The sequence below is a fragment of the Tessaracoccus sp. MC1627 genome, from assembly GCF_014164725.1.
In the GTDB taxonomy this organism is placed as follows: Bacteria; Actinomycetota; Actinomycetes; order Propionibacteriales; family Propionibacteriaceae; genus Arachnia.
Window position 1 is genome coordinate 559,185 of the sequence record NZ_JACJGA010000002.1, and the last position, 42,775, is coordinate 601,959.

Consider the following 42,775-nt stretch of genomic DNA (forward strand, 5'->3'; position numbering starts at 1 on the left):
GGCTCCGCGCCCACGGCACCCAGGTGCTGCCGCATCCTCTGTTGCACACCGAGCATCTGGACCGTTTCGGCAACACCAGCCACTACCTGGAGATCCACTACCCTCACACCCACCTCGTGGTGATCAAGGAGGCCATCGTCGACGTGGCCTGGCCCGAGGTGGACGTGGACTCCCTCAACCAGTGGACGCTGGCTTCGGCCCGGCGCGCCACCGCCGGCAACGCCGCGTTCCGGCTGGACCGCGCCATGTTCTCGCTGCCGTCCCGGCACGTGACGGTGGCCTCCGGGGAGGACCTCGCCGATTACGCCGAGACCATCCTGGCGCCCGGGCTGGGCTTCGGTGAGGCGCTGGTGGAGCTCACCAGGGGCATCCGTCGGGACTTCGCGTACCGGCCGGGCGTCACGTCCGTGCGCACCACCGTCGACGAACTCCTCGAGCTGCGCGCCGGCGTCTGCCAGGACTTCGCCCACCTCGGCATCGCGATCCTGCGCTCACTCGGCGTGCCGGCCCGCTACGTCTCCGGATACATCGAGACGGTCGCGGGGCCCGGGCAGGCCAAGTTGGAGGGCGCCGACGCGTCGCACGCTTGGATCTCGGTGCTGGCGCCCACCGGGACGTGGATCGACATCGACCCCACCAACGGGCAGTTCGCGGACTCGCGCTACATCGTGACGGCCTGGGGCCGCGACTTCGCGGACGTGAGCCCGCTGCGGGGGGTCATCGTCACCGAGGCCGCGACCTCACGGCTCAGCGTGGGGGTCGACGTCCTGCCGATGGAGGGCGACGAGGCGCCTCAGGTGAGCGTCCTGAAGCTGAAGTTGTCGTCGTAGGGCAGCTCCCCGTCGACGGTCGCGGTGACCGACAACCGGTTGAGGGTGGTGCGCCCGCCGAGTGTGGTCATGAAGGCGGTGTCGGCGGCGTCGCGCCCGGTGCAGATCCGCACCATGGGGGTGCGCGGCGCCAGCCCGGTGGCGTCGAGCAGGTACCAGGACCCTTCCCAGTAGGCCTCGACGACGGCGTGGAAGTCCATCGGCGTCAGGCCCGGGGCATACACCGACACCAGACGCGCCGGCATGTTGACCCCGCGCAGGAAGGCGACCACGAGGTGCGCCGAGTCCCGGCACACCCCGGCCCGGCTGAGGTAGGTCTCCAGCGCGCCGTCGACGACCCGGCTGGATCCGGGGCGGTAGATCACCTTGGTGCGGACCCACTGCGTGACGGCGCTCATCAGCTCGAATCCGGTGAGGCCGGCGAAGTGGGTGTGGCTGAGGTTGGCCAGCCGGTCCGAGTCGCAGTAGCGCGAGGGCCGGGTGTAGAGGATCTCGTCGATGCCCTGGAGGGGGTACTCGGGGGCGGGGGCCAGCACGGCCGCGTTGTAGTCCACGTGGAGGGTGCCGACGGGGGCGTCGCGGAGCCGGTGCAGGCGGCTGCCGGAGGGTGCGATCAGTTCCTCGACCTCGAGCTCGTCGTCGCCGACCTTGAAGGTCAGCGTCTCGACGACCTCCGGGTAGTGCGTGCTCACCGCGACCGAGAAAACCATGTCCGCGGTGGCGCCGACCCCCACCTCCAGGTGGCTGGAGACCCGCCTGATACTCACGCCGCGTTGCCAGGGAGGGTGAGGATCTCGGCGCCGACGGCGGTGACCACCAGGCTGTGCTCCCACTGAGCCACCCGCGACCGGTCCGTGGTGACGACGGTCCAGTCGTCGTCCCACTGGTCGGTCTCGTGGGTGCCGAGGGTGAGCATGGGCTCGATGGTGAAGGTCATGCCGGGCTGCATGATGGTGGTGACCCGGGGCTCGTCGTAGTGGAACACCACCAGCCCGGAGTGGAACGCGGTGTGGACGCCGTGGCCGGTGTAGTCGCGCACCACCCCGTAGCCGAAGCGCTTGGCGTAGGACTCGATGACGCGGCCGATCACCGAGAGGGGACGGCCCGGCTTGACGGCCTTGATGGCGCGGTTCAGCGCCTCCAGGGTGCGCTCGGAGAGGAGCCGCGACTCCTCGTCGACGTCGCCGCAGTAGAAGGTGCCGCAGTTGTCCCCGTGGACGCCGTCCTTGAACGCGGTGACGTCGATCTTGACCAGATCGCCGTCCTCCAGCGGGCGCAGGTCCGGGATGCCGTGGCAGACCACTTCGTTGACCGAGGTGCAGATGGACTTGGGGAAGCCGCGGTAGCCCAGCGCCGACGGGTAGGCCCCGTGATCCAGCATGTACTCGTGCGCGACGGCGTCCAGCTGATCCGTGGTGACGCCCGGCGCGATGGCCTTGGCCGCCTCGTGCATCGCCTCCGACGCGATCCGGCCGGCCACCCGCATCCGCTCGATCACATCGGGGGTCTGCACGTCCGAGCCTGTGTAGCGCTTGGGTGCGGGCCTGCCGACGTACTCGGGGCGCGGGATGGAGCGGGGGACGTCGCGCAAGGGGGTGATGGTGTGGGGTGTCACTGGGTTCACAGTGCGCCAGTCTACGTGCGGGCGAATCAGCCGTCGAAGCGCAGGGAGGCCAGCGCGTGCTCGACCTCCCGCTGGTTCTCCTCATGGTCGATGGTGGCGCACGAGACGTACACCGCGAACCGGTCCTTGTCGCCGGTGGGCACCAGGATCACGTCGACCACGTCGCCCTCGATGCCCTGATGGCGCTGGTTGCCGACGAAGATGTTGGAGGTGAGCCGCCAGCCGATCCGGTCCGAGACGACGTAGTCCTCGTTGATGAGGATCTCGCGGCGCTCGAAGCCGAAGAACATGCCCGAGGAGGCCATGCACGTGACGAACTGCTCCGCGGCCGTGCTCATCACCGGCGAGAAGCCGTCCGATACGCGGATGTAGCCGACGTTGACGTTGCTGATCCACCCGGTGGCGATGTCGCGGATCATCCCGTTGGACTCGTACAGCCACTCGATCCAGGCCCCGGACTGGTACCAGTCAGAGCCCGAGGGCGGCTCGATGGAGAGCCCGCCACCGTGGAGGCGGCCGTCGCGGAGGTCGCTGCGGGGGGATTCGCCGGTGATGGGGCAGTCGATCGGCTGCCCGAAGCCCGTCTCGACGGGGGTGGGACTGGGCGTCTCCGTGGGGACGAGCTCGTTCCACTGGGTGCCGGAGGGGCGGGCGGACCTGTTGTCCTCGGGCGTGGCCGCGAACGGATTGGCGCCTCGGGGCACGAGGATGATGGCCGCGACCACGGCGGCGACCACCAGCAGCGCGATCACCACCCACAGTCCCGTGCCGGGCCCCTGGCGCACGGGCCCGGCCTGCATCCAGCGCTGACCGTCCCAGTAGCGCCGTCCGTGGGGCGCCGTCGGGTCCGCGTACCAGCCGGGCTCTGCCATAGGGCCAATAGTAGATGGTGGCCCCGGACGGACCCAGTGGCGCCAAGGGCGCTGGCAAGCGCCGCGACCCAGATGAGGAAACGCGGACCTCCGGCGCGGTTCGTCATGCGCTTGAAACAAAGTGCGGGCAGACTGGGGCCATGGATAGGCAGACTGAATTCGTCCTGCGCTCTATGGAAGAGCGGGGGATCCGGTTCGTCAGACTCTGGTTCACCGACGTGTTGGGCTCGCTCAAGTCCGTCGCCATCGCGCCCGCCGAGGTGGAGGGCGCCATCTCCGAGGGCGTCGGGTTCGACGGGTCGGCCATCGAGGGCTTCGCGCGCGTCTTCGAGTCCGACATGGTGGCGCACCCGGACCCGTCGACGTATCAGGTGCTGCCCTGGCGCCAGGCCGGCCGTTCCACGGCGAGGATGCTGTGCGACATCAAGCTGCCCGACGGCTCCCCGAGCTTCGCGGACCCCCGCTACGTGCTCAAGCGCGCCCTGCAGAAGGCCGGGCAGATGGGCTTCACGTTCTACATCCATCCCGAGATCGAGTTCTTCCTCCTCCGGTCGCTGACGCCGCCGGTGCCGCTGGACGACGGCGGCTACTTCGATCACACCACGCTCGGCGACGGCACGGATTTCCGGCGCGACGCCATCACGATGCTGGAGCAGATGGGCATCTCGGTGGAGTTCAGCCACCACGAGGCCGCCCCCGGGCAGCATGAGATCGACCTGCGTTACGCCGACGCGCTCACCATGGCGGACAACGTGATGACCTTCCGCGTGGTGATCCGCGAGGTGGCCGTCAGCCAGGGGATCCACGCCTCGTTCATGCCGAAGCCGTTCTCGGAGCACCCCGGCTCGGGCATGCACACCCACATGTCGCTGTTCGAAGGCGACACCAACGCCTTCTACGACGCCTCGGACGAGTACAACCTGTCCAAGACCGCCAAGCAGTTCATCGCCGGCCTCATGCGGCACGCCCCGGAGATCACGGCGGTGACCAACCAGTGGGTCAACTCCTACAAGCGGCTCGTCGGCGGCGGCGAGGCCCCCTCGTACGCGTGCTGGGGGCGGGCGAACCGCTCGGCGCTCATCCGGATCCCGCAGTTCACCCCCGGCAAGACCTCGTCGGCGCGCATCGAGTACCGCGCCGTCGACGCGGCGGTCAACCCGTATCTCGCCTACGCAGTGCTGCTCAACGCCGGCCTCAAGGGCATCGAGGAGGAGTACGAGCTCCCCGAGGAGACCGAGGACGAGGTGTGGCGCCTCACGGACCGTGAGCGTCAGGCCATCGGCATCCGTGAGCTCCCGCACAACCTCGACGAGGCACTCCGGCTGATGGAGGAGAGCGAGCTGGTGGCCGAGACCCTCGGCGAGCACGTCTTCGAGTACTTCCTGCGCAACAAGCACGAGGAGTTCTCGGCCTACCGCAAGCAGGTCACGCCCTGGGAGCTGGAGCGCCACATCCGCGTCATGTGAGGGCCTTCACCGCACCAGCGGGAAGGCGCGGGCAGCCTCGCCGGCGTGCACGCCGGAGGCGCTGAGCGTCGCCTCGGACCAGTCGAGGCGCCCGACGGCGAGGCCCACGAAGGTCTCCGGCGCCATCTCCACGACGTTGGGTGGGGTGCCGCGCGTGTGCCTCGGCCCGGCGTCGAACCCGATCTGAACCGCCGCGAACGGCGGCACCCGCACCTCGATGGACGCCCCCGGATGCCGCTCACCGAGGAGGGCGCACCCGGCGCGGCACACCGCAGCGGTGAGCTCCCGGTCCAGGAGCCCCGGGAGCTTCGCGGCGCGCAGGAGGAGCCCGGTGAGGTCCGGGCGACGGCGGGCGAGCTCGGCGTCGATCGCGGCGTCGTCGCTCAGGTGGGCCCGCAACGCGGCGACGACCTTCGGGGTGGGCTTGAACATGATCGGCCCAGGATAGTGGCGGCGCGCCGTGGGACCCGCGGGGCCGGGCCGGCGTCGATAGTCTGAGCCGGTGACCAGGTACCAGTCGCAGATCGGCGAGTTCGCCCGACGCGGGTTCGACTCCGCCACGGCGAGCGCCCGCGTCTGGGACCGCTGGCGGGAGCGGGTGCAAGGCGACCCGCCCGTCGACCTCGCCGTCTTCGAGCCGGTCGCGGACCGCGACCTCGCCCTCGACGCCCTGGAGCGCATCTCAGAGTCCGCCCCGGAGCTCTTCGCCCGGATGGTCGCTGACGACGGCTGGCTCCGGCGGATCGTGGCCGTGCTCGGCGGATCCTCCGTGCTGGCCCAGACCCTGGTGCGTCACCCGGAGGAGGCGGAGGCGCTCCGGGAGGAGCCCCGCGCACGCGGGCGCGAGGGGTGGCACGCCTTCTTCGCCGGACGCGTCGGACTGGTCGACGGCGTCGCCCAGGGCAACCCGGACTCCCTGCGCCTCGCGGACCGGGTGGCGCTGATCGAGATCGCGGCCCGCGACCTCACCGCCCCGGACCCGATCGCCGTCGCCGACGACGTGGCCCGCGAGCTCGCCCATGTGGCCGACGCCGTGCTGGAGATGTCGCTGGCGCACGCCCGGGCCGAGGTCCCCGGCTGGCGCTCCGCGCGCCTGGCGGTCATCGCGCTCGGGAAGACCGGCGCGCAGGAGCTCAACTACATCTCCGACGTCGACGTGCTCTATGTGGCCGAGCCCGCGGAGGGGGCCACCGTCGAGGAGGCGATGGCCGCGGCCACCAAGCTGGCGGCCGCGCAGGCGCGACTCTGCTCGGCGCACACCGCCGAGGGCACCATCTGGCAGGTCGACGCCGCGCTCCGGCCCGAGGGGAAGGCCGGTCCGCTGGTGCGCACCCTGGCCAGCTGCCGGACCTACTACGAGAAGTGGGCCAAGAACTGGGAGTTCCAGGCCATGCTCAAGGCGCGCCCCGCGGCCGGGGACCTCGAGCTCGGCCAGGGCTTCGTGGACATGGTGTGGCCCATGGTGTGGCAGGCAGGGGAGCGGCCGGAGTTCCTCGCCGAGGTGCGCAGCATGCGCGAGCGGGTGATCTCCCTGATCCCCGCCAAGCAGGCAGACAAGGAGATCAAGCTGGGCTCCGGCGGCCTCCGCGACACCGAGTTCTCCGTGCAGCTGCTCCAACTGGTCCACGGCCGGGCCGACGAGCGGCTCCGCGTCCGCGGCACCTTCACCGGGCTCAAGGCGCTGGTGGGCAGCGGCTACATCGGCCGCACCGACGGCGCTGAGATGGCAGACGCCTACCGCTTCCAACGCGTGCTCGAGCACCGCGTCCAGCTGAGGCGGCTCAGGCGCACGCACCTGGTGCCCGACGAGGAGCTGGCGCTGCGGCACGTCGCCCGCTCCCTGGGACTCACCGCAGACGAGCTGACCAGGCAGTGGCGCGAGTCCACGCGCCGCGTCCGGCGCCTCCAGCAGCGGATCTTCTTCTCCCCGCTGCTCGATGCCGTCAGCCACCTCCCCACCGACGGCCTCAAGCTGACCCCCGACGCGGCCATGACGCGCATGCGGGCGCTGGGATTCGCCGACCCGCGGGCCGCGCTCGGCCACATCCAGGCGCTCACCCGGGGCACCGACCGCGGTGCCGAGATCCAGCGGCAGCTGATGCCCGCGATGCTCGAGTGGTTCGCCGAGGGCCCCAACCCGGACTTCGGGCTGCTGTCGTTCAGGCAGCTGTCGGAGGCGCTGGGCACCACGTCCTGGTACCTGCGGACGCTGCGCGACGAGGGCTTCATGGCGCACCGGCTGGCGCGCATCGCGTCGTCGAGCCGGTACGTGGTCAATCTGCTCAAGCGCGCCCCCCACCACATCCACATGCTCGCCGGCAACGACGAGCTGCGCCCCAGGGCCATCGAGGAACTGACCGAGGCCATGACGCGAGCTGCCAGCCGGCAGGAGGACCTCGACAAGGCCATCGCCTCCGTCCGGGCCCTCCGTCGGGCGGAGCTGTGCCGGATCGCCCTCAGCGACGTGCTCGGCGACGCCGACCTGGCGACGGTGGGGGTGGCGCTGAGCGACCTGGCGTCGGCCACCATCGACGCGGGGCTCGTGCTGGCCCGACGTCGCATCGAAGCCCCGGAGGTGGGGGTCATCGCGGTGGGCCGGTGGGGCGGTAGCGAGATGTCCTACTCCTCGGACGCCGACTGCATCTTTGTGGTTCCCGACGGCGTCGAGGGGGAGAACCTCACCCGCGCCACCGAGCTGGTCCGCCTCGCCTCCGACATCATCGGGAAGCCTGGGCCCGACCCGGGGCTCGTCGTCGACACGGACCTCAGACCCGAGGGCAAGGGCGGACCGCAGGTGAGAACCGTGTCGTCGTATGCCGCCTACTACGCCAAATGGGCCTCGACCTGGGAGGCGCAGATGCTGCTGCGCGCCCGGCCAGGTGCCGGAGACCGCGCCCTCGCCGAGCAGGTGCTGTCCGCGCTGGACGGCTTCCGGTACCCCGTCGGTGGGCTCCGACCCGAGCAGATCACCGACATCCGCAAGCTGAAATCCCGGATGGAGACCGAGCGCATCCCTAAGGGCGTGCCTCGGGAGCGGCACCTCAAGCTCGGCCCCGGCGGCCTCTCGGACGTGGAGTGGACCATCCAGCTGCTCCAGCTGCAGCACGCGCACGCCCACCCGGGGCTGCGCACCACCTCCACCCTCGGCGCGCTGCGGCTGCTGGCCCGGCTGGAGCTGCTGGAGGAGTCCCAGGCCGATCGGCTGGAGCAGGCGTGGGTGAGGGCCAGCCGGCTGCGGGACGCGGTGATGCTGGTGCGCGGCCGCGCCAGCGACGCCCTGCCCGCGGACGTGCGCGAGCTGGCCGCAGTCTCGGTCCTTCTGGGCTATGGCCCCAGGGCGGCCTCGCAGCTTGTCGACGACACCCGCCGGCTGATGCGCCGCGCCTCGGACGTGGTGGACGCCGTCTTCTGGGAGAGCTGAGCCCGAGACCGGCGGCTGTGGGCCGGATGTCCGGTGCTACCATCTGTGCAAACGTGTTCCGGGGTCGGTGTAAGTCCGAACCGGCGGTGATAGTCCGCGACCCCCGAGGCCCCTGAGGGCCGGAGGGTTGACTCGGTGAAATTCCGAGACCGACAGTCAGAGTCTGGATGGGAGGAACACGCGTGCGCGACGGCGTGCGCACTTTTGTGCGCGCATTCAGCCGTCGTGCCTGCGCGTACCCCGGGACCTGAGACGAAGGACCGGGAAGATGACCATCCAGGAGCGGCGACGGGCGCGCACCCTCGCGCATCTCGGCGTGTGGTCCGCCTACCCTGCCCGCACCCGTCCTGCCGCGGGGCGGCGGAGAACGACGTTCGCGGCCTTCGCGCTGGTGGGGCTGCTGTGGTGGGCGGTCACCGCCAGCGGCCTCGTCGCCCCCGTCTATCTGCCCAACCCCGTCGACGTCGTGTCGCGGATGGTGACGCAGGCCACCACCGGCGTGGCCTGGCGCTACCTCGCCCCCACCCTGGGGGCCGCCCTTCTCGGCGCGTTCATCGCCATCGCCGTGGCGATCCCGCTCGGCGTGGTGATCACCCACTCGCGGCTCCTGGCCGCCGTCGTCGAGCCGTTCGTCGCCATCTCGCAGACCATCCCGCTCGTGGCCATCGCGCCGCTGCTGGTGCTGTGGATCGGCTACGGCACCGTCCCCATCGCGGTCCTGTGCGCCATCATCGCGTTCTTCCCGATGATCACCACCACGGTCGTGGGGCTCCGATCCCTCGACATGCGGGTGGTCGAGAACGCGCTCCTCGACGGCGCCAGCGCCTGGCAGCGCCTGATCCACGTCGAGGGACCGATGGCGGCCCCCGCCATCCTCGCCGGCGTCCGCGGCGGCGTCGTCCTCACCATGACCGGCGCCGTCGTCGGCGAACTCGTCATGGGCGGAGCCGGACTGGGCACCCTCCTCACCCTCACCAGGGAGGCGGCGGACACGGCGGGACTGTTCGCCGTCGTCGCCTGGATCAGCCTCACCTCACTGACCCTGCACGGCCTCGTCCTCGTCGCTGAACGCGCCGCGGTCGCCAGACTCCAAGGAGAAACCACATGATCACCCGACGTTCCCTCATCCTCGGCGGCTTCGCCGTTGCCGGCGCTGCGGGCCTCGCCGCCTGCTCATCCCAGCCCGAAGCCACCCCCACATCCACGGCCAGCGGCAGCATGCTCGCCGACGGCACGCTCACCGTGGGCCTCACGTACATCCCCAACGTGCAGTTCAGCGCCTTCTACCTGGGTGTGGCGCGGGGCATCTTCGCCAAGCACGGGTTGGACGTGACGCTGCGTCACCACGGGCAGCAGGAGGACGTGTTCGGCGCCGTCCTTGCCCGCGAGGAGCACGTCGTGTTCGCCTCCGCCGACGAGGCCATGGTGGCGGCCGCGAACGGGCAGGACCTGCGCACCTTCGCCACCAGCTACCAGACCTACCCGCTGGAGGTGATGGGAGGGGCCGGGTTGGGGCTGTCTGCCGACGACGGGCTGAAGGTGCTCGCCGGCCGCAGCCTCGGCATCCCCGGCCACTTCGGGTCAAGCTACTACGCAGCGCTGGCCGCCATGCACGAGGCCGGCCTCACCGAGACCGACGTGAAGCTGATGGACATCGGGTACACGCAGCTCAGCGCGCTGGCCGCCCGCCAGGTGGACTTCATCATGGGATTCCGCAACAACGAACTGGTGCAGCTGCAGGCACAGGGCGAGCCCGTCATCTCGATCCCGATCTCGGACCCGGCGTCGCCGCGGCTGGTGGGGCCGAGCCTGGTCACCGTCGGCACCGAGGTGCCCGACGACGTGCTCGCGGCGGTCGCGGCGGGGATGCGCGAGGCGCAGGAGGCGGTGATCGCGGACCCGGAGGCGGCGCTGGATGCCACCGCCGAGCAGGTGCCCGCCCTGGCGGACCCCGCCCAGCGGGAGTCGGCGGCCAGGGTGTTGAAGGCCACGACGGGGCTGTGGACCAGGGACGGGGAGGTGGACGTGTCGCTGGATGTCGCGGCGTTCGGCCGGATGGCGGAGTTCCTCGTCGAGGTGGGCGTCATCGAGCAGGCCCCGGCGAATCCGTACGTGGACCTCGGCGACCTGGTCTGACCCCTGGCCGGGGATGTGTCGACGGTGCGCGGAGCCGAGAGCCGCTGCCCGGGCAGCCCCTGGTGGTTGGCCCGCATCGGCAGCTGCCTGTCGCGCTGGGGCTGGGTGGTTGAGGGCTGCCCGGGCAGCGTCTCCCGGCTCCGCGCCGGTCGCGATGTGGCGTTGTCACCTTCGGGCGTATGCCGGCAGGGCGGCCCCGGTGCGGGTCTGCCTGGGCGGGACGCCAGTTCGGCGATCGTCGGGTTGGGCATCACTGCGCCGTGCCGCCCTGCCGTCACCCTCCCTTGTGGGGACGCATCGGCCGTGTCTCAATCGGTCCCTGAGGAGGTCGGCGTCGCGGAGCGACCGTCGGCCGTCGCAATCGGTCCCTGAGGAGGTCGGCGTCGCGGAGCGACCGTCGGCCGTCTCGAAGGGTTGTGTGGTGACCTTTGAGCGAGTCTGGGTTGTCAGGTTGCGATTCGACCCTTCGAGACGTCGCCCGCGCCTGCGGCGGGTCGACTCCTCAGGGAACGATGGTCAGATCTCGACGAGGGTGCGGCCGTGGCGCCGCCCGGCGAGCAGGTCCTCGCCGGCCGCGATCACACCGTCGAGCCCGATCCGGGTGGTCATGGAGTCCAGCAGGTCCGTGTCGACCCCCCGCGACAGCACACGCCAGGCGTCGGCGCGGTCCTCCACGTCTGCCCACACAGAGTCGATCCCCGCCAGCGTCACTCCGCGGAGGATGAAGGGCAGCACGGTGGCCGGCAGCTCGGAGGAGCCCGCCAACCCGCAGGCCGCGACCGCGCCGTGCGGCTGAGTCTGCGCGATGGCGTTGGCCAGGATCTGGCCACCCACCGAGTCGATCACGCCCACGTAGGTGGCCTTCTGGAGCGGCCGCCCCGGCGTGGCGAGCTCGTCCCTGGCCACGATCGTGTCCGCGCCCAGCTCCCGGAGGTAGCCGCCGAACTCGTCGGGGCGCCCCGTCGATGCCGCGACATCGAAGCCGGCCGACGCCAGCAGCATGGTTGCGATCGACCCCACGCCCCCCGTCGCGCCCGTGACGAGGACCGGACCGTCGGAGGGTGAGGCACCCTCCATCACCAGCCGCAGCACCGCCAGCGCCGCCGTGTAGCCGGCGGTGCCGAGGGCCGCGGCGCGCTCCGGGTTGAGGCCGTCCGGCACGCGGACCGCGAGCTCGGCATCCGCCCTGGCCAGGGTGGCGTACCCTCCGTGCCTGGTCTCGGACAGGCCGGCGCCGTTGAGGATCAGCCACTCTCCCGGGGCCCAGCGGTCGTCGGGCGATTCGACGACGCGGCCCACCATGTCCACACCGGCGATCAGCGGCCGCTGACGCACCACGCCCGGCCGCCCGGTGACGGCCAGGGCGTCCTTGTAGTTGAGGTCCGAGTACACCACCTCGACGAGGACGCCCTCGTCGCCCAGCAGCTCCTCGCAGCCCTCTTCGAGGGCCACACCGTCGTCCCGCACCACGATTCCACGCATGGCCATCACCCTAGTGGTCCCGGACGGCCGCGGTCAGTCGAGCTTGGCGTGCGCGGCCTGGTCGGCTTTCAGCTTTGCCGGCCACCAGACGGCGGGGCCGATGTCATAGGCCAGCGCCGGCACCAGCAGGGTCCGCACGAGGAAGGTGTCGATGAGGACGCCGAACGCGACGATGAACGCAAGCTGGATGAGGAACAGGATGGGCAGGACGGCGAGGGCGGCGAAGGTGGCGGCCAGCACCAGGCCCGCCGAGGTGATCACGCCACCGGTGACGGCCAGGCCCCGCTTGATGCCCTCGCGGGTGCCGTGGATCATCGACTCCTCGCGGACCCTTGTCATGAGGAAGATGTTGTAGTCGATCCCCAGCGCCACCAGGAACACGAACCCGTACAGCGGCACCGACGGGTCGGCACCCGGCAGGTCCAGGACGTGGTTGAACACGAGCGCGGCGGTGCCCAGCGCGGTGCCGAAGGACAGCACCGTGGTGAGGATCAGCACCACGGGCGCCAGGATGCTGCGCAGCAGCAGGATGAGGATCAGCAGGATCACCACCAGCACCAGAGGGATGATGACGTTGCGGTCGCGGATGGAGGTGTCGCGGGTGTCGATGTTGGTGGCCGTCTCGCCGCCGATCTGGGCGGCGCCGTCGAGGTCCAGCCGGAGGGCGCGAACCGTGTCCGACGCGGCGTCGCTGTCGGCCGCGTCCGTCAGAGTGGCGAGCAGCAGGACCTGACCGTCGCTGACGGACGGTGCCGGGGCCGGGGTTCCGGGCGGGCCCAGCGGCTGGATGCCTTCGGACGTCACCGGCGCGGTGCCGGCGGGCGAGTCGGCGGCGATCACGGAGACCGAGTCCACGCCGTCGTTGGCCAGAAGCAGGTCGGTCACCTCCTGGAGCCGGGATTCGTCGGTCAGGACGCGGGCGGGGCTGCCCGACCCGGCGGGGAAGTGCTCGGCGAGCGCGACCTGGCCGTCGCGGGCCTCGGAGGCTCCGAGCACGAACTCGCTCGGGGGGACGCCGTCGGCCTTGAGCGTGGGCACGAACGCGGCGCCGGCTGCCAGCGCGATCGCGCACGCGATCCACACGGTCCGGGGACGCCGCGACACCAGCCCTGCCGCCTTCGCGTAGATGCCCGTGGTCATCTGGGTGTCGTCGCCGCGGTTGGGGTCGAAGCGGGGGCGGCGTGGCCAGTAGGAGGCGCGGCCCATGAGGAACAGCATGCTCGGCAGCAGCGTGAGGGCGCCGAGCATCGCGAACACGATGCCGATGGCCGCGACGGGGCCGAGCGAGCGGCTGGAGCCCAGATCGCTCAGCAGCAGGCACATGAGGCCGGCGATGACCGTGCCGCCGGAGGCCAGCACCGGCTCGATGACCCCCTTGAGCGCGGTCCGGGTGGCGTCGGCCTTCGACGCGCGCCGCTTCAGCTCCTCGGCGTAGCGCGCGGTGTAGAGCAGCGAGTAGTCGGTGGCCGCGCCGATGACGAGGATGAACAGGATGCCCTGCGTCTGTCCGGTCAGGGTGACGATGCCCGCCTTGGCCAGCCACCAGTTGACCAGCAGCGCGACGGCGAGGGCGGAGATGCTCGTGAGCAGCACCGCGAACGGCAGGATGAGCGAGCGGTAGACCACCAGCAGGATCACCAGCACCACGGCAAGGGCGACGACCAGCAGCAGCCCGTCGATGCCGCTGAAGGCCTCGGTGATGTCCGCGGTGAACCCCGCGGGGCCTGTGACGTAGGGGGTGACGCCGTCGGGGAGCCCCTCGGCGAAGTCCTCGCGGAGGAGCGTGACGACCTCGGCGATCTCGCCGTCGGAGTCCACGCCGGCGAAGACCTGCGCGGCCTTGCCGTCCTCGGACGGGATGAGGGGGGAGACCTCCTCCACCCCCTCGACGTCGGCCAGCGCCGCGGCTCGCTCGCCCAGCTCGGTGAGCGTCTCTGGCGTCAGGGCCTCGTCGGAGGTGAACAGGACGATGGCGGGGATGGTGGAGCTGTCCACGAAGTCCAGGTAGCGCTCGCTGACGATCGTGGCCTCCGCGCTGGTGGGGAGGAACGTCGACTGGTCGTTGGTGGCCACCTCCTCGATGCGGCCGAAGTAGGGTCCGCCCACAGCGGCGCCGACGAGCCAGATCAGGATGAGGGCAACGGGGATCGCGATGCGCGCGAGACGGGTCTTGGACACGCGCTCAGCCTAGGGTCGCGGGGCGGGGGAGTGGAGTGTCGCGGGGTCGGCCGAACGGTTGATGTCGAGTGTGAGAAGAGGCCGTGGCGTGTCCCGCTCGGCTGCGGGCTGCCATGTCTTCCTCGTCAAGGACCCAGACACCCCACGGGGATGACATGGACACCGTCATCGCGACGTCCCGCAGCGCCAGTGCTGGTGATGACCCCGAGTGCGGCCGGCTCGCCGTGACGGTCCCTGTCGACATTGGCTGCGAAACGCAACAACGACGCAGCTGCTGCGTCGACGTCGCGTGGATTCAGCTTGACTTCGAAGGCCGCCCACTTGTTGTCGCGGATCGAGACGATGGCATCGACCTCGTTGCCGTTGGAGTCCCGCCAGGACTCAACCGTGCCGCGGTGCGGCTGGGCGAAGATTCGGAGGTCACGAATGGCAAGGGCTTCGAAGTGGAACCCGGTGGCCCGCGGATCGGCGCGCAGTTCAGCCGAGCCGATGCCAAGTGCCGCCGGACCGAGTGAGGGGTCGACGAAGTAGCGGACGGGAGCCGCGCGAAGTCGTGTCCGAGAGCGCATGTGGGGTCGCCACGCTTCGGAGTCGTCGATGAGGCGGAGTCGCTCAAGTGCGTCGATGTAGCCCGTGATCGTCTCGTGCGCGATCGGTCCGGCGTCGCCGCCCACGTCCCTCGCCAACTCGGACAGCTTCACAGGTTGACCCACACTGCGGGCCAGTGAGGCTAACAGCCTCCGCAGGTTGCGCGGATTCCTACGTGGCCCCATGGCAGGGATGTCCGTTTCGACGATCTGGTCAAGGTATCCGTTCAGCCAGGAACGAGCATCCTCCTCGGCCCAGTCGATGATCTCGGGCCAGCCACCGACGACGATTCTCTTGAGCAGGTCCGTGAATGTCAGGTGTGTGCCCACGCCGGGTTGCCTCTCCCCTGACAGGAGTGCGGCGAACGAGACGGACCCGTTGGAGTGTCCCGACTCGAACAGGCTCATGGGGCGCATCCTCAGGACTGCGAAGCGTCCCGCGCCTGAGTGGCGGCTTGCGTCATCCCGGGGGCGCGATGATCCAGTGAGGATGAACTCCCCCTTGGCATGACGGTCGTCGACCTGACGACGGACGCGGTTCCAGATGGTGGGCTCAAGTTGCCACTCGTCGAAGAGGATCGGCGGCTCGCCCGTGAACAGCGCATCAGGATCCAAGGAGACTTGGGCGCGAGCGGTGTCGTCCTTGTCGAACTGGATCACCGTCCTGGCGACCTGGGAGGCGGTTTCGGTCTTGCCGCAGGCTTTCGGGCCCTCTATGAGGATGGCCCCCAACGCCCGTCGCAGGTGGGCGAGTTCGCCGTCAGCGACGCGTGGTCTGTAGCTGCACATGAGTCCAGTCTAGCTTTTGCCTAGAATGAACTCTTAAAATCGCATATGCTGAAACAGCAATCCTGCATGGATTGAATCCAATATATGCATCACCTTCTGCATCCGAGCGTGAATGGCAGAGGCCCCCGACCCTGCGGTGCAGGACGGGGGCCACTCTCAAGGGGCTACGGATCAGAGCGCGTAGTACAGCTCGAACTCGTGCGGGTGCGGGCGCATCGCGATGGCCTGGATCTCGGCTCGCTTGAGCTCGATCCACGTCTCGATCAGGTCCGGGGTGAACACGTCACCGGCGAGCAGGAACTCGTGATCAGCCTCGAGGGCGTCCAGCACCGCGCCGAGCGAGGCGGGCACCGTCGGAACCTGGGCGTGCTCGTCGGGGGGCAGCTCGTAGAGGTCCTTGTCGATCGGGGCCATCGGCTCGATCCGGTTCTGGATGCCGTCGATGCCGGCCAGCAGCATGGCGGCGAATGCCAGGTACGGGTTCGAGGACGGGTCCGGGCAGCGGAACTCGATGCGCTTGGCCTTCGGGTTGGAGCCCGTGATCGGGATGCGGATGCAGGCGGAGCGGTTGCGCTGCGAGTAGACCAGGTTGACCGGGGCCTCGAAGCCGGGGACCAGGCGGTGGAAGGAGTTCACCGACGGGTTGGTGAAGGCGAGCAGCGCGGGGGCGTGCTTGAGGAGGCCGCCGATGTAGTAGCGGGCCATGTCCGAGAGCCCGGCGTAGCCGTTCTCGTCGTAGAACAGGGGCACGCCCTCGTTCCAGATGGACTGGTGGCAGTGCATGCCGGAGCCGTTGTCGCCGAAGATGGGCTTCGGCATGAACGTGGCCGTCTTGCCGGCGGCCCACGCGGTGTTCTTGACGAGGTACTTGAACTTCATCACGTCGTCGGCAGACTTCAGCAGCGTGTCGAAGCGCCAGTTGATCTCGGCCTGGCCGGCGGTGCCCACCTCGTGGTGCGCGCGCTCAACCTCGAGGCCTGCGGCCTCCATGTGGCGGACGATGTCGTCGCGGAGGTCGCCGAAGTGGTCGACGGGCGCCACGGGGAAGTAGCCGCCCTTGTACTTGACCTTGTAGCCGCGGTTGCCGCCGTCCTCGAGGCGCCCGGTGTTCCAGGCGCCGGCCTCGGAGTCGATGTGGTAGTACGACGAATTGGCCGTGGTCTCGAAGCGGATGTCGTCGAACACGTAGAACTCGGCCTCAGGCGCGAAGAAGGCGGTGTCGCCGATGCCGGTGGACGCGAGGTAGGCCTGCGCCTTCCGCGCGATGTTGCGCGGGTCGCGGGAGTAGGGCTCCTTCGTCAGCGGGTCGTGGACGAAGAAGTTGACGTTGAGGGTCTTCGACTTGCGGAAGGGATCCACGTAGGCCGTGGTGGGGTCCGGCAGCAGCGACATGTCCGATTCGTGGATCTTCTGGAAGCCCGTGATGGACGAGCCGTCGAAGTTGAGTCCCTCCTCGAACACCTCAGGGCCGAACGAGCCGGCAGGAACGGTGAAGTGCTGCATGACCCCGGGAATGTCGCAGAAGCGGACGTCGATGGTCTCGATGCCTTCTTCCTTGACGTAAGCCAGCAGGTCGTCTGCGCCTTGGAACATGGGCGGATCTTTCCTCACGTGTCGGGATGTCTTGGATGAGACCATACGGGGAAAAACTTGTCCGTCAGTTGCCGATGAGTAACAGCGCTGTTACAGCTTTTCCGGAACTGAGGGCCGTCAGCGGGTCTGGCGGGGCATCGACGCCGCGGCGATCACCAGCATCCCGATCACCAGAGCGGCCAGCAGCGCGATGCCCACCCACGTGCTGGAGGCCACCTCGGCGTTGCCGGTCACATCGAGGACCGCGTCGGCGGCCCACGTCATGGGCAGGACGCGCGCGACCGCCGCCAGCGCGTCGGGCATCAGGTCGACGGGGGCGAAGAGCCCGGACAGGAAGATCTGGGGCCCGATGAACATCGGCATGAACTGCACCGCCTGAAACTCGGTGCGGGCGTAGGCGCTGGCCAGCAGCCCGAAGGACACCCCGACGAGGGCGTCGAGCAGGGTGATCACCAGCAGCACCCAGAGGGGACCCTCGATGTCCACGCCGAACACGCCCAGCACGAACGTGGCCAGCAGCGAGGCCTGGGCCACGCCGAGCACGCCGAACACCAGCCCGTAGGAGGCCAGCAGATTCCAGCGGCTCAGCGGCGTCGTCAGCAGCCGCTCCAGGGTTCCGGTGGTGCGCTCGCGCAGCATGGCGATGGAGGTGACCAGGAACATCAGCATCATCGGCAGCACGGCCAGCATCGTCGGCCCGATCGTGTCGAACGCCGTCGGCGCCCCGGGCGGGGTGGGGAGGTCGATCATCACGTAGTACAGGAGCGAGATGAACACGATGGGCAGCACCATCACCAGGCCGATGGTGCGCGGGTCCGCGTGCAGTTGGGCCAGGATCCGGGCGACGGTGGCCAACGGTGCCACGCGGCTGCGCGGGGCCGCGTGCCGAGGGCCGTTCACGCCGCGACCTCGCGTCGGACCAGGGCCAGGAACGCGGCCTCGGGGGTCGCGGCGCCGCTGGCGGCGAGGAGTTCGTCCATGTGCCCGCTGGCGAGGAAGTGGCCCTCGCGCATGAGCAGGACCGAGTCGCAGCGGGTGGCCTCGTCCATGACGTGGCTGGACACCAGCAGGGTGGTCCCGGAGGAGGCGAGCATCCGGAAGTGCTCCCACAGCGATTCCCGCGTCAGCGGGTCGAGGCCGACGGTGGGCTCGTCCAGGATCAGCACCTCCGGCTTCCCGACGAGGGCGCAGGCCAGGGACGCGCGGCTGGCCTCGCCCCCGGAGAGGGTCTCGACGCGCCTGGCGGCCAGGTGTGACAGCTCCACGTAGGCGATCGCGTCGTCGGCGGCCTCGTCGGGGGCGCCGTGGAGGCGGGCGAAGAGGAGGACGTTGGCGCGCACGGAAATGTCGCGGTAGATGCTCAGCGACTGGCTGGTGTAGGAGACGCGGCGGCGCAGCTGCGGGTCCCCGGCGGGCAGGCCGAGGAGTTTCAGCGTGCCGGAGGTGATCTTCTGGACGCCCACCATGGCGCGCATCAAGGTGGTCTTCCCGCAGCCGGAGGGACCGAAGAGGCCGGTGACCGAGCCGGGGGCAAGGGTCAGGTCCAGCCCGTGCAGGATCTCGTTCCTGGCGCGATGGACGACGAGGCCGCGGGCCTCCGCGGCGGGATGTGCCATGGCCCGGAATCTACTCCCGCGCCGGCGGCCGCGGCGTCCGGGGCGGAACGACGCGCCGACGCCCCGCCCCTGGGTGGAGGACGGGGCGCCGGAGGTGCGGGTCAGGCGCTGAACTGGGGTTCGGCGTCGTAGGTCGCCTGATCGAGGATGCCCTCGCGCTTGCCGACGACTGCGGCCACCAGCGCCTGGCCGGTGACGTTGAGCGCCGTTCGGCCCATGTCGACGATGGGCTCCACTGCCAGCAGGAGGCCGACCCCGGCCAGCGGCAGGCCCAGGGTGGACAACGTCAGTGTGAGCATCACCGTCGCGCCCGTGGTGCCGGCTGTGGCCGACGACCCAAGCACCGCGACGAACGCGATCAGCAGGTAGTGGGTGACGCCCAGGTCGATGCCGTAGAACTGGGCCACGAAGATCGAGGCCAGCGCAGGGAAGACCGCGGCGCAGCCGTCCATCTTGGTGGTTGCGCCCAGCGGCACCGCGAAGCTCGCGTACTGGCGCGCTACGCCCAGGTTCCTCTCCACCACCTGCTCGGTGACCGGCATGGTGCCCATCGACGAACGGGTCACGAAGCCCAGGGAGATCGCGGGCCAGACGTTGCGGTAGAACTGGCGCACGCTCAGGCCGTGAGCCTTGAGGATGGCGGGGTAGACCACCGCCCACACGATGATGAGCCCGATGTAGAGCGCCACCACGAACGAGCCGAGCGAGGCGAGAGAGGTCCAGCCGTAGGTGGCGACGGCCTTGCCGATCAGCGCCGCGGTGCCGATGGGCGCCAACCGAATGATCCACCAGAGGACCTTCTGGATGACCGAGAGGGCGGATTCCATGAACCCGACCAGCGGGGCGGCCTTGTCGCCCACCTTCAGCGCGGCGACGCCGAACAGGATTGAGATCAGGAGGACCTGGAGGACCGAGAAGTTGGCGGCTGCGGTGAAGCCCGCCTCGGGGTCGCCGGAGATGCGGACGCCGAGGCCGAGGAAGTTGTTGGGGATCAGCCCGAGGAGGAACGCCGACCATGAGCCCACGCGGCTCGGCTCGGCGGCTGCCTCCCCGTTGACGCCGGCGGTCAGCCAGGGCGCGGAGAGGAGCCCCACCGCGATGCCGACAACCACGCTGGCGAACGCCGTGATGGCGAACCAGACGAGCGTCTGGACGGCCAGCCGTGCGGCGTTGGCCACCTCACGGAGTCGGGAGATGGAGGAGATGACGGCGGTCACGACGAGCGGGACGACCAGGAGCGTGAGCAGGCTGACGTAGGCGTTGCCCACCTCGGAGAGGAGCGTGGCCAGCCAGTTGCGTTCCTCGCCGTCGGCGCCGATGGCCACGGCGATCAGGCCGAGAACCAGGCCGACGATGAGGCCGACGACGATCTGGAAGCCGAGGTTGGTGTAGAAGGGTTTGCGTGGCTGCGGCGTCGCCTCGAGGGCGCGCTCAGACGTGGCTGTTGACATGAAGGGCATTCCTTTGCTGGGGGTGTGGCGGGTTGGCGCTGCGCGTTCAGCGACAGCTGCCGACCTGGACGCGGCAGAGGTCCACCCACAGGCGGACGACGAGCAAAGGCATGGGCTCACCCTCCCACGCCCACCGGGTGGGGACCAACCTCGTTCGCCGAGGGCAGACCCGGCGGTCGCTGCTAGGCTGCCGCCCGTGACGACGACCCCCGCTGAGTACCCCGGCTCAACCCTCGGGCTTCCGGAGTCCGGTGCAGGGTCGTTGGCGTCGTGGCGGGCGCGGGTGGCGGCCATGATCGGGGACTGGGCGGCGAGCATGATCGTGGCGATCGGCCTCTTCGGGATGGACGTGATGACCGGCTACCAGGGGGAGTCGTTCCTGATCCTGGCCGTCTACTTCGTGGAGGCCAGCGTGCTGACCGCCCTGGCCGGCGGATCGTTCGGGCAGCTGATCGCGCGGATCGGGATCACGCGCCTGGACGGCCAGCCGCTCGGCTGGTGGCGCCCGGTGGCGCGGACCGCGATGAAGTGCATGGTGGTGCCTGCGATCGTGGTGGGCGCCGAGCGCCGGGCGCTCACGGACCTGCTGCTGGGCACCGTGGTGGTCAACCGCCGCTGAGCGGCGCGCTCACCGTCGGCCCCACTCCCACGTCGGACGGCTGAGCAGCCCCTGGCCTTCGACCATCGTCTCCCCGAGATCCTTGCCGAGCTCCACCACCTCGAGGTGCTCAGCGGGGACGGCCTCGGTGAGCTGCTCCAACAGCGGCCGGGAGTGCGTCACCACCACGAGCTGCGCGTCGACGGCGGCGCGGGCGATCAGCCGGGCCAGGGGAGAGATCAGGCTGGGGTGGAGGCTGTTCTCCGGCTCGTTGATGGCCATCAGTGGCGGCCGGCTGGGTGCCAGCAGCGCCGCGAGCCACATCAGGTAGCGCAGGGTGCCGTCGGAGAGTTCGGCGCCGCGGAGGGGGCGCAGCATTCCGGGCTGCTGGAGGGTGAGGTCGAACACGCCGTCGCGCACCTCGATCCCCGCCCTGCTACCGGGGAACGCGTCCTCGACCGACTCGTGCAGGGGCTCCTTCCCCCGCTCGATGATGGTCTGAAGCGCCGCGGCCACGTCCGAGCCGTCGGAGGCCAGCGCCCAGGTACGGGTGCCGACGCGGGGCTGCCTGGCCGGGGCGTCGGCGTCGGTGCGGAGGGCGTCGTAGAAGCGCCAGGCGGCGAGGTCGTCGCGGAGTGGGCGCAGCTCGGGCACGTCCGCCAGCATCGACGCGTGGGTGGGGAGGTGGAAGGGCAACTCGGTCCAGGGGCCGTCGTCGCGGATCATGACCCCGGCCCGAAGGCGCTTGGCCACCATGGTGCCGGGCCGCATGACGGGCCCGGCCCAGGCCGATTCGCGCTTGATCTCGGGGTCGCGGTCGAAGGCCGACCGGCCGGGGACGGGTAGCCCGAGGTCGATGAGGTAGGACAGCGCGTCCGAGCCGATGCCGAGCCGCAGCGACACCGGCCCGGCGCGCCTGGTCCCCTCGACGGCGTGGCCCCGGCGCGCCCCCGCCAACGATTCGGGGCCCGCCCACAGCGCGGAGCTCAGCCCGCCTTCGCGGGCGAGCGAGCCGACGGCGTCCCCGAGGGCGCAGCCGGCGAGGAGCCGGAGTGCGCGGTAGAGGCTGGACTTCCCGGAGCCGTTGGCGCCGGTGACGACGGTGACCCGACCCAAGGGGACCACGACGTCGCGCAGCGACCGGTATCCGGCGACGGCGAGGGTGCGATACATGCCCGCCACCCTAGGCGGCCCCTCCGACGCATTTCAGCCCCGGATAGAAGGGTCAGTCGGCCGTCTCGAGCCAGGCCTCCTCGAGGCGCTCGTGCCGGGCCTCCGCGTCGCGCAGCTCGGCGTCCAGGGCCGCCAACCGCGAGAAGTCCGTCCCGGCCTTGGCCATGTCCGCGTGCAGCCGTTCGATCAACGCTGCAGCCTTCTCCAACTGTCCCTCGATCCTGGCCAGGTCCTTCTTCTTCTGGCGCTCGGCCGCAGCGTCCGACGGCGACCCGGGCGAAGCCTGTCCGGCCGTCGGGGCGGGCGCCTTGGCCCTCGCGCGACGCTCCAGGTACTCCTCGACCCCACCCGGCAGCAGCGCGCACGATCCGTCGCCCAGCAGGGCGTAGGTGTAGTCGGTGATCCGCTCGAGGAAGTAGCGGTCGTGGCTGACCACGATCAGGGTGCCGGGCCAACTGTCGAGGTAGTCCTCGATGATGGTGAGGGTGTCGATGTCCAGGTCGTTGGTGGGCTCGTCGAGGATCATCACGTTGGGCTCGGTGAGAAGGAGACGGAGGAACTGCAGCCTGCGGCGCTCGCCACCGCTGAGGTCCCCGATCCGTGCCACCAGCTTGTCCCCGGTGAACCCGAACTCCTCCAGCAGCGACGACGCGGTGGCCTCGCGCCCGGTGGCGAGCTTCGTCTCCTCCTTGAGGCGCTTGACCGAATCGAGCACCCGGTCCGCGTCGTCCAGCTCACCGACCGTCTGCGACAGGAAGCCCAACCGCAGCGTCTTACCGCGCTTGACCTTGCCGCTGTCCGGCTCCCGGAACCCGGCGAGCAGATCCAGGAGCGTGGTCTTCCCCGCGCCGTTGACGCCCACCAGCCCGATCCGGTCTCCCGGCCCGATCGACCACGTGAGCTTGTCCAGCAGTGTCCGGTCCGGGATGGCGTAGGTGACGTTGATGAGGTCGAACACGTCCTTGCCCAGGCGCGTCACGGCGAATTGTTGCAGCGCAAGCTTGTCGCGCGGCTCGGGCTCGTCCGCGATGAGCACGTTGGCGGCCTCGATGCGGAACTTGGGCTTCGACGTCCGGGCCGGGGCACCGCGACGCAGCCAGGCGAGCTCCTTGCGGGCGAGGTTCTTGCGCCGCGACTCGTTGGCGGCCGACTGCCGCTGCCGCTCAACCCTCGCCAGCACGTAGGCCGCGTAGCCGCCGTCGTAGCCGTCGACCACGCCGTCGTGGACCTCCCAGATGCGCGTGCAGACCGCGTCCAGGAACCACCTGTCGTGGCTGACCACCAGCATGGACAGCCCGGACCTGGTGCGGGCCTGCAGGTGCGTGGCGAGGAACGCGATTGCCTCGACGTCGAGGTGGTTGGTGGGCTCGTCGAGCACGATGAGGTCGTGGTGGCCCAGCAGCACGGCCACCAGCCCCACCCGACGGCGCTCGCCGCCGGACAACGTGTCCAGCCGGCGGTCCAGCTCCATGTCCGCCAGCAGTGCCTCGACGACGGCGCGCTTCTCCGCGTTCGCCGCCCACACGTGATCCGGCTCCCCGTCGAGGATCCAGTCCCGTAGCGTCTGCGAGTCCTGCCCGACGGTGGCCTGGGTCAGCACACCGATGGAGGCGTTGCCGGTGACGGTGACCCGCCCGGAGTCCGGCTCCAGGTCTCCGGTGAGGATGCGCAGCAGGGTGGTCTTGCCGTCGCCGTTGCGGCCCACCACGCCGATCACCTCACCGGCGCCGACACCGAGCGAGACGGAGTCCAGCAGGATGCGCGTCCCGAAGCCGTGGGTGACGGATTCGAGGTTGACCAGGTTCGCCACGCGTCAGCGGCCGCGCATGGCGGACCGGGCGCCCTTCGTCTGGATGGGGCCCTTCGGAATGGGGGCCTTGGGACGCATGGCGTCCAGAGCGCGGAGGCGCTGGTTGACCTCGGTGATCTTGGCGGGCGACAGCTTCTTGGGCAGCTTCTTGATCTGATCGGCGAGCTTGTCCAGCGGCACCTGGCCCGTGCCCTTGCCCATCTGGATGATGGTGACGTCCACGCCGTAGGCCACCTGCTCGTGCTTCTTCTTCTCGCTGGCCAGCAGCGGCTTCAGCCTGCCGGGCTCGCCCTCGCCGATGAGCACCAGCCCGCCGGGACCGAGCGTGCGGTGCACGGCGTCGAGGCTCCGGGTCGCGGTGATGACGGGGGTGGAGATCCACTGCTTGGGCAGCATCTGCAGCGCCACTTCCGCGGAGCCGGCCTGACCCTCGAAGCGACGGTAGACGGCCTTGCGGGCCCGCCACGTGAAGATCGACAGCGCCCCGAGCATGCCGGCGGAGACGCCCACGATGCCCCAGATCAGGGGGGCGTCGAGCACGAAGCCGAGGATGAGCAGCGCAGCCCAGGGCACGAGGAAGCCGGCCAGCATCAGCCACGGCAGCACCGTGTCGTACTTGACCGTGACCTTATAGGTCTCGCGGAGCTGCTTCCACCAGCCCCAGTCCTTGGGGTCTGTGGAGTTCTTCTTGGCCGCCTTGGCGGCCTTCAGCTCGGCCTTCTGCTTTTCAGCTAGCGCCTTGGCTCTCTCGCTGGCCATCTGTGTCTCCGTCTCAGCCGATTGTGATGCGCGCGTCCATCGCGGTCCGGTACAGGCGTCCCGCCCTGTACGAGGAGCGGACCAGAGGACCAGACAGCACGCCAGAATATCCGATCCCGCGCGCCTCCTCGGCCAGGTCCTCGAACTCCTCCGGCGTGACCCAGCGGTCGATCGGGTGGAGCGTGGCGTTGGGGCGCAGATATTGGGTGATGGTGATCAGTTCGGCGCCTGCGTCGTGCAGGTCCTGCAGCGCCTGGCTGATCTCCTCGCGGGTCTCGCCCATGCCCAGGATGAGGTTGGACTTGGTGACCAGGCCGGCCTCCCGCGACATGGTCAGCACCCGCAGCGAACGGTCGTAGCGGAAGCCCGGACGGATGCGCTTGAAGATCCGCGGCACCGTCTCGACGTTGTGCGCGAACACCTCGGGGCGGGCGTCGAACAGCTGCCCGAGGAGCTCGGCGCGCCCGGAGAAGTCCGGGGCCAGCATCTCGACGCCGACCCCCGGGTTGAGCGCATGGATCTGGCGGATGGTCTCCGCGTACAGCCAGGCCCCCTCGTCGGGGAGGTCGTCGCGACACACCCCGGTGACGGTGGCGTAGCGGAGCCCCATCTTCTTCACCGACGCGGCCACCCGCAGGGGCTCCGACGGGTCGTAGCTCTCCGGCTTGGCGGACTCGATCTGGCAGAAGTCGCAGCGTCGGGTGCACTGATCCCCGCCGATGAGGAACGTGGATTCGCGATCCTCCCAGCATTCGTAGATGTTGGGGCAGCCGGCCTCCTGGCACACGGTGTGGAGGTCGCCGTCGCGCACGATCTTCTGCAGGTCCGTGTAGTTGGGGCCCATCTTCGCGGTGGTGCGGATCCAACTCGGCTTGCGCTCAATCGGGGTCTCGGCGTTTCTCGACTCCACGCGGAGGAGTCGACGTCCATCGGGCTGCACTGCGGTCACCCGCACAGCCTACCCGCTGCCGCCGGGAGGGCCCCGGCCGTGGCGCTAGCCTGAGCGGGTGCTCACGCGCCCCGCCACTTCGACCCGCCCGGTGACCGCCGGTGTCGCGGCCCTGGTGGTCGCCGGCGTCGCCTGGGGCACCTCCGGCACGCTCGGCACCCTCCTGCGCGGCACCTCCGGGCTGGGATTCCTGGCCGTCGCCGGCTACCGGATCCTCGTCGGCGGGCTGCTGCTCATGCTCGCGGTGGCGCTGACCGGCCGCGTGCGGTGGCCGCGCCGTCGCTCCGGGTGGATGAGGGTGGCGGCGATGGCCGCGTGCTCGGCGGTGTACCAGTTCGGCTTCTTCAGCGCGGTGGGGTTGCTGGGCGTGTCCATCGCCACGCTGGTCACCGTCGGCTCGGCGCCCGTGATGGTGCTGGTGGTGGACCTCGCGACGGGCCGGCAGCGGCTCACGCGGCCGCTGGCGCTGGCGCTGGGTTTCACCGCCGTCGGCCTGGCCCTGTTCATGGGTGCGCCGCCGCAGGGGGTGTCGGTGGCCGATGCGCTCTGGGGGGCGGGGCTGGCCCTGGTGGCCGGGGCGGCGTTCGCGGTCATCAGCCTGCTGGGCGCCCGTCCGGTGGCGGACTACCACGACGCCACCGGCTCGGCCCTGGCCTTCCTCCTCGGTGGCCTGGTGGTGCTCGGCGTCGCCACCGTCGCCGGCCAGAGCGTCTGGTTCGTTCCGACGCCCGCGAGCGTTGCACTTGTGGTGGCTCTCGGCCTCATCCCCTCTGCCGTCGCCTACCTCGCCTACCTGCGCGGGCTTCGCACCCAGAGCTCGACGACCGGGGTGATGGTGGCGCTGCTGGAGCCGCTCACCGGGGCCGCGCTGGCGTTCCTGGTGCTGGGGGAGCGCCTCAGCGCCGCCGGGCTCGTCGGCGCGGCGCTGCTGCTGGCGGCGGTGGTGCTGTCGTCGCGACGGGCGGCCGCGCCTCCGCACGCCGTCGAGTGATCAGCCGAGGATCGGATCCAGGGCCCGTGTCAGGGGGGTGCGCAGATCGTCGGCCACGCCCTTGACGCTCCACTGGCCGGGCAGCTCCTCGACGATCGACGTCACCCCCGCGTCGGCGATGCCGCAGGCGATGATGTTGCTGAAACGCTCGGCCGAGCTCAGCACGTTGAGCGCAAAGCCGTGCATCGTGGTGCGCCTGGCCACGCGCACGCCGATGGCGCAGATCTTGCGCTCAGGCCGATCCCCGTCGGCGGGCAGCCACACCCCGGTGCGGCCCTCGACCCGGCCGCTGGTCAGCCCGTAGCCGGTGAGCAGTTCGATGACGGCCGCCTCCAGGGCGCGCACGTAGTCCACCACGCCGACGCCCTCCCGCAGCTGCACGATCGGGTAGCCGACGAGCTGGCCGGGGCCGTGATAGGTGATGAGCCCGCCGCGATCCACGTCGATGACCGGGGTGCCGTCCTGCGGGCGCTGCTCGGCGGTGGTGCGGCGGCCGGCGGTGTAGACGGGGGAGTGCTCGACGTAGAGGACCTGGCCGGGGGCGCCGCCCGCGACCGCGGCGTGCAGGGCGCGCTGCCGGTCCCAGGTCTCCTGGTAGTCGGCCAGGGACTCGCCCAGGCCGCGATCGTCGAACGTGAACATGGGCCCGATGCTAACCGCTCAGAACAGGGCGGCGGTGAGCGAGACCAGGGGCGGGGCCAGCAGCAGCGCGGGCAGCAGGTCGCCGACGGGGATCTGCTTGAGGTTGAGCAGCCGGAGCCCGAGCGCGAGCAGCACCACGCCGCCGGTGGCGGTCAGCGCGTCCACCTGCGCGGTGCTCAGCACGTCGCCGGCGAAGTAGCCGACGGCGGTCAGTGACCCCTGGATGAGCGCCACCGCCCCGGCCGAGGCGAGCACTCCCCAGCCCAGCGTAGAGGCGAACGCCATGGCCGCGAAGCCGTCCAGCACGGACTTGACGAGCAGCTGGTCCGCGCCGCGACCCAGCCCGTCGGACAGCGAGCCCAGGATGGCGAGGGGACCCACGCAGAACAGGAGCGTGGAGGTGACCATGGCGTCGACGAACCGCGCCGCGTCCCCGGAGGCGGTGAAGCGCCCCCGCAGCCAGGCGGCGCCCTGCTCGAGGCGGTCCTCGACCCGCAGCCAGGACCCCAGCAGAGCCCCGACGAGCAGCGACGCGAGCACGATCAGCATCGCCGCGCCGTCGACCTCGTGCCGCAGCGCCTCCGATCCCATGGCCACCACAGACAGTCCGCCGAGCACCAGGGTGACCAGGCCGAGCACGGAGGTGACGGTGTCCTTGGTCTTCTCGGGGATCCGGTTGCCCAGGGCTATCCCGAGGAGGGCGCCGACCACCACGGTGATGACGTTGACGACAGTCCCGACCCCGATGAACACGCCTGTCATCCAATCAGATCCGGCGTTCCCGCCCTACGCGGGGGTCGATCCGTGCCAGTCTGGGGGAGGGCTGTCCACCAGCCACGAACGAGTTGTTCAAACTTTGTGTAACGTTTAGGCTGTGGGCACCGGCGGGAGAAGGAGGGGACCGTGCGCCGATTCCTGCACGAACCGCGCGCCTTCCTGACCGCCGCCCTGGTCAATCCCGTCGAGCGGATCCGCACGGAGACGCCTGCCGTGCGCCGCCGTCGCCGGATCGTGGTGGGGGTCACGGTTGTCCTGGGCGCCGTCGCCCTGGGTCTGGCGCTCTCCATCGAACCCGGCGCGCCCGAGTTCTACGCCGCGACACTCGGCGTCGCGGCGCTCTGGATCCTCGGGGCGTTCGTCTCCGGCCCCCTCTACCTCGGGGAGGGGCGCACCCGCGACGGTGGCCGCAGCAGGGGCGTGCTGCAGGGCTTCCTGCTGGGGCTCATGCTGCTCGCCGTCTTCCTCGCCGGGGCGCTCGTCGTCAACCGGATCCCCGTCCTGTCGGCCCCCGTCGAGGACCTGCTGGACTACGCCCGCTACGGTTCGCTGTGGCTCGTGGCGCTCGTCACGGCAGTCAACGGGGTGGCCGAGGAGCTGTTCTTCCGGGGCGCCGTCTACGCGTCGCTGGATCGACGGTTCAACGCCGTCGGCTCCACCGCCCTGTATGCCGCGTCCACGCTGTTCACGGGGGTCCCGCTGCTCACCTTCGCCGCGGTCTGCCTCGGCCTGCTCACCGCCGCCCAACGCAGGGTCACAGGCGGGGTCCTCGGGCCGATCGCCTCCCACCTGACCTGGTCACTGGGCATGCTGATCCTGCTCCCACCGTTGTTGTCCCTTGGAGGCTGACATGTCCACCCGCACCGCACTCGTCACAGGCGCCACCGGCCACGTCGGCGCCCGGCTCGTCCCCGCGCTCCTGGACGCCGGGTGGCGGGTCCGGGTGCTGTCGCGCAACCCCGGGAAGCTCGTGCCCGCCTGGCGTGACCGGGTCGAGGTCACCGCCGGAGACGCCACCCGCACCTCCGACGTGCTCCGGGCGCTGGACGGGGTGGAGGTGGCCTACTACATGCTGCACTCGATGGACGGTCGCGGGGACTACCGGCGGCGTGACCGCGAGCTCGCCGAGACCTTCGCCGCCGCCGCACTGGCCTCCGGGGTGGAGCGGATCGTCTACCTCAGCGGACTGCACCCGGAGGGGAAGCTCTCGGAACACATGGCCTCCCGGGTGGAGGTGGGCGAGATCCTGCTCGGCTCAGGGGTGCCGACGGCGGTCCTCCAGGCCGGCGTGGTGCTGGGGGAGGGGTCGGCGTCCTTCGACATGCTGCGCCACCTCTCCGAGCGGCTCCCCGTGGCGGTGGGGCCCAAGTGGCTGCGCAACCGCATCCAGCCCATCGCCGTCGACGACGTCATCCACTACCTCGTCCGCGCCGCCGACCTCCAGCCAGACGTCAACCGCGCCATCGACGTCGGGATGGAGGAGGTGCTCACCTATGTGGAGATGATGCACCGCTACGCCACGGCCACCGGGCTGCAGCCGCCGTTCGTGGTCACGCTCCCCGTCCTCACACCCCGCCTCGCCTCGCTGTGGGTGGGTCTGGTGACCCCGGTGGACTCCGCGATCGCCAGGCCGCTGGTGGGCAGCCTCATCCACGACGCCGTCAAGAGCGACGACGACGCCGCGGGCCTGCTCGGGGACCCCCTGGGTGGGCTGACCGGGTTCGACGACGCCGTCCGGAAGGCCACCGCGGAGGTGGATCCGGCGCGTCCCCGCCGCACCTACGCGCGCCTCGGGGTCGCATTGCTCGCTCTGGCCCTCGTGGTCGCTGCCGCGAGTAGCCTGATCCGACGTAGGAATGGAGGCCGTTGAATGCACGACCATTACAGGGCTGGAAGCGTGACCACGACCGAGGCGTTCGACCGGGGCGCGGGGCACTACGACCTCATGGTGGCCCTCAACCCCGGGTACCACCGCGAGCTCAGGCGCGCCGCCACGGCGCTGGTCGAGCGGGTGGGCGGGGATGCCCGGCTGCGGCTGATCGACCTCGCCTGCGGCTCCGGTGCCTCGACGGCGGCGCTGGTGGGTGCCGCCCCCGAGGGCACGGAGATCCTCGGCCTCGACGCGTCCTCGGGGATGCTCGCCGAGGCCGGGCGCAAGCAGTGGCCCAGCGGGGTCAGCTTCGAGCAGGCCGTGGCCGGCACCCTGGACCTCGACGCCGTCGGCGGTGACCGGGACGGCATCCTGACCTGCTACCTCTTCCGCAACGTGCCGCCCATGACGCGTGACCGCGCGGTCACGGAGGTGTTCCAGCTGCTGCGCCCCGGGGGCTGGCTCGTCGTCCAGGAGTACTCGGTGGCCGGCGACGACCGGGCCAGGCGCGTCTGGGACGCGGTGTGCCGCGCCGTGATCATTCCGCTGGGCACCGTCGTGGACCGCGACGTGGACCTCTACCGCTACCTGTGGCGCAGCGTCCGCGACTTCGACTCCGTCGACCGCTTCGCGCACCGGCTCACCAGGGCCGGGTTCGTCGACATCGCGCACCGCACCGCCTCCGGATGGCAGCGCGGCATCCTCCACATGTTCGTCGCCCGCAAGCCCGAGGAGCATGCATGAGCACCACCACCTACCCCGGCCGCGACAAGCGGGCCGTCCGACATCCGGGCCCGCTGGGAGTGTCGCGGGTGGGGGAGCCGAAGTCGGTCGCGGTCGTCGGCGGAGGGATCGCAGGCCTGGCCGCTGCCGCCGGGCTGGCCGAGCGCGGGGTGCAGGTCACGCTCATCGAATCCTCGGACCGCCTCGGTGGGCGGGTGGCGGCATGGCCGCTGGACGACGGCCGCACCATGAGCCGCGGATTCCACGCGTTCTTCCGGCAGTACTACAACCTGCGCGGGCTGCTGCGGCGCATCGATCCGCAGCTGAACTCGCTCGTGCCGATCGAGGACTACCCGCTGCAGCGCCCGGACGGGATGCGGGACTCCTTCACCGGGCTGGCCACCACGCCGCCCTTCTCCGTGATGCAGTTCGTGTGGCGCAGTCCCGCGTTCAGCGCGCGCACGCTGGCCAAGGTCAACGTGCCCGCGGCCATGGAACTGCTCCGGGTGAAGTTCCCCGAGACCTACTCCGCCTACGACGGCGAGTCCGCCGCGGATTTCCTGGACAGGTTGCGCTTCCCGGAGGCGGCCCGCGACCTGGCCCTGGAGGTGTTTGCCCGGTCGTTCTTCGCCGACCCGTCGCAGTTCGGCGCCGGGGAACTGGTGGCCATGTTCCACACCTACTTCATGGGATCGGCCGAGGGCCTGCTCTTCGACGTGCCCGTCGACGACTACGACACCGCCCTGTGGGCGCCCCTCGGCCGCTACCTCGCGGGTCGCGGGGTGGACATCAGGGTCGGCCAGCACGTTGAGGCGATCGGCATCGGGCAGGGCGCCACCACTGTGGTGATCGACGGGGAGGCGAGCACCTACGACGCCGTCGTCCTCGCCACGGACCCACGCACCAGCCGGGAGCTGATCTCGGACCTGGCCGGCAGCAGTTGGGGGGCGTGGCAGCGACGCGTCGCGGGCACGGTCAACGCGCCGCCGTTCGTGGTGGTCCGGCTGTGGCTGGACACCCCGGTGGACGCGTCGCGCCCGGCGTTCGTCGGCACCTCCGGCTACGGGCCGCTGGACAACGTATCCGTGCTGGAGCGCTTCGAGAAGGGCGCCGCGGACTGGGCGACGGAGCACCGCGGCTCCGTCGTCGAGCTGCACGCCTACGCCGCGGACCCGGCGGTGGCGTCTGATCCGGGCGCGGCTGAGGGGGTCGCGGCGAGGCTGGAGGAGGAACTGCACCGGATCTTCCCGGAGACGGCCGCGGCCGGCGTTCTGGAGCGCGAGGTGCTGGTGCGCGACGACTGCACGCTCATCGGGCCGGGCAGGTGGGCGGACCGCCCAGGTGTGAGGACGCCGTCGCCGCGGCTGGTGCTGGCGGGCGACTGGGTCCGCTGCCAGTACCCGGTGGCACTGATGGAGCGGGCGGCCACGACAGGCTTCCTGGCGGCCAACGCCCTCCTCGAGGGGTGGGGCGCGGCCGGCCACGACCTGTGGACGGTGCCGATGGAGGGGCTGCTGGGCCGCTGGCCCCGCCGCTGACCCACCCTTGGACGAGCCGCACCATCCCGCTGGTTGAGCCGGGCCAAGCCGCCCCCTCCGCTGGTTGAGCCGGGCCAAGCTGCACCTTCCCGCTGGTTGAGCCGGGCAAAGCCGCGGAGCGGCGCAGCCCGCGTCGAAACCGACGCAACTCTCCAGCAAGTCCCTGCACCGGGTGCGGTGGGTTCGACGCAGCAGCGGGCGCTTCGCGCCGCGGCTGGGTCAACCAGCGGGATAGTGGCGACCCCTCCCGACGCTGGTTGAGCAGGCCGAATGCGCTCGCCCGTTTGGTTGAGCGGACCGAGCTGCACCCTTCCCGCTGGTTGAGCCGGGCAAAGCCGCGTAGCGGCGCAGCCCGCGTCGACTTGGGTTGAGCCGGGCAAAGCCGCTCAGCGGCGCAGCCCGCGTCGACTTGGGTTGAGCCGGGCAAAGCCGCTCAGCGGCGCAGCCCGCGTCGAAACCCGACGCAACCCTCCAGCAAGACCCCAGCACCGGGTCAACGGTGACCCGGCAGCGGTCCGGCAGCCTCTCGGCACCGTCAGTCGGAATCGAGACGTGCGCGCGCCCCATCCGAGATCTCACACGGCTGAGTCTGGCGACCCTTGCGAGCCAAGCCGGGCAAGTCGCCGTACCGACCTTCAACCAGCGCGATCCGCTTCTCCCTGCCCCAGCCTTGAATCTTCTTCTCGACGTTGAACGCCTCATCGATTCGCTCGAACTCCTGGGCCCAGACGAGGCGCACGGGTCGCCGACGGCTGGTGTACGTGGCGCCACGACCCGACATGTGTTGCGTGACCCGTTCCCCGAGGTCCCAGGTCGACCCGACGTAGAAGCTCCCGTCGGAGCATTGGAGCATGTAGGTGAATGGCATGCCCCCATCGTGGCTGCGACACAGCGTCAGGCAAGGGCAATGCGCCCACCTGTGGATAACTTGCGAGTCCGTGCGCCAGGTTCGGGTCGGTTTCGACGCGGGCTGCGCCGCTTCGCGACTTGGCCCGGCTCAACCAGCGGGGAAGGGTCCGAAGGGTCAGTGGGCGGCGGCGAAGCTGACCGACGGCATCGCCCCCACGACCGCCCTCACCGCGACACTCAACTTCTCCCGGTTCGGCACCCGGATCCGGCCTGAGAACACGTCGTAGTCAGCGGCCTCGATCCGGTCCAGGATCCGGCTGTACAGGACGAGCGCGGTCCCGACGCAGCGCTTGGAGGCCGGCGGCAACATGTCGAGCCCCCGGACCCCTTCGGCGTACAGCTCCCGGTTTCGGGCCACCTGCTCGGCCATCATCGCCCGCCACTGCGGCGTGACGCGGCGGAGCCACGGATCCGCGCCGTGCCTGGCCAGATCCTCCTGAGGCAGATAAACACGCCCGCGGTCCAGGTCCTCGTTGATGTCGCGCAGAAAGTTGGTGAGCTGGAACGCCTGCCCCAGCGCCCGCGCCGGCCCCATCGCCTCCGGGGTGAGGGGCTCGAGCACCGGCAGCATCATCTCGCCGATCACCGCGGCCGAGCCCTCCATGTACCCGTCGCGCAGGTCCTCCCACGTTTCCCACGTGTCCTGGGTGAAGTCCGAGGCCATTGCGTCGAAGAACCGTTCGAAGCACTCCGGATCGGTTCCCCGCCGGTTGATGCTCTCGACGATGGCCGCCATCACCGGCTGATCGGCAGTTCCGCGGGCCAGGGAGTCGAAGAACGTGGCGCGGAACGCTGCGAGCCGCTCCTGGGGGGTCCCGTCGCGCGGCACCGCGGCGTCGTCAGCCTGCACCTTGTCCGGCTCGTCGACGATGTCATCGGCCAGCCGGCACAGCGCGTAGACGCTGTACACGTCCTTGCGCTGGGACTTCGGCAGCAGCAGCGCACCCCAGTAGTAGGTGGTGCCGTACTCCCGGGTGAGCTCGGCGCACCGCCGGTAGCCGGCGTCCAGGGATGCGTTCACCGCCCCATCTCCGCGACCCTCTTCGCAGCCAGCTTCCCCGACACCAGCACCATCGGGATGCCGACCCCCGGGGTGGTGCCGGACCCGGCGAACACCAGGCCGGGAACGCGACGATCCACGTTCTTCGGGCGGAACGGGCCGGTCTGCGGGAAGGTGTGGGCCAGCGCGAACGGGGTGCCCGCCGCTATGCCCTGGCGCTCCCAGTCCACCGGGGTGACGAGCTCCTCGGTGACGATGTCGGTGGGGTAGCCCATCTTCTCGAGCGAGCCGAGCATCCGCTCCCGCAGGCGAGGTCCCTCGACGTCCCAGTCCAGGCGCCCCACCTTGAGGTTGGGCACGGGCTCCAGGTAGTAGAGGACGTGGCACCCCTCGGGAGCTGCAGCCGGGTCGTCGATCGACGGCACGGACAGGAACCGCGACGGGTCCGTCATTGCCGTCCCGCCGTCGAGCAACTCCCGGAAGGACTCGTCCCACGCCTTGCCGAAGTAGATGTTGTGGTGCCCCACGCCGTCGGGCAGCGTGCCGCGGACGCCCACGTGCCACACCAGCGCGCTGGGGGAGTACCGGCCGTTGCGTGCCACCCGAGGCGCACGCACGTCGGGTAGTAGGCGCTCGTAGGCGACGGGGAGATCCACTGTCACCACGACGGCGTCGGCCGCCAGGACCTCGCCGCCCGGAAGGCGCACCCCTGCCGCTGAGCCGTCGGCGCGCCGCTCCACCCGCTCCACGGGGGTGGAGTAGCGGAACTCGACGCCAGCGTCTGCGGCCGCCGCAGCCATGGCTCGCGGGACGGCGTGCATGCCGCCCTCCGGGAAGAAGACTCCCTCGATGGAGTCCATGTAGGTGATCACGGCGTAGAGCGCCAGCGCCTGGGCGGGTGCCAGGCCCGCGTACATGGCCTGGAAGCTGAACATCCGATGGAGGCGCTCGTCGTCGAACCGTCGAGCGACGGCCGGGCCCAGCCGGCCGAACCCGCCCAGCCGGATCAGCTCAAGCGCGGCCATCGGAGACCGGAACAGGCTCAGGGGGGAGTTGAAGTTGGCGTCGATGAAATGCGGGAGCTCCACATCGTTGAGCCGCTTGAGCCACACCACGAACTTGTCGAACGCGGCCGCGTCCTTCGCGCCGCTGTGCGCGGCGATCTCGGCGCGCATGGCCTCGTGGCCGGCGCGCACGAGCAGGGTGGAGCCGTCGGCGAAGTGCGCGTGGTAGGCGGGATCGAGTTGCTTGAGGGTGACGTAGTCCGGCACCCGCTTCCCGACGGCGCTGAACGCCTCCTGGAGCAGGGAGACCATGGTGAAGACCTTGGGACCGGTGTCGAACGTGAAGCCGTCCTTCTCCAGCAGGCCGTTGCGGCCGCCGGGAATGGCCTCGCGCTCCAGGACGGTGACCCGGTAGCCGTCGCCGGCCAGGTGCATCGCGGCGGCAAGGCCGGAGAGCCCCGCCCCCACCACGGCCACGTGGCGCTGCGCGCCGGACTTCCCCGGGATCCGTCGTCCGCGGCTCATGACTGCCTCCAGGCGAGCGAGCCGGCGGCTTCGCGCAGACCGGCCACGCCGGCCGCCACGAGTGGGGGCATCTCCAGGCAGGCCAGCCCGTCGTCGACGGCCGCGGCGATCATTGCTTCGAGCTCGTCGGCCACGCCCGCGGCGCGGATGGCGTCGGCGAGACGGTCGACGTCCTCGCGTGCCAGGTCGGGGGCGCCGAGGCGGCTGAGGAGGTGGGCGTCGGGGCCGCTGAGGCGGTCCTCGGCGAGGGAGAGGAGCACGGTTGCCTTCGCTTCCAGGAGGTCGTCCCCGGCGGGTTTGCCGGTGATGTCTGGGTCTCCCCAGACACCGAGGTATTCGTCGCGGAGCGCGAACGCGCGGCCGAGATGGTCGCCGCACTCCATGAGGGTGGCGACGACGGCGGGATTGGCGCCGGCGGCGGTGGCCCCGATCTGGAGGGGCCTGGCCACGGTGTAGCGGCCGGTCTTGGCGCGGGCGATGTGCTCGGCATGGGCACGGTCGCGGCGGGCCGCTGCGGCGCCGGTGAGGTCCGCGCGCTGCCCGGCGATGAGCTCGACCGACAGCGCGTACCAGACCTCGCGCAGGGGCTGCGGGAGGCCGTCGACGAGTCGGTCGGAGATGGTGTGGGCGAGGTCGCCCAGGAGGATCGCCATGTTGCGGCCGAAGACCTCCGCGTCGCCGGAGGCACCGGCCGCGCGGTGCCAGCCCGCCGAGGCCACGTGGGCCGACGGGCGCCCGCGTCGGGAGTCCGATTCGTCCATCACGTCGTCGTGGATGAGCGCGAAGAGATGCAGGGTCTCAAGGGCGGAGGCGGAGCGGATGAGGTTGCGGTACCCGGAGGAGCCGTGGGTCCCGCCGGTGGCGATGAAACCCCAGTAGGCCAGGGCCACGCGCAGCCGCTTGCCGTGGCCCACCAGCAGGCCGCCGAGCCAGCGTGGCAGGTCCGCCTCGAGCACGTCGAGGCCGAGGTCTCCGGCGTAGCTCTGCCACTCGACGGTGAGGGTGTTGACCTCCGCGGCGAGGAGGGCGTCGACGTCCGCGATGGCCGCGCCGACGTCGATGGTGGGCGGCGCGGGCCTCCACACGGCGTCGGGGTGCGCCGAGGCGATCTGGGGTACCTGCAGGGCGGCCCAGGGGCTGTAGACGTGAGGTGTCGCGGTGATGGCCGCGGACAGGTTCTCCCAGGGCACCCAGGCCCACTCGGAGACCTCGTCGGGGTTGGCGATGGGCTGCTCGTCGGGCACGAAGGCCGCGAAGACGGGGCAGATCTCGTTCTCCACGATCCCCGAGGCGTCGACGGCGCGGTAGCGGAAGTCCGGAAGGAGGCTGACGAGGGGGCCGACGTTGAGGCCCAGCTCCTCGCGGATCCGGCGCCGGGCCGCGTCCTCGAGGGACTCGCCGGGCTTGGGGTGCCCGCAGCACGAGTTGGTCCACACGCCCGGCCAGGTCTTCTTGGCCAGGGCGCGGCGGGTGACGAGCACCTCGCCATGGGCGTTGAACACGTAGGTGGAGAAGGCCAGGTGGAGCGGCGTGGTGGTGGAGTGCACCTGCATGCGGTCGGCGCGGCCGATGGGCATGCCGTCCTCGTCGAGGAGGACCACGTCGTCGCGCTGGGCTGTGCGGCCTCGCGGTCTGGGTGAGCTCGTGTCAGCGATCATGAGTGTCCAATGTTTGTTCAACCTTTCGCACGACGATAGCGAAAACGGCACCCGGATGCAACGCCTTGCAGAAGGTTTGTTCAACCTTTGGTACGGTGTGCATCAGACTGGCCTGGAGGGACGTGCGAATGTACACAGTCAAGCAGGTGGCCGCGCTCACTGGAGTGGCTGAGGCCACCTTGAGGGTGTGGGAACGCCGTTACGACGTGGTGCGCCCATCGCGCACGCCCGGCGGATACCGGCTCTACGACGACTCACAGGTGGGGGCGCTCCGGGAGATGGCCTCGCTCGTCGAGGCGGGCGTGCCGGCATCGCGGGCGGCTGAGGCGGTGCGAGGGCTGCCGGGCGCCGGGGACTCCACGGTTTCGGGCCGTCCGGGACCCGAGGCGTTCGTCGCGGCCGCGGCGTCGCTGGAGCCGGCTCAACTCGACGACGTGCTGCGGCGCGCGTTCGCCAGCGGACCGTTCGAGGAGGTGGCCGACGGCTGGATCCGGCCGCAGCTGGCCCGGATCGGTGACGCCTGGGAGAGCGGCGAGCTGTCCGTGGCGCAGGAGCACTTCGCCAGCGCCGGCCTGATGCGGGCGATCTCGGCCGAGTTCGACGCCGCGCCGGCCGTCACTGGCGGCCCGACGGTGCTCGTCGGGCTTCCCGCTGGGGACCGGCACCAGTTGGCGCTGCTCACGTTCGCCACCTGCCTGCGTCGTCGCGGCGTCAACGTGGTCTACCTCGGCTCCGACATCCCGGTGGAGGAGTGGGTCCGGGCGGCCGACGGTCGCCGCGCGCGGGCCGCGGTGATCGGGGTGACCTCGGAGCGCTTCGTCGAGCCCGCGCAGGCGGTGGTGAATCAGCTGGCCGCGGTGTCGCCGCCTCTGTCGGTGTGGGTGGGCGGGTCCCACCGGACCTCCGTCTCCGGGGTGCACCAGCTGCCCGACGCGGTGGCCGAGGCGGCATCGATCCTCCACATCAGCCTCGCGGCCGGACGCATCTGACCTTCCGACTGCAACGAGAAGGGGCGCCACCCCGCAGGATGGCGCCCCTTCGTCGTTGATCGGTGGTGGCTCAGAGGCCGAACTCGCCCCCGAAGTCGCCCTCTTCGAGGCGCGACTTGACGGTGGAGAGGAACCTGGCCGCGACCGCGCCGTCGATGAGACGGTGGTCGTAGCTGAGCGACAGGTACATCATGTGCCGCACCGAGATGGACTCGTTGCCGAAGCGGTCCTCGACCACGACCGGGCGCTTGACGAGCGCGCCGGTGCCGAGGATGGCCGCCTGCGGCTGGTTGATGATGGGCGTGTCGAACAGGGTGCCCGCCGAGCCGTAGTTGGTGATGGTGAACGTGCCACCCGACAGCTCGTCCGGGGTGACCTTGCTGGCGCGCGTGCGGGCCGCGAGGTCCGCGATCTTCTTCGCCAGGCCGGTGAGGTTGAGGTCTCCCGCGTCCTTGATGACGGGCACCAGGAGGCCCTTCTCGGTGTCCACCGCGAGCCCGATGTGCTCGCCGTCGGCGTAGGTGACGGTGCCCGCCTCCGTGTCGATGGTGGCGTTGACGATCGGGAACTGCTTGAGGGCCTCGACGGCGGCCATCGTGATGAACGGAAGGTAGGACAGCGATGCGCCCTCGCGCTTCTTGAAATCGTCCTTGACCTGGGTCCGGATGTGGCTGACGGCCGTGACGTCCACCTCGACGGTGGCGGTGAGCTGGGCCGAGACCTGGAGCGACTCCACCATCCGCGCCGCGATCGTCTTGCGCAGCCGCGACAGCTTCTCCGTGGTGCCGCGCACCTGAGCGGTGGGCGCCGAGGCCTTCGGGGCGGCGGCTGCCGGAGCGGCGGCCTTCGGGGCCTCGGGGGCCGGAGCGGGGGCGGCCTTCGCCGCCTCGGCCGCGGCCTTGGCTGCCTCAGCCGCCTCGATCACGTCCTGCTTGCGGATGCGGCCACCGACGCCGGTGCCCTTGACGCTGGACAGCTCCACGCCGTGTTCCTTCGCGAGCTTGCGCACCAGCGGCGTGACGTAGGTGCCGTCGGCTGATGCCTCTTCGGCGCGCCGTGCGACGGCGGCCTCGACGGCGGGTGAGTGCTCCTGCTTCGGAGCGGCCGGAGCGGGCTCGGTCTTCGGCGCCGAAGCGGGCTCAGCCTTGGCCGCTGGTTCGGCCTTGGGCGCGGGCTTGGGCTCGGGCTTCGCTGCGGGCGCAGGCTTGGGCTCGGGCTTCGGCTCCGGGGCGGCGGTGGCTTCGCCGACGATCGCCAGGACGGCGCCCACCTCGGCCACATCGTCTTCCTTGAAGCGGATCTCCAGCAGGGTCCCGGCGACGGGGCTGGGAATCTCGGTGTCCACCTTGTCCGTGCTGACCTCGAGGAGCGGCTCGTCGGCCTCGACGGTCTCGCCCACTTCCTTCAACCATCGCGACACCGTGCCCTCGGTGACCGACTCGCCCAGCGCGGGAAGGGTCACCTCGACGCCGGCTGACGAAGCGGCGGCCGACGGCTCGCTGGCAGGAGCGGCAGGTGCTTCCTCGGCTTCCTGCGCCTCGACGGGCTCCTCCTCGGCGCTCTCCTCGGCTGGCTCAGGCTCAGGCTCGGGTTCGGCGGCTTCCTCGGCGGGAGCGGCGGGGGCCTCGCCCGCGTCGTCGGCGTCACCGACGACGCAGAGGACTGCACCCACCTCCGCGACGTCGTCCTCCTGGAAGCGGATCTCGAGCAGGGTGCCCGCGATGGGGCTGGGGATCTCAGTGTCGACCTTGTCGGTGGAGACCTCGAGCAGTGGTTCGTCGACTTCGACGGTGTCTCCGACTGCCTTCAACCAGCGGGAAATGGTGCCTTCCGTGACGGATTCGCCCAGCGCCGGGAGAGTTACTTCGGTTGACATGTGAGATGGCTCCTTTGCATACCGCGATTTGCCCCCAGCCTATATGCGATTCAGGCGTGCATGTGCAGTGCCCGGCCGGCCAACGCCCAGTTCGCTTCGGCGATCGCCTCGCTGAGGGTCGGGTGCGGGTGCACGATGCCGGCGAGGTCCTCGGGAGTGGCGTTCCAGCCCACCAGGAGGCTTCCTTCGGCGATCAGCTCGGCCACGTCCTCGCCCACCGCGTGCATGCCGACAATGGCGCCGCCCGATCGTCGCACCAACCGCACCACCCCGGTCTCGCGCTCCCCGGGTGCACGCAGGATCTGGGCGCGGCCGTTGCCGGTGAGGTGGTAGTCGACGACGTCGGCCTCGGGCCCGGCCTCCGCCGCGGTGAGGCCCACCGAGGCCAGCTGGGGGCTGGAGTAGGTGACGCGGGGGATGTCGGTGTCGCGGGGCAGCGCCGGCCGCTCGTGGTGCCTGCCCTGCAGGTGCGCGATCCGCTCCGCCAGGAAGATCCCGTGCGCGTAGCCGCGGTGCGCCAGTTGCGGCCCCGCCACCACGTCTCCCGCCGCGAACACGCCCTTGACGCGGGTCTGGAGGTGCTCGTCGACGACGAGGTGCCCGCGCGGGCCGATCTCCACGCCCGACTCGGCCAGCCCCATGCCGTCGGTGGCGGGGCGCCGCCCTACAGCCACCAGGAGCAGCTCCGTGTGGAGGGTCTCGCCTTCGATCCGCACCGCCACCCCGTCGTCGGTGGCCTCGGCCGAGTCGACGGCCACGCCCAGCCGCACGTCCACCCCGCGACCCTTGAGGGCACGGGCCAGGATCCGGGAATGCCCCGGCTCCTCGGCGGGCAGCAGCCGGTCCATGGCCTCGACGAGGGTCACCGCGACCCCCAGATCCGCCCACAGCGACGCGAACTCCACCCCGATCACGCCACCGCCGAGCACGACGGCCCGCTCGGGGAGGGACTCCAGGCGGAGCGCGTGGTCGCTGGTGAGAATGCGCACCCCGTCGACCGCGAGGCCGAGCGTCACGGGCGCGGCCCCCGTCGCCACGACGACGGCGCGGGCACGGTGCACGATGGCGCCGGTCTCGATGCCCGGGCCGCGGTCGTCGACCGTCAGCGTGCCGCGCTCGCGGATCACCGTGATGCCGCGCTGTGAGATCAGCCCCTCCAAGCCGCGGTGCAGGCCGTCGACGACGCCGTCGGCGTAGCGCCGGATCCCTCCGGCGTCCGTTTCGCCGAGGGTCGCCGCGATCCCGAACGACGGCGCCTTCGCCACCGTCCGCCGGACCTTGGCCGCCTGCAGCCATGCCTTGGTGGGGATACAGCCGCGGTGGAGGCAGGTGCCGCCGAGGGCGGTGTCGTCGACGAGGGCCACCCGCAGCCCGAGCTGGGCGGCGCGCAGGGCGCAGGCGTAGCCGGCTGAGCCGGCGCCGAGGATGGCCACGTCAAAGGGGTCGCTCATGCGGCCCAGTCTTCCATGGCGCCTCAGCGCTGGTGGTGGACTTCGACGGCGCTCGAGGTGGCCGTCCGGGCGTCGGAGACGCAACGTGGCGGACCGCGGGGACCGGCGGTTTCGTCGACTCGGCATAATTGGCCCGTGGGTTGGTTTCGACGGCGACGGCGCGAGGCACGGGTGGCACGGGAGGATCGCCAGGTGCCGGATGCTCTGCGCGATCACCTGACCCACTTCGTCGCCACCCGCCGAGGCGTGGAGGCGTGGGTGGAACAGCCCACGTCGTTCAACAAGCCGTCGCTGCTGCTCGTGGCGGCTGACGGCGAGTCCACCCGTCGCGGCCTGCCGAGCGCGGCCTACGGCTACGAGTTCGCGGCCCGCTGCAACATCCCGTGCTACGACGCCGGCGTGGTCCCGTACCCGAAACGGATGCGCGAGTACGGCCTCCGCGCGAAGCGCGCCCGCCAGTAACCCCCGTCCCGAGCCGTCGGCCTCCCCCCGCGGGCTGAGGTGCCGCGGAGCGGCCTCGATGCCTAAGGAAAGTGAGCTGGCAAGGGACTTGACCCATCTTGCCTACGGGACCTGTGGTCGGGTGACGGCGTGTCGTGGGGGCCGGGCCGCCCGTGATGCCGGCGGTGGTCTGAGTTGCTGTGGTCGGGTTGGCGGCGTGTGGTGGGGGTCGGGCCGCCCATGATGCCGGCGGTGGTCTGAGTTGCTGTGGTCGGGTTGGCGGCGTGTGGTGGGGGCCGGGCCGCCCATGATGCCGGCGGTGGTCTGAGTTGCTGTGGTCGTGTTGGCGGCGTGTGGTGGGGGCCGGGCCGCCCATGATGCCGGCGGCGGCGCTTCGCGCTGCCGCGACCGTCATCAACGCCCACCCAACCTGCCCCGGCCCCCACCACCCGCCGCCCCGCGGCCGCCTGTCCTGAGTTCGGCCGCCGGCGCTGTAGAGCGGGCGGCCAGACTTACCGCAGGCGCCCAGCCCCCACCACCCGCCGCCGCGCTGTCCTGTCTCGTCGCCTGGCTTATGTCTCGTCGCCTGGCTTGCGTCTCGACGCCTGCTCTAGATCGCAGGCGCTCCGCGGCCGCCTGTTCTGAGTTCGGCCGCCGGCGCTGTAGCGCGGGCGGCCAGACTTACCGCAGGCGCCACAGGGCCGGCCGCCCTCAGACGAGCCGCCGCGAGATGTGCGCGAGATGTGCGCGAGGTGTGCGCGGGGGTGGCAGGGCGGATCGTGAGATGTGCGCGAGGGTGGGGGACGGCAGGGCGGCTGCGCGTCGGGCTGCCCAGCCCGAGGATCACTCAACTGGCGTCCCGCTTGGGCACACCTATGCCAGGGCCGCCCTGCGGGCACACGCCCTGACCCGACCATGCCACCGGGAAACAAAGTGCAGGGAGGTGGGAGTCGAGGCCCGGGCGGCCTCGATCACCCGGGTAATGACCAGACCGCAGCAGCAGCCAGACCGTGGATAACGGCCGCCCGGGCCTCGACTCCCACCTCC

General features: G+C 70.8%; 36 protein-coding genes, 1 pseudogene and 1 riboswitch (1 of these 38 running past the window's edge). Of the genes and pseudogenes, 13 read left to right on the plus strand and 24 right to left on the minus strand.

Features of this window, described 5'->3' with window-relative positions:
- On the plus strand, positions 1-830 hold the 3' portion of the coding sequence (locus tag H5399_RS07775) for a transglutaminase family protein (protein ID WP_182782426.1). The gene continues 133 nt to the left of window position 1, outside the view; the window shows 830 of its 963 coding nt (coding positions 134-963); its start codon lies off the left edge, out of view; the stop codon is at positions 828-830.
- Here H5399_RS07775 and H5399_RS18490 read toward each other — a convergent pair.
- Genes H5399_RS18490 through H5399_RS07790 form a run of 3 tightly spaced genes read right to left on the minus strand, consistent with a single transcriptional unit; the run spans position 794 to position 3,326 of the window.
- Entirely contained in the window at positions 794-1,597 is an 804-nt protein-coding gene (locus tag H5399_RS18490; RefSeq protein ID WP_220490881.1) for a transglutaminase family protein, read from the minus strand. The two genes, H5399_RS07775 and H5399_RS18490, sit on opposite strands and share 37 nt — an antisense overlap.
- Positions 1,594-2,454 (minus strand): type I methionyl aminopeptidase, encoded by an 861-nt coding sequence (gene map / locus H5399_RS07785; RefSeq protein ID WP_182782427.1) that lies wholly within the window; start codon positions 2,452-2,454, stop codon positions 1,594-1,596. The genes H5399_RS18490 and map overlap by 4 nt, the downstream gene beginning before the upstream one ends.
- Positions 2,455-2,480: 26 nt before the next feature.
- Positions 2,481-3,326 carry a DUF2510 domain-containing protein gene (locus H5399_RS07790; RefSeq protein WP_182782428.1) on the minus strand — a complete coding sequence of 282 codons (846 nt, stop codon included), beginning with the start codon at positions 3,324-3,326 and terminating at the stop codon, positions 2,481-2,483.
- A 173-nt stretch (positions 3,327-3,499) separates the two neighbouring features.
- On the opposite strand from H5399_RS07790, the gene H5399_RS07795 reads away from it, so the two are divergent.
- Entirely contained in the window at positions 3,500-4,792 is a 1,293-nt protein-coding gene (locus H5399_RS07795; RefSeq protein ID WP_182782515.1) for a glutamine synthetase family protein, read from the plus strand.
- A gap of 6 nt (positions 4,793-4,798) precedes the next feature.
- Here H5399_RS07795 and H5399_RS07800 read toward each other — a convergent pair whose 3' ends face one another.
- The gene (locus tag H5399_RS07800) at positions 4,799-5,224 is read right to left on the minus strand and encodes a sterol carrier family protein (protein ID WP_182782429.1); all 426 of its coding nucleotides are present in this window, start codon (positions 5,222-5,224) and stop codon (positions 4,799-4,801) included.
- 70 nt (positions 5,225-5,294) lie between these two features.
- On the opposite strand from H5399_RS07800, the gene H5399_RS07805 reads away from it, so the two are divergent.
- The 3 genes from H5399_RS07805 to H5399_RS07815 all read left to right on the plus strand — a co-directional run bounded on the left by H5399_RS07805 (position 5,295) and on the right by H5399_RS07815 (position 10,349).
- Positions 5,295-8,213 carry a bifunctional [glutamine synthetase] adenylyltransferase/[glutamine synthetase]-adenylyl-L-tyrosine phosphorylase gene (locus tag H5399_RS07805; RefSeq protein ID WP_182782430.1) on the plus strand — a complete coding sequence of 973 codons (2,919 nt, stop codon included), beginning with the start codon at positions 5,295-5,297 and terminating at the stop codon, positions 8,211-8,213.
- A gap of 50 nt (positions 8,214-8,263) precedes the next feature.
- Positions 8,264-8,396, plus strand: a riboswitch (FMN riboswitch).
- Positions 8,397-8,481: 85 nt separating this feature from the next.
- The gene (locus H5399_RS07810; RefSeq protein WP_182782431.1) at positions 8,482-9,321 is read left to right on the plus strand and encodes an ABC transporter permease; all 840 of its coding nucleotides are present in this window, start codon (positions 8,482-8,484) and stop codon (positions 9,319-9,321) included.
- On the plus strand, positions 9,318-10,349 hold the full coding sequence (locus H5399_RS07815) for an ABC transporter substrate-binding protein (protein WP_182782432.1): 1,032 nt from the start codon (positions 9,318-9,320) through the stop codon (positions 10,347-10,349). The genes H5399_RS07810 and H5399_RS07815 overlap by 4 nt, the downstream gene beginning before the upstream one ends.
- A gap of 516 nt (positions 10,350-10,865) precedes the next feature.
- On the opposite strand, the gene H5399_RS07820 is transcribed toward H5399_RS07815, so the two are convergent.
- The 7 genes from H5399_RS07820 to H5399_RS07850 all read right to left on the minus strand — a co-directional run bounded on the left by H5399_RS07820 (position 10,866) and on the right by H5399_RS07850 (position 20,045).
- Complete coding sequence (locus H5399_RS07820; protein ID WP_182782433.1) at positions 10,866-11,831, minus strand: MDR family oxidoreductase; 966 nt, start codon at positions 11,829-11,831, stop codon at positions 10,866-10,868.
- A gap of 33 nt (positions 11,832-11,864) precedes the next feature.
- On the minus strand, positions 11,865-14,009 hold the full coding sequence (locus tag H5399_RS07825) for an MMPL family transporter (protein WP_370585714.1): 2,145 nt from the start codon (positions 14,007-14,009) through the stop codon (positions 11,865-11,867).
- 125 nt (positions 14,010-14,134) lie between these two features.
- On the minus strand, positions 14,135-15,385 hold the full coding sequence (locus H5399_RS07830; protein ID WP_182782434.1) for an ATP-binding protein: 1,251 nt from the start codon (positions 15,383-15,385) through the stop codon (positions 14,135-14,137).
- 171 nt (positions 15,386-15,556) lie between these two features.
- Complete coding sequence (glnA, locus tag H5399_RS07835) at positions 15,557-16,978, minus strand: type I glutamate--ammonia ligase (RefSeq protein ID WP_182782435.1); 1,422 nt, start codon at positions 16,976-16,978, stop codon at positions 15,557-15,559.
- Between the two features lie 117 nt (positions 16,979-17,095).
- Complete coding sequence (locus H5399_RS07840; RefSeq protein WP_370585715.1) at positions 17,096-17,878, minus strand: ABC transporter permease; 783 nt, start codon at positions 17,876-17,878, stop codon at positions 17,096-17,098.
- The gene (locus H5399_RS07845) at positions 17,875-18,594 is read right to left on the minus strand and encodes an ABC transporter ATP-binding protein (RefSeq protein ID WP_182782436.1); all 720 of its coding nucleotides are present in this window, start codon (positions 18,592-18,594) and stop codon (positions 17,875-17,877) included. The genes H5399_RS07840 and H5399_RS07845 overlap by 4 nt, the downstream gene beginning before the upstream one ends.
- 101 nt (positions 18,595-18,695) lie before the next feature.
- A complete protein-coding gene (locus tag H5399_RS07850; RefSeq protein WP_220490882.1) occupies positions 18,696-20,045 on the minus strand; it encodes a dicarboxylate/amino acid:cation symporter in 1,350 nt (449 codons plus the stop codon).
- A 196-nt stretch (positions 20,046-20,241) separates the two neighbouring features.
- Between H5399_RS07850 and H5399_RS07855 the strand changes: the two genes are divergently transcribed.
- On the plus strand, positions 20,242-20,664 hold the full coding sequence (locus H5399_RS07855) for an RDD family protein (protein ID WP_182782438.1): 423 nt from the start codon (positions 20,242-20,244) through the stop codon (positions 20,662-20,664).
- 9 nt (positions 20,665-20,673) lie between these two features.
- Here H5399_RS07855 and H5399_RS07860 read toward each other — a convergent pair whose 3' ends face one another.
- The 4 genes from H5399_RS07860 to H5399_RS07875 are packed head-to-tail and all read right to left on the minus strand — an operon-like array spanning position 20,674 to position 25,334.
- The gene (locus H5399_RS07860) at positions 20,674-21,816 is read right to left on the minus strand and encodes an AAA family ATPase (RefSeq protein WP_182782439.1); all 1,143 of its coding nucleotides are present in this window, start codon (positions 21,814-21,816) and stop codon (positions 20,674-20,676) included.
- Between the two features lie 52 nt (positions 21,817-21,868).
- On the minus strand, positions 21,869-23,626 hold the full coding sequence (locus H5399_RS07865; protein ID WP_182782440.1) for an ABC-F family ATP-binding cassette domain-containing protein: 1,758 nt from the start codon (positions 23,624-23,626) through the stop codon (positions 21,869-21,871).
- Between the two features lie 3 nt (positions 23,627-23,629).
- A complete protein-coding gene (locus H5399_RS07870) occupies positions 23,630-24,385 on the minus strand; it encodes a DUF4191 domain-containing protein (protein ID WP_182782441.1) in 756 nt (251 codons plus the stop codon).
- A 13-nt stretch (positions 24,386-24,398) separates the two neighbouring features.
- Positions 24,399-25,334 carry a lipoyl synthase gene (locus tag H5399_RS07875; protein ID WP_182782442.1) on the minus strand — a complete coding sequence of 312 codons (936 nt, stop codon included), beginning with the start codon at positions 25,332-25,334 and terminating at the stop codon, positions 24,399-24,401.
- A 58-nt stretch (positions 25,335-25,392) separates the two neighbouring features.
- On the opposite strand from H5399_RS07875, the gene H5399_RS07880 reads away from it, so the two are divergent.
- Complete coding sequence (locus tag H5399_RS07880; RefSeq protein ID WP_182782443.1) at positions 25,393-26,325, plus strand: DMT family transporter; 933 nt, start codon at positions 25,393-25,395, stop codon at positions 26,323-26,325.
- On the opposite strand, the gene lipB is transcribed toward H5399_RS07880, so the two are convergent.
- Complete coding sequence (gene lipB / locus H5399_RS07885; protein ID WP_182782444.1) at positions 26,326-26,967, minus strand: lipoyl(octanoyl) transferase LipB; 642 nt, start codon at positions 26,965-26,967, stop codon at positions 26,326-26,328.
- Between the two features lie 18 nt (positions 26,968-26,985).
- Positions 26,986-27,729, minus strand: coding sequence for a DUF554 domain-containing protein (locus H5399_RS07890; protein WP_182782445.1), 744 nt, complete (start codon positions 27,727-27,729; stop codon positions 26,986-26,988).
- A 141-nt stretch (positions 27,730-27,870) separates the two neighbouring features.
- On the opposite strand from H5399_RS07890, the gene H5399_RS07895 reads away from it, so the two are divergent.
- From H5399_RS07895 to H5399_RS07910, 4 genes are read left to right on the plus strand one after another with little or no spacing between them, the layout of a single operon-like run.
- Positions 27,871-28,593 (plus strand): CPBP family intramembrane glutamic endopeptidase, encoded by a 723-nt coding sequence (locus H5399_RS07895; protein ID WP_182782446.1) that lies wholly within the window; start codon positions 27,871-27,873, stop codon positions 28,591-28,593.
- Between the two features lies 1 nt (position 28,594).
- Positions 28,595-29,614, plus strand: a complete 1,020-nt coding sequence (locus H5399_RS07900; RefSeq protein ID WP_182782447.1) for an NAD(P)H-binding protein — start codon at positions 28,595-28,597, stop codon at positions 29,612-29,614.
- A gap of 27 nt (positions 29,615-29,641) precedes the next feature.
- Positions 29,642-30,358 (plus strand): class I SAM-dependent methyltransferase, encoded by a 717-nt coding sequence (locus tag H5399_RS07905; RefSeq protein ID WP_220490883.1) that lies wholly within the window; start codon positions 29,642-29,644, stop codon positions 30,356-30,358.
- Positions 30,355-31,875: an FAD-dependent oxidoreductase gene (locus H5399_RS07910; RefSeq protein WP_182782449.1), complete on the plus strand. Its 1,521-nt coding sequence runs from the start codon at positions 30,355-30,357 to the stop codon at positions 31,873-31,875. The genes H5399_RS07905 and H5399_RS07910 overlap by 4 nt, the downstream gene beginning before the upstream one ends.
- Positions 31,876-32,410: 535 nt before the next feature.
- On the opposite strand, the gene H5399_RS07915 is transcribed toward H5399_RS07910, so the two are convergent.
- From H5399_RS07915 to idi, 5 genes and pseudogenes are all read right to left on the minus strand, one after another.
- Positions 32,411-32,743, minus strand: a complete 333-nt coding sequence (locus H5399_RS07915; protein WP_182782450.1) for a GIY-YIG nuclease family protein — start codon at positions 32,741-32,743, stop codon at positions 32,411-32,413.
- A 156-nt stretch (positions 32,744-32,899) separates the two neighbouring features.
- Positions 32,900-33,805 (minus strand): phytoene/squalene synthase family protein, encoded by a 906-nt coding sequence (locus tag H5399_RS07920; protein ID WP_182782451.1) that lies wholly within the window; start codon positions 33,803-33,805, stop codon positions 32,900-32,902.
- Positions 33,802-35,313, minus strand: coding sequence for a phytoene desaturase family protein (crtI, locus tag H5399_RS07925; RefSeq protein WP_182782452.1), 1,512 nt, complete (start codon positions 35,311-35,313; stop codon positions 33,802-33,804). The genes H5399_RS07920 and crtI overlap by 4 nt, the downstream gene beginning before the upstream one ends.
- Complete coding sequence (locus H5399_RS07930; protein ID WP_370585720.1) at positions 35,310-36,398, minus strand: polyprenyl synthetase family protein; 1,089 nt, start codon at positions 36,396-36,398, stop codon at positions 35,310-35,312. Before H5399_RS07930 ends, crtI begins: the two co-directional genes overlap by 4 nt.
- A gap of 30 nt (positions 36,399-36,428) precedes the next feature.
- Positions 36,429-36,971, minus strand: a pseudogene (gene idi / locus H5399_RS18495) (isopentenyl-diphosphate Delta-isomerase); the annotation flags it as partial.
- Positions 36,972-37,099: 128 nt separating this feature from the next.
- Here idi and H5399_RS07935 point away from each other — a divergent pair.
- Entirely contained in the window at positions 37,100-37,960 is an 861-nt protein-coding gene (locus H5399_RS07935; RefSeq protein WP_182782454.1) for a MerR family transcriptional regulator, read from the plus strand.
- Between the two features lie 70 nt (positions 37,961-38,030).
- Here the strand turns inward: H5399_RS07935 and sucB are convergent, their stop codons facing one another.
- Positions 38,031-39,836: a 2-oxoglutarate dehydrogenase, E2 component, dihydrolipoamide succinyltransferase gene (sucB, locus tag H5399_RS07940; RefSeq protein ID WP_182782455.1), complete on the minus strand. Its 1,806-nt coding sequence runs from the start codon at positions 39,834-39,836 to the stop codon at positions 38,031-38,033.
- 50 nt (positions 39,837-39,886) lie between these two features.
- On the minus strand, positions 39,887-41,287 hold the full coding sequence (locus H5399_RS07945; protein ID WP_182782456.1) for a dihydrolipoyl dehydrogenase: 1,401 nt from the start codon (positions 41,285-41,287) through the stop codon (positions 39,887-39,889).
- A gap of 135 nt (positions 41,288-41,422) precedes the next feature.
- Between H5399_RS07945 and H5399_RS07950 the strand changes: the two genes are divergently transcribed.
- On the plus strand, positions 41,423-41,749 hold the full coding sequence (locus H5399_RS07950; protein ID WP_182782457.1) for a hypothetical protein: 327 nt from the start codon (positions 41,423-41,425) through the stop codon (positions 41,747-41,749).
- The last annotated feature ends 1,026 nt before the right edge of the window (positions 41,750-42,775 follow it).

Coding starts and splice junctions, on each gene's coding strand:
- H5399_RS07790 (WP_182782428.1), bottom strand. CDS start 3,326: ATGGCAGAGCCCGGCTGGTACGCGGACCCGACGGCGCCCCACGGACGG.
- H5399_RS07795 (WP_182782515.1), top strand. CDS start 3,500: ATGGAAGAGCGGGGGATCCGGTTCGTCAGACTCTGGTTCACCGACGTG.
- H5399_RS07800 (WP_182782429.1), bottom strand. CDS start 5,224: ATGTTCAAGCCCACCCCGAAGGTCGTCGCCGCGTTGCGGGCCCACCTG.
- H5399_RS07810 (WP_182782431.1), top strand. CDS start 8,482: ATGACCATCCAGGAGCGGCGACGGGCGCGCACCCTCGCGCATCTCGGC.
- H5399_RS07815 (WP_182782432.1), top strand. CDS start 9,318: ATGATCACCCGACGTTCCCTCATCCTCGGCGGCTTCGCCGTTGCCGGC.
- H5399_RS07820 (WP_182782433.1), bottom strand. CDS start 11,831: ATGCGTGGAATCGTGGTGCGGGACGACGGTGTGGCCCTCGAAGAGGGC.
- H5399_RS07830 (WP_182782434.1), bottom strand. CDS start 15,385: ATGTGCAGCTACAGACCACGCGTCGCTGACGGCGAACTCGCCCACCTG.
- glnA (WP_182782435.1), bottom strand. CDS start 16,978: ATGTTCCAAGGCGCAGACGACCTGCTGGCTTACGTCAAGGAAGAAGGC.
- H5399_RS07845 (WP_182782436.1), bottom strand. CDS start 18,594: ATGGCACATCCCGCCGCGGAGGCCCGCGGCCTCGTCGTCCATCGCGCC.
- H5399_RS07850 (WP_220490882.1), bottom strand. CDS start 20,045: ATGTCAACAGCCACGTCTGAGCGCGCCCTCGAGGCGACGCCGCAGCCA.
- H5399_RS07860 (WP_182782439.1), bottom strand. CDS start 21,816: ATGTATCGCACCCTCGCCGTCGCCGGATACCGGTCGCTGCGCGACGTC.
- H5399_RS07870 (WP_182782441.1), bottom strand. CDS start 24,385: ATGGCCAGCGAGAGAGCCAAGGCGCTAGCTGAAAAGCAGAAGGCCGAG.
- lipB (WP_182782444.1), bottom strand. CDS start 26,967: ATGTTCACGTTCGACGATCGCGGCCTGGGCGAGTCCCTGGCCGACTAC.
- H5399_RS07890 (WP_182782445.1), bottom strand. CDS start 27,729: ATGACAGGCGTGTTCATCGGGGTCGGGACTGTCGTCAACGTCATCACC.
- H5399_RS07900 (WP_182782447.1), top strand. CDS start 28,595: ATGTCCACCCGCACCGCACTCGTCACAGGCGCCACCGGCCACGTCGGC.
- H5399_RS07910 (WP_182782449.1), top strand. CDS start 30,355: ATGAGCACCACCACCTACCCCGGCCGCGACAAGCGGGCCGTCCGACAT.
- H5399_RS07915 (WP_182782450.1), bottom strand. CDS start 32,743: ATGCCATTCACCTACATGCTCCAATGCTCCGACGGGAGCTTCTACGTC.
- crtI (WP_182782452.1), bottom strand. CDS start 35,313: ATGAGCCGCGGACGACGGATCCCGGGGAAGTCCGGCGCGCAGCGCCAC.
- H5399_RS07935 (WP_182782454.1), top strand. CDS start 37,100: ATGTACACAGTCAAGCAGGTGGCCGCGCTCACTGGAGTGGCTGAGGCC.
- sucB (WP_182782455.1), bottom strand. CDS start 39,836: ATGTCAACCGAAGTAACTCTCCCGGCGCTGGGCGAATCCGTCACGGAA.
- H5399_RS07945 (WP_182782456.1), bottom strand. CDS start 41,287: ATGAGCGACCCCTTTGACGTGGCCATCCTCGGCGCCGGCTCAGCCGGC.